The sequence below is a fragment of the Streptomyces sp. NPDC045695 genome (assembly GCF_056432025.1).
On sequence record NZ_JBWKJU010000003.1, the window covers coordinates 391,333 to 445,778 of the forward strand.

58 protein-coding genes and 1 riboswitch (2 of these 59 only partly in view) are annotated in these 54,446 nt (G+C 72.9%); of the genes, 30 read left to right on the top strand and 28 right to left on the bottom strand.

Translation table 11 applies throughout. The annotated features are described in order from the left end of the window. The 3 genes in view from AC07DU_RS08090 to AC07DU_RS08100 are tightly spaced (at most 12 nt apart) and all read left to right on the top strand, a layout consistent with a single transcriptional unit that may run on beyond the window. On the top strand, positions 1–394 hold the 3' portion of the coding sequence (locus tag AC07DU_RS08090; protein WP_360893951.1) for a DUF2771 domain-containing protein. It extends 95 nt beyond the left edge of the window; 394 of the gene's 489 nt are visible here — the last part of the coding sequence; the start codon falls outside the window, past its left edge; its stop codon occupies positions 392–394. A 12-nt stretch (positions 395–406) separates the two neighbouring features. After that, a complete protein-coding gene (locus AC07DU_RS08095) occupies positions 407–1,132 on the top strand; it encodes a futalosine hydrolase (RefSeq protein WP_360893954.1) in 726 nt (241 codons plus the stop codon). Then, positions 1,119–2,003, top strand: a complete 885-nt coding sequence (locus AC07DU_RS08100) for a 1,4-dihydroxy-6-naphthoate synthase (protein WP_479028921.1) — start codon at positions 1,119–1,121, stop codon at positions 2,001–2,003. Before AC07DU_RS08095 ends, AC07DU_RS08100 begins: the two co-directional genes overlap by 14 nt. 71 nt (positions 2,004–2,074) lie before the next feature. Here the strand turns inward: AC07DU_RS08100 and AC07DU_RS08105 are convergent, their stop codons facing one another. Further along, positions 2,075–2,458 carry a cold-shock protein gene (locus AC07DU_RS08105; RefSeq protein ID WP_322975534.1) on the bottom strand — a complete coding sequence of 128 codons (384 nt, stop codon included), beginning with the start codon at positions 2,456–2,458 and terminating at the stop codon, positions 2,075–2,077. A gap of 178 nt (positions 2,459–2,636) precedes the next feature. Here AC07DU_RS08105 and AC07DU_RS08110 point away from each other — a divergent pair, with 178 nt between their 5' ends. Then, positions 2,637–2,888 carry a hypothetical protein gene (locus tag AC07DU_RS08110; RefSeq protein ID WP_361952903.1) on the top strand — a complete coding sequence of 84 codons (252 nt, stop codon included), beginning with the start codon at positions 2,637–2,639 and terminating at the stop codon, positions 2,886–2,888. 80 nt (positions 2,889–2,968) lie between these two features. Here the strand turns inward: AC07DU_RS08110 and AC07DU_RS08115 are convergent, their stop codons facing one another. Further along, positions 2,969–3,628, bottom strand: coding sequence for an HAD family hydrolase (locus tag AC07DU_RS08115; protein ID WP_479028924.1), 660 nt, complete (start codon positions 3,626–3,628; stop codon positions 2,969–2,971). A 133-nt stretch (positions 3,629–3,761) separates the two neighbouring features. Between AC07DU_RS08115 and AC07DU_RS08120 the strand changes: the two genes are divergently transcribed. Together AC07DU_RS08120 and AC07DU_RS08125 are read left to right on the top strand one after the other, a co-directional pair. After that, positions 3,762–4,262 carry a SigE family RNA polymerase sigma factor gene (locus tag AC07DU_RS08120; RefSeq protein WP_479110269.1) on the top strand — a complete coding sequence of 167 codons (501 nt, stop codon included), beginning with the start codon at positions 3,762–3,764 and terminating at the stop codon, positions 4,260–4,262. Positions 4,263–4,271: 9 nt separating this feature from the next. Further along, entirely contained in the window at positions 4,272–5,096 is an 825-nt protein-coding gene (locus AC07DU_RS08125) for a hypothetical protein (RefSeq protein ID WP_479028928.1), read from the top strand. A 133-nt stretch (positions 5,097–5,229) separates the two neighbouring features. Here the strand turns inward: AC07DU_RS08125 and AC07DU_RS08130 are convergent, their stop codons facing one another. Next, entirely contained in the window at positions 5,230–6,213 is a 984-nt protein-coding gene (locus AC07DU_RS08130; RefSeq protein WP_360893970.1) for a hypothetical protein, read from the bottom strand. Between the two features lie 86 nt (positions 6,214–6,299). Between AC07DU_RS08130 and AC07DU_RS08135 the strand changes: the two genes are divergently transcribed. Both AC07DU_RS08135 and AC07DU_RS08140 read left to right on the top strand, forming a co-directional pair. Next, a complete protein-coding gene (locus AC07DU_RS08135; protein ID WP_479110271.1) occupies positions 6,300–8,879 on the top strand; it encodes a helicase-associated domain-containing protein in 2,580 nt (859 codons plus the stop codon). A gap of 202 nt (positions 8,880–9,081) precedes the next feature. Next, positions 9,082–9,705 (top strand): DUF4291 domain-containing protein, encoded by a 624-nt coding sequence (locus AC07DU_RS08140; RefSeq protein WP_479110439.1) that lies wholly within the window; start codon positions 9,082–9,084, stop codon positions 9,703–9,705. Here the strand turns inward: AC07DU_RS08140 and AC07DU_RS08145 are convergent. Further along, the gene (locus tag AC07DU_RS08145; RefSeq protein WP_479110273.1) at positions 9,690–10,163 is read right to left on the bottom strand and encodes an N-acetyltransferase; all 474 of its coding nucleotides are present in this window, start codon (positions 10,161–10,163) and stop codon (positions 9,690–9,692) included. The genes AC07DU_RS08140 and AC07DU_RS08145 overlap by 16 nt on opposite strands. A gap of 142 nt (positions 10,164–10,305) precedes the next feature. Between AC07DU_RS08145 and AC07DU_RS08150 the strand changes: the two genes are divergently transcribed. Then, positions 10,306–11,949, top strand: coding sequence for a DNA repair helicase XPB (locus tag AC07DU_RS08150; protein ID WP_360893984.1), 1,644 nt, complete (start codon positions 10,306–10,308; stop codon positions 11,947–11,949). Here AC07DU_RS08150 and AC07DU_RS08155 read toward each other — a convergent pair. Continuing rightward, a complete protein-coding gene (locus tag AC07DU_RS08155; protein WP_479110276.1) occupies positions 11,907–12,713 on the bottom strand; it encodes a glycosyltransferase 87 family protein in 807 nt (268 codons plus the stop codon). The two genes, AC07DU_RS08150 and AC07DU_RS08155, sit on opposite strands and share 43 nt — an antisense overlap. A gap of 504 nt (positions 12,714–13,217) precedes the next feature. Continuing rightward, positions 13,218–13,403 carry a hypothetical protein gene (locus AC07DU_RS08160; protein WP_360893990.1) on the bottom strand — a complete coding sequence of 62 codons (186 nt, stop codon included), beginning with the start codon at positions 13,401–13,403 and terminating at the stop codon, positions 13,218–13,220. 324 nt (positions 13,404–13,727) lie between these two features. Between AC07DU_RS08160 and AC07DU_RS08165 the strand changes: the two genes are divergently transcribed. Continuing rightward, a complete protein-coding gene (locus tag AC07DU_RS08165) occupies positions 13,728–15,794 on the top strand; it encodes a HelD family protein (protein ID WP_479110278.1) in 2,067 nt (688 codons plus the stop codon). A gap of 241 nt (positions 15,795–16,035) precedes the next feature. Here AC07DU_RS08165 and AC07DU_RS08170 read toward each other — a convergent pair whose 3' ends face one another. Further along, a complete protein-coding gene (locus tag AC07DU_RS08170; protein WP_479110280.1) occupies positions 16,036–16,731 on the bottom strand; it encodes a copper homeostasis protein CutC in 696 nt (231 codons plus the stop codon). A 150-nt stretch (positions 16,732–16,881) separates the two neighbouring features. Between AC07DU_RS08170 and AC07DU_RS08175 the strand changes: the two genes are divergently transcribed. Both AC07DU_RS08175 and AC07DU_RS08180 read left to right on the top strand, forming a co-directional pair. Then, a complete protein-coding gene (locus AC07DU_RS08175; protein WP_360893996.1) occupies positions 16,882–17,538 on the top strand; it encodes an HD domain-containing protein in 657 nt (218 codons plus the stop codon). 73 nt (positions 17,539–17,611) lie between these two features. Next, complete coding sequence (locus AC07DU_RS08180) at positions 17,612–18,826, top strand: Cmx/CmrA family chloramphenicol efflux MFS transporter (RefSeq protein WP_479110441.1); 1,215 nt, start codon at positions 17,612–17,614, stop codon at positions 18,824–18,826. A gap of 56 nt (positions 18,827–18,882) precedes the next feature. Here the strand turns inward: AC07DU_RS08180 and AC07DU_RS08185 are convergent, their stop codons facing one another. Next, complete coding sequence (locus tag AC07DU_RS08185; RefSeq protein ID WP_360893999.1) at positions 18,883–19,152, bottom strand: DUF4031 domain-containing protein; 270 nt, start codon at positions 19,150–19,152, stop codon at positions 18,883–18,885. Then, on the bottom strand, positions 19,149–19,520 hold the full coding sequence (locus AC07DU_RS08190; RefSeq protein ID WP_360894002.1) for a hypothetical protein: 372 nt from the start codon (positions 19,518–19,520) through the stop codon (positions 19,149–19,151). The genes AC07DU_RS08185 and AC07DU_RS08190 overlap by 4 nt, the downstream gene beginning before the upstream one ends. 66 nt (positions 19,521–19,586) lie before the next feature. Between AC07DU_RS08190 and AC07DU_RS08195 the strand changes: the two genes are divergently transcribed. From AC07DU_RS08195 to AC07DU_RS08210, 4 genes are all read left to right on the top strand, one after another. Then, positions 19,587–20,645: a MurR/RpiR family transcriptional regulator gene (locus tag AC07DU_RS08195; protein WP_479110283.1), complete on the top strand. Its 1,059-nt coding sequence runs from the start codon at positions 19,587–19,589 to the stop codon at positions 20,643–20,645. Then, positions 20,642–21,565 (top strand): N-acetylmuramic acid 6-phosphate etherase, encoded by a 924-nt coding sequence (gene murQ, locus AC07DU_RS08200; protein ID WP_479110285.1) that lies wholly within the window; start codon positions 20,642–20,644, stop codon positions 21,563–21,565. The genes AC07DU_RS08195 and murQ overlap by 4 nt, the downstream gene beginning before the upstream one ends. A 45-nt stretch (positions 21,566–21,610) precedes the next feature. Next, entirely contained in the window at positions 21,611–23,107 is a 1,497-nt protein-coding gene (locus AC07DU_RS08205) for a PTS transporter subunit EIIC (RefSeq protein ID WP_479028950.1), read from the top strand. A 97-nt stretch (positions 23,108–23,204) separates the two neighbouring features. Further along, on the top strand, positions 23,205–24,170 hold the full coding sequence (locus AC07DU_RS08210) for a GNAT family N-acetyltransferase (RefSeq protein ID WP_479110287.1): 966 nt from the start codon (positions 23,205–23,207) through the stop codon (positions 24,168–24,170). Here AC07DU_RS08210 and AC07DU_RS08215 read toward each other — a convergent pair. Both AC07DU_RS08215 and AC07DU_RS08220 read right to left on the bottom strand, forming a co-directional pair. Continuing rightward, on the bottom strand, positions 24,157–24,849 hold the full coding sequence (locus AC07DU_RS08215) for a hypothetical protein (protein WP_479028952.1): 693 nt from the start codon (positions 24,847–24,849) through the stop codon (positions 24,157–24,159). The two genes, AC07DU_RS08210 and AC07DU_RS08215, sit on opposite strands and share 14 nt — an antisense overlap. Further along, entirely contained in the window at positions 24,846–25,067 is a 222-nt protein-coding gene (locus tag AC07DU_RS08220) for a hypothetical protein (protein WP_360894017.1), read from the bottom strand. The genes AC07DU_RS08215 and AC07DU_RS08220 overlap by 4 nt, the downstream gene beginning before the upstream one ends. Before the next feature lie 113 nt (positions 25,068–25,180). Between AC07DU_RS08220 and AC07DU_RS08225 the strand changes: the two genes are divergently transcribed. Together AC07DU_RS08225 and AC07DU_RS08230 are read left to right on the top strand one after the other, a co-directional pair. Then, positions 25,181–26,017 (top strand): helix-turn-helix domain-containing protein, encoded by an 837-nt coding sequence (locus AC07DU_RS08225; protein ID WP_479110289.1) that lies wholly within the window; start codon positions 25,181–25,183, stop codon positions 26,015–26,017. Further along, complete coding sequence (locus AC07DU_RS08230; protein ID WP_479110291.1) at positions 26,001–26,255, top strand: DUF397 domain-containing protein; 255 nt, start codon at positions 26,001–26,003, stop codon at positions 26,253–26,255. The genes AC07DU_RS08225 and AC07DU_RS08230 overlap by 17 nt, the downstream gene beginning before the upstream one ends. Positions 26,256–26,259: 4 nt before the next feature. Here AC07DU_RS08230 and AC07DU_RS08235 read toward each other — a convergent pair whose 3' ends face one another. After that, positions 26,260–27,441 (bottom strand): S8 family peptidase, encoded by a 1,182-nt coding sequence (locus AC07DU_RS08235; protein WP_479110292.1) that lies wholly within the window; start codon positions 27,439–27,441, stop codon positions 26,260–26,262. Positions 27,442–27,811: 370 nt separating this feature from the next. On the opposite strand from AC07DU_RS08235, the gene AC07DU_RS08240 reads away from it, so the two are divergent. Next, entirely contained in the window at positions 27,812–28,156 is a 345-nt protein-coding gene (locus tag AC07DU_RS08240; RefSeq protein WP_479110294.1) for a protease inhibitor I9 family protein, read from the top strand. A gap of 122 nt (positions 28,157–28,278) precedes the next feature. Here AC07DU_RS08240 and AC07DU_RS08245 read toward each other — a convergent pair whose 3' ends face one another. Beyond that, positions 28,279–28,890 (bottom strand): phosphoribosylanthranilate isomerase, encoded by a 612-nt coding sequence (locus AC07DU_RS08245; RefSeq protein WP_479110296.1) that lies wholly within the window; start codon positions 28,888–28,890, stop codon positions 28,279–28,281. Between the two features lie 128 nt (positions 28,891–29,018). On the opposite strand from AC07DU_RS08245, the gene AC07DU_RS08250 reads away from it, so the two are divergent. After that, positions 29,019–29,582 carry a Uma2 family endonuclease gene (locus AC07DU_RS08250; protein ID WP_479028964.1) on the top strand — a complete coding sequence of 188 codons (564 nt, stop codon included), beginning with the start codon at positions 29,019–29,021 and terminating at the stop codon, positions 29,580–29,582. Between the two features lie 102 nt (positions 29,583–29,684). Here AC07DU_RS08250 and groL read toward each other — a convergent pair whose 3' ends face one another. From groL to thrC, 4 genes are all read right to left on the bottom strand, one after another. Beyond that, the gene (gene groL / locus AC07DU_RS08255) at positions 29,685–31,307 is read right to left on the bottom strand and encodes a chaperonin GroEL (protein WP_360894033.1); all 1,623 of its coding nucleotides are present in this window, start codon (positions 31,305–31,307) and stop codon (positions 29,685–29,687) included. A gap of 332 nt (positions 31,308–31,639) precedes the next feature. Continuing rightward, complete coding sequence (locus AC07DU_RS08260) at positions 31,640–31,846, bottom strand: cold-shock protein (RefSeq protein ID WP_030009783.1); 207 nt, start codon at positions 31,844–31,846, stop codon at positions 31,640–31,642. Positions 31,847–32,271: 425 nt separating this feature from the next. Further along, positions 32,272–32,550 carry a MoaD/ThiS family protein gene (locus AC07DU_RS08265; RefSeq protein WP_360894038.1) on the bottom strand — a complete coding sequence of 93 codons (279 nt, stop codon included), beginning with the start codon at positions 32,548–32,550 and terminating at the stop codon, positions 32,272–32,274. 40 nt (positions 32,551–32,590) lie between these two features. Continuing rightward, positions 32,591–33,865: a threonine synthase gene (gene thrC, locus AC07DU_RS08270; protein ID WP_479110298.1), complete on the bottom strand. Its 1,275-nt coding sequence runs from the start codon at positions 33,863–33,865 to the stop codon at positions 32,591–32,593. A gap of 17 nt (positions 33,866–33,882) precedes the next feature. Next, a riboswitch (SAM riboswitch) is annotated at positions 33,883–34,038 on the bottom strand. 186 nt (positions 34,039–34,224) lie between these two features. Between thrC and AC07DU_RS08275 the strand changes: the two genes are divergently transcribed. Both AC07DU_RS08275 and AC07DU_RS08280 read left to right on the top strand, forming a co-directional pair. Next, positions 34,225–35,175 (top strand): glucosyl-3-phosphoglycerate synthase, encoded by a 951-nt coding sequence (locus tag AC07DU_RS08275; protein WP_479110300.1) that lies wholly within the window; start codon positions 34,225–34,227, stop codon positions 35,173–35,175. Positions 35,176–35,221: 46 nt separating this feature from the next. Continuing rightward, positions 35,222–36,598 carry an alpha,alpha-trehalose-phosphate synthase (UDP-forming) gene (locus tag AC07DU_RS08280; RefSeq protein WP_453373981.1) on the top strand — a complete coding sequence of 459 codons (1,377 nt, stop codon included), beginning with the start codon at positions 35,222–35,224 and terminating at the stop codon, positions 36,596–36,598. Between the two features lie 385 nt (positions 36,599–36,983). On the opposite strand, the gene otsB is transcribed toward AC07DU_RS08280, so the two are convergent. The 3 genes from otsB to AC07DU_RS08295 form a co-directional block, all read right to left on the bottom strand. Continuing rightward, entirely contained in the window at positions 36,984–37,838 is an 855-nt protein-coding gene (gene otsB, locus AC07DU_RS08285; RefSeq protein WP_479028971.1) for a trehalose-phosphatase, read from the bottom strand. A gap of 42 nt (positions 37,839–37,880) precedes the next feature. Beyond that, on the bottom strand, positions 37,881–38,117 hold the full coding sequence (locus AC07DU_RS08290) for a DUF3263 domain-containing protein (RefSeq protein WP_453289016.1): 237 nt from the start codon (positions 38,115–38,117) through the stop codon (positions 37,881–37,883). A 66-nt stretch (positions 38,118–38,183) separates the two neighbouring features. Next, positions 38,184–39,485 (bottom strand): extracellular solute-binding protein, encoded by a 1,302-nt coding sequence (locus tag AC07DU_RS08295; RefSeq protein ID WP_360894056.1) that lies wholly within the window; start codon positions 39,483–39,485, stop codon positions 38,184–38,186. Between the two features lie 176 nt (positions 39,486–39,661). On the opposite strand from AC07DU_RS08295, the gene AC07DU_RS08300 reads away from it, so the two are divergent. The 3 genes from AC07DU_RS08300 to AC07DU_RS08310 all read left to right on the top strand — a co-directional run bounded on the left by AC07DU_RS08300 (position 39,662) and on the right by AC07DU_RS08310 (position 42,778). Further along, complete coding sequence (locus AC07DU_RS08300; RefSeq protein WP_479029057.1) at positions 39,662–40,594, top strand: ROK family protein; 933 nt, start codon at positions 39,662–39,664, stop codon at positions 40,592–40,594. Next, positions 40,594–41,745, top strand: a complete 1,152-nt coding sequence (gene nagA, locus AC07DU_RS08305) for an N-acetylglucosamine-6-phosphate deacetylase (protein ID WP_479110303.1) — start codon at positions 40,594–40,596, stop codon at positions 41,743–41,745. Before AC07DU_RS08300 ends, nagA begins: the two co-directional genes overlap by 1 nt. Before the next feature lie 112 nt (positions 41,746–41,857). Then, positions 41,858–42,778, top strand: a complete 921-nt coding sequence (locus AC07DU_RS08310; protein WP_479028977.1) for a 1-phosphofructokinase family hexose kinase — start codon at positions 41,858–41,860, stop codon at positions 42,776–42,778. Between the two features lie 22 nt (positions 42,779–42,800). Here AC07DU_RS08310 and AC07DU_RS08315 read toward each other — a convergent pair whose 3' ends face one another. Continuing rightward, positions 42,801–43,823: a CBM35 domain-containing protein gene (locus tag AC07DU_RS08315; protein ID WP_479028979.1), complete on the bottom strand. Its 1,023-nt coding sequence runs from the start codon at positions 43,821–43,823 to the stop codon at positions 42,801–42,803. Positions 43,824–43,891: 68 nt separating this feature from the next. After that, complete coding sequence (gene cdgB, locus AC07DU_RS08320) at positions 43,892–45,688, bottom strand: diguanylate cyclase CdgB (protein ID WP_360894068.1); 1,797 nt, start codon at positions 45,686–45,688, stop codon at positions 43,892–43,894. A gap of 301 nt (positions 45,689–45,989) precedes the next feature. Here cdgB and AC07DU_RS08325 point away from each other — a divergent pair, with 301 nt between their 5' ends. Next, positions 45,990–46,559, top strand: coding sequence for a flavin reductase family protein (locus tag AC07DU_RS08325; protein ID WP_479028981.1), 570 nt, complete (start codon positions 45,990–45,992; stop codon positions 46,557–46,559). Positions 46,560–46,685: 126 nt separating this feature from the next. On the opposite strand, the gene arfB is transcribed toward AC07DU_RS08325, so the two are convergent. Further along, positions 46,686–47,111, bottom strand: a complete 426-nt coding sequence (gene arfB, locus AC07DU_RS08330; protein WP_360894074.1) for an alternative ribosome rescue aminoacyl-tRNA hydrolase ArfB — start codon at positions 47,109–47,111, stop codon at positions 46,686–46,688. A 149-nt stretch (positions 47,112–47,260) separates the two neighbouring features. Between arfB and AC07DU_RS08335 the strand changes: the two genes are divergently transcribed. Next, positions 47,261–47,836 carry a TerD family protein gene (locus AC07DU_RS08335; RefSeq protein WP_360894077.1) on the top strand — a complete coding sequence of 192 codons (576 nt, stop codon included), beginning with the start codon at positions 47,261–47,263 and terminating at the stop codon, positions 47,834–47,836. Between the two features lie 59 nt (positions 47,837–47,895). Here the strand turns inward: AC07DU_RS08335 and AC07DU_RS08340 are convergent, their stop codons facing one another. The 3 genes from AC07DU_RS08340 to AC07DU_RS08350 form a co-directional block, all read right to left on the bottom strand. Continuing rightward, positions 47,896–48,294, bottom strand: a complete 399-nt coding sequence (locus AC07DU_RS08340) for a VOC family protein (protein WP_453374664.1) — start codon at positions 48,292–48,294, stop codon at positions 47,896–47,898. Positions 48,295–48,378: 84 nt separating this feature from the next. Next, on the bottom strand, positions 48,379–49,794 hold the full coding sequence (locus AC07DU_RS08345) for a M1 family metallopeptidase (protein ID WP_479110306.1): 1,416 nt from the start codon (positions 49,792–49,794) through the stop codon (positions 48,379–48,381). Positions 49,795–49,850: 56 nt separating this feature from the next. Beyond that, positions 49,851–50,411, bottom strand: coding sequence for a GlcG/HbpS family heme-binding protein (locus AC07DU_RS08350; RefSeq protein ID WP_479110308.1), 561 nt, complete (start codon positions 50,409–50,411; stop codon positions 49,851–49,853). A 296-nt stretch (positions 50,412–50,707) separates the two neighbouring features. Here AC07DU_RS08350 and AC07DU_RS08355 point away from each other — a divergent pair, with 296 nt between their 5' ends. The 3 genes from AC07DU_RS08355 (at position 50,708) to AC07DU_RS08365 (ending at position 53,178) form a co-directional block, all read left to right on the top strand. After that, positions 50,708–51,979, top strand: coding sequence for a sensor histidine kinase (locus AC07DU_RS08355; protein ID WP_479028988.1), 1,272 nt, complete (start codon positions 50,708–50,710; stop codon positions 51,977–51,979). Further along, positions 51,976–52,599, top strand: a complete 624-nt coding sequence (locus AC07DU_RS08360) for a response regulator (RefSeq protein ID WP_453374362.1) — start codon at positions 51,976–51,978, stop codon at positions 52,597–52,599. The genes AC07DU_RS08355 and AC07DU_RS08360 overlap by 4 nt, the downstream gene beginning before the upstream one ends. Positions 52,600–52,674: 75 nt before the next feature. Then, complete coding sequence (locus AC07DU_RS08365; protein ID WP_360894403.1) at positions 52,675–53,178, top strand: hypothetical protein; 504 nt, start codon at positions 52,675–52,677, stop codon at positions 53,176–53,178. Between the two features lie 295 nt (positions 53,179–53,473). Here the strand turns inward: AC07DU_RS08365 and AC07DU_RS08370 are convergent, their stop codons facing one another. Then, on the bottom strand, positions 53,474–54,148 hold the full coding sequence (locus AC07DU_RS08370) for a pentapeptide repeat-containing protein (protein ID WP_360894095.1): 675 nt from the start codon (positions 54,146–54,148) through the stop codon (positions 53,474–53,476). A 154-nt stretch (positions 54,149–54,302) separates the two neighbouring features. Further along, positions 54,303–54,446: the 3' end of an N-acetyltransferase family protein gene (locus tag AC07DU_RS08375; protein WP_479110311.1), read on the bottom strand. The gene runs 333 nt beyond the window's last position; 144 of the gene's 477 nt are visible here — the last part of the coding sequence; its start codon lies beyond the right edge, outside the window; the stop codon is at positions 54,303–54,305.

The window sequence follows — 54,446 nt, forward strand, 5'->3', positions numbered from 1 at the left end:
GCCGACTCCGCTGGCGACCGTGACGGTCGGCACCGCGTCGGTGTCGGCCGAAGCGTCCTGCCACGACGGCAAGGAACCGCTCTCCATGGACCAGGTCCAGGAGTGCCTCACCAACCTCAAGGACGCCAAGACCATCGACTACGCGCGCGGTGACACGCTGCGTCTCGGTGTCGATCCGGAGGTCGTCGAAGACGGCAAGCGGTGGTCGGCGGTCCTGGACGGCCAGCCGATCACCGAGCCCTCGGCGAACACCTACCGCAGCTTCCCGGGCGCCGACGTCTTCGCGACCGGCGGCCAGGGCGAGGCCCCGGCCTCGAAGAAGCTGGCGTTCCTCCAGACCGGCGAGGACGGCAAGCCGCTCGCCGTCTGGACCTTCAACCTCAAGCTCAAGTAACGGGCGAGCCCGGTGCGCGCGCTCGTCGTGACCGCGGTGGCGGCGGAGGCGGACTCCGTCACCACGGGTCTGACACCTCACCCGGACACCCCCGGTCCTGAGCCGCGCACGCTTCCCGGCGGCTACCTCGTCCACCGTCGGGACCTCCCGGGCATCGCCTTCGACGTGCTCGCCGGGGGCGTCGGGCCGGCGGCCGCCGCCGCGGGCACCGCCACCGCCCTGGCCCTCGGCGACTACTCGCTCGTCGTCTCCGCCGGCATCGGCGGCGGGTTCGCGCCCGCCGCCCCGCTCGGTTCCCTCGTGGTCGCCGACGCGATCGTCGCCGCCGACCTGGGCGCCGACACGCCCGAGGGCTTCATCGACGTGCAGAAACTCGGCTTCGGCCACAGCGTGCACCTGCCGCCCGCCGAACTCGCCGCCCGCGCCGCCGAGGCGACCGGGGCACTGCTCGCGCCCGTGCTGACCGTCTCCACCGTCACCGGCACCGCCGCCCGCGCCGCCGAGCTCAGCGCCCGCCACCCGTTGGCCGGGGCCGAGGCCATGGAGGGATTCGGGGTCGCGGAGGCGGCCGCCGCGCACGGGCTGCCCGTACTGGAGATCCGCGCCGTGTCCAACGCCGTGGGGCCGCGCGACCGCGCCGCCTGGCGGATCGGGGACGCGCTCGCCGCGCTCACCGAGGGCTTGCGCGTGCTGGGTCCCGTACTCGCGAACTGGGGAGAACGCCATGAGCACCGGTAACCACGAAGCGCATGATGCGCAGGAGCCTCGGGCACCGCTGAGGATCGCCTACTCGCCCTGCCCGAACGACACCTTCGTCTTCGACGCCTGGGCGCACGGCCGGGTCCCGGGGGCGCCCGAGCTCGACGTCACCTTCGCCGACATCGACCTCACCAACGGCATGGCCGAGCGCGGCGAACTGGACGTGCTGAAGGTCTCGTACGCCGTGCTGCCCTGGGTGCTGGAGGAGTACGCGCTGCTGCCCTGCGGCGGGGCGCTGGGGCGCGGCTGCGGTCCGCTGGTGCTCACCCGGGAGCCGGGCGTGTCCCTCGCCGGCAAGACGGTGGCCGTGCCGAGCGAACGCTCCACCGCCTACCTGCTGTTCCGGCTGTGGGCGGCGGACGTCCTGCCGGAGGGCGTCGGCACGGTGGTCGTGCTGCCGTTCCACGAGATCATGCCGGCGGTCCGGGACGGCCGGGTGGACGCGGGACTGGTCATCCACGAGGCCCGGTTCACCTATCAGGACTACGGGCTGCACTGCCTGGCCGACATGGGCGAGCACTGGGAGTCCACGACCGGCCTGCCGATCCCGCTCGGCGCGATCATCGCCAAGCGCTCGCTGGGCGAGCAGCGGCTGCGGGGGCTGGCCGAGGCGGCCCGTACGTCGGTGCGGATGGCCTGGGACGACCCGCAGGCCTCCCGCCCGTACGTCAGCGCCCACGCGCAGGAGCTGGACCCGGCCGTCGCCGACCAGCACATCGGGCTCTACGTGAACGAGTTCACCGCCGACCTCGGCGACAGCGGCTACGCGGCGGTGCGCGGGCTGCTGACGCGGGCCGCGGCCGAGGGTCTGGTACCGGCCATCGCGCCCGGCGCGCTCAGCTTCCCGTAGGCCGCCGGGACGCGCGAACACCGGCGCCCCGCCGCTCTTCCGAGTGGCGGGGCGCGGGTGTGCGCGGGCGGTCAGACGTCGAGCTGGTCGGCCACCGCACGCAGCAGACCGGCGATCTTCGTGCCGTGCACCTTGTCGGGGTAGCGGCCGCGCTCCAGCATCGGAGTGATGTTCTCCAGCAGGGTCGTCAGGTCCTGCACGATGGAGGCGAGCTCGTCGGGCTTGCGCCGCTGAGCCGCCGCGACGGACGGTGCCGGGTCCAGTACCGTCACCGAAAGTGCCTGGTCACCGCGCTGGCCGGCGACGACACCGAATTCGACTCGCTGGCCGGGCTTGAGGGAGTCGACCCCGGCAGGGAGCACCGACGAGTGGACGAAGACGTCACCGCCGTCGTCGCGGGAGAGAAAGCCGAAGCCCTTCTCACTGTTGAACCACTTGACCTTGCCGGTAGGCACGTCCGTCCTCTGTCCTTGTGCTCGTCGGGGGCCGGAGTACCGTGGAACGGCTCCGGACAACAGCGCAGCGGGCCATGTGTGACCCGCCACCTCAAGGCTAATGGTCAGGGGCCGGGTGACAAGACGTTCCCCGGTCCTTCACCGTCGGCTGCCTTCGGCCAGGAACTACCCTGGTCGGGTGACTGTTACTCCTGATTGCGACGAAGCGCGGCCCGGCGACGGGCTGGTCAAGGCCGGCGGCATCGTGTTCATCGCCGGGGCCGTGGCCACACTGGCGACCATGGCTCCGCTGTTCCTCGACACCGACCCCTTCCCGTCGTACGCGTGGGCCGTGTGCATGCTCATGGGCGTCGGCTTCGCCATCTCCGCGGCGGGCGTCCTCCGCTCGGCCGCGGCGCAGCGCAAGGCGGCCCGCGCCTCGCAGGCGTAGTCCGTCTCTTCCGGATCTTGCCGGGCCCGCGTCGTCCGGCACCGGCTTAACCGACAAGATCCGGAAGAGACGGCCTAGCCCTACGGGGTGCCCTGGGTCTCGTGGGCGCCCTGTGCATGCCGGGGCCCGGGCAGGGCGGCGACGTACTGCGCGAGCCACTGCGGCAGCGCGGTGAGGTCCGGCAGGACCACGTCCGCGCCCGCCGCGCTGAGTTCCGGCTCCGGGCACGGCCCGGTCGGCACCACCACCGACAGCGCACCGGCCGTACGGGCGCCGCGTACGTCGCCCACGTGGTCTCCGACGTAGACCTGCGCGCCGTACTCGCGCAGCGCACCGGCCTTGGCCTCCGCCCACAGCGAGCCGATGACCGCGTCCGCCTCGATGGCCAGGTGCTCCAGGTGCAGGCGGGCGTTGGGCTCGTGCTTGGCCGTGACGACGATCGCGCGGCCGCCGAGCGCCTGGACGGCCCGGATCGCCTCGCGGGCACCCGGCATGGCCGGGCTCGGCGCGATGGCGTGGGTGGGGTAGATCTCCCGGTACCGGTCGGCTACGGCCGGGATCTGGTCCTGCGGGAACCAGTGCGCGAGCTCCTGGTCCAGCGGCGGACCCAGCCGGCTGACCGCTGCGTCGGCGTCGATGAACGCACCCGTTTCCGCCGACAGCGCCAGGAAGGCGGCCTTGATGCCCGGACGCGAGTCGATGAGGGTCATGTCGAGGTCGAAACCGACGGTGAGATTCATATCCGCCATTGTGCCGAGGCCCGGGGCAGAGCCGGCCGTCGCACCCGGAGATCCTTCACATCCGTCCTCAACCTTTTCGGTGCGTCGGCACTCAGGACAGGGATGAGAGACACGATCGTGAAGGGGAGGGCGGATGCCACCAGGCACCGAGCACGACTTCGAGGCCTTTGCCCGGGCCAGTCAGCGCAAGCTGTACCGGACGGCGTACCTGCTGTGCGGGAACGCCGAGGGCGCCCGGGATCTGACCCAGACGACGCTCGCGAAGCTGTTCCAGCACTGGCGGCGGGTGTCCGCCGCCGATCATCCCGACGCGTACGCCAGAACCGTGCTGACCCGCACCTTCCTCGCCGAGCGACGACGGCGGCTGCGGGACCTCCTGGCCCACACGCACGCCGATCCGCCGCGGCTGCCCGAACACGCCGACCTGCGCGTCACCCTGCTCGCCGCCCTGGCCGCACTGCCGCCGCGGGCCCGGGCCATGGTCGTCCTGCGCTACTGGGAGGACCTGAGCGTGGATACGGTCGCCGGACTGCTGCGGTGCAGCGAAGGAACCGTGAAGAGCCAGTGCTCGCGCGCCCTGGCGAAGCTGCGCACGCAGCTCGGCGAGGCCCACCTGTACGCCACCGAGAACTGAGGAGACGCCATGGGTACCAACGAAGACCACGCGGACGCCGAGGCCGCGGTGCTGGTCCGTGACGCGATGGACCGTGCGACCGCGGAACTGCCCCCGGTGCCCGACCTGGTGGGCCCGGCCCGCGCCCAGGGCCGACGCCGCAAGACGCGCATCCGGGCGGCGATCGGCGGCGGGGTCCTGGCCGTCGCCGCCATCGCCGTGGCCGGGGCCATCGCGCCGCCGGTCGGCGGCAACAGCCCGGCGACGCCCACGGTGATCGAGCTGGGCGCGTCGCCGTCGGCCTCCGGACCGAAGCCGCCGGTCCACATCGAACCGACCCCGGGCGAATCGTCGATGGCCGACCTGCCGCCCGCCGAACGGGCTCGGCAGGAGAACTTCCAGAACCAGGCCGTCGGCGTGCTCCAGGATCTGCTGCCGCCGACGGTCGGCACCGTGCAGCGGACCGACCTCAACGTGCGGCAATACCGGGCCACCAAGGACGGCAAGACGTTCGTCGTCATCTTCTCGGTACGGCCGTCGGACGAGGCCCCCCAGCCCTGCCGCGAGATCAAGGGCCAGACCTGCAAGAAGGCCACCCTGCCCGGCGGCATCGATGCCAACGCGGCGACCATGCCGATGGACTCCGCGACGCTCACCGGGAGCCGGCTCTTCTTCCGCTACGGCAACAGCAACGTCCAGCTGTCCTTCAACCCGGACGTCGCCTCGAACACCTCGGCGCCCGTCACCAACGACCAGCTGCTGGAGCTCGCCAAGTCTCCCGCCTTCCTGGACCTGGTGAAGACAGCCGACAGCAACCCGCTGGAGAAGCCCCAGACGATCGTCCCGGGCGGCTGACGCGTCCGCACTTCCAGCCTCGCCGGCCTTCGAGGCGCGGCATCCAGCCCCGCCGGCGTTCGAGGCGCGGGGTCCGGGGCGGAGCCCCGGCAACGGCACCGCACCCCGCGCCCCACCGGCCGAGTGCCCCGGGCTACCGGCGGGCCCGCCACACCAGGTACAGCACCGACGCCAGCGCAGCGCCCCGCAGGACCCACGGCCCCATCCCGTGCAGCGCCCCGCTCAGCTGCTCGTCGGCCAGGCTCGCCCCCCACTTGCCGTTCATGCGGCCCCACAGCCACACCGCCGACCCCGCGAGGACGACGCCCGGCGGCCCGAAGACGGCCCACTTGCGCTCCGCCGGAGCCAGCACGCGCGACGCGTACGGCAGGAGCCAGCCCACGACGAGCACCAGCCAGTACCCGCTGACCACGCCCACGACGAGCACGGCCGCGGCCAGCAGCAGGAAGGCGTTCGGGCGCGGCCGGCGCGCCGGGGCCGCCGCCTCGGGGGCCGCGGCCGCCGCCTCCTTCTTCGCGCGCCGCCGCTCGCGCAGGAACCGTACGAGGGTCTTCCCGCGCGCCTCCTCAGCCCCGGCCGGGCCTGACCCGGGCTGCGACGGCGCGTCCTCGTCCTCCTCCGGCCCCGCCGTGAACCGCGGCTCCGGCATCTCGATGCCGCCCGCGAAGCCCTCCACCTGCGGCCCCGCCCCGTACGCCGCGGCGGAGACCCGCCACCAGTCCGGCTCGGCCCCACCGGACGGCCCGAGTTCGTCCAGCCCGGCCAGGTGCGGCGGCACGTTCTCCGGCCCCGCCGGCCCCCGCTGCGCCGGCACGGCCGGAACCACCGCACCCGCACGCCCACCCGCCGAGGCACCGGCACCGGCAGCCGCGGCGCTCGCCTTCCCCGCACGCCCCCCGTGCGTGTCCAGCACCTCCTCCGGCGTGCCGATGCGCTCCAGGATGCGCCGTACGGCAGCCGGGGTGTCCGGGTCGTACTTGGCGCGCCGACGGTCGATCTCGTCCCGTAGCCCCGCCACCAGCCGCATCCGGTCCCCGGAGGAAAGGTGCCGCTGCTGCGCCAAGTCCCCGACACGGCTCAGATATTCGTAGACCAGATGGTCGCTCTCGATCCCCACGCCCACGCTCCTCCCGTACGCCCCGAACCGAAGGTAGCGCGTGCGCCCGTGGAGCTGCTGCGGGCGCAGCGGATACCGTTGACCGGATGGGGACCGGCCGACTGACCGGCAGACTGACCGGCCGACGCGACCAGGAGGCGACCGTGCCCGAGCCAAGCACTGCGCGAGGATCCGCCGGATCCGCCGGATCCGCCGCACCCGGCACACCCGCCACACCCGGCACGTCCGGCACATCCGGCACGTCCACCGGCGCCGGCACCGGCACCGGCACCAGCGCCCCGCGCTCCCTCGCCGAGGCGCTGCGCGCCCGCGACGACGCGGCCCTGTCGGCGCTGCTGCACGCCCGCCCGGACCTGCTCAGCCCGGTGCCCGGCGACATCACCCAGTTGGCCACCCGCGCCGGGACCCGGGCCTCGGTGGTACGGGCGCTGGAGCGCCTGGACCGGTTCACGCTGCAGACGGCGGAGGCCCTCGCCGTGGCCCCGGACCCGTGCCCGTACCCCGTACTGGAGTCGCTGCTGACCGGCGGCGAGGACGAGCGGGCCCGCGCCGCCCTCCCCCGGGCCGTGGCCACCCTGCGCGACCAGGCCCTGGTGTGGGGCGACGAGGACCGGCTGCGTCTGGTCCGCACCGCCCGCGAGCTGCTCGCGCCCTCCGCCCAGCGGCCGTCCCCGACCGGCCTGGGGCCCACCGTCGCCGAGGCCACGGCCGGGATGTCACCGACCCGCGTCCAGGAGATCGTGGCGGCCGCCGGGCTGCCCGCCACCCATGACCCGGTGTCCGCGGTGACCGCGCTGACCGGGCTGTTCACCGACCCGGAGCGGATGTCGGCGCTGCTCGACGAGGCCCCGGCGGAGGCCCATCAGGTGCTGGGCCGGCTCGTGTGGGGGCCGCCGTACGGCGAGGTGACCCCGAACCCGACGCCGCCGGTGCGCTGGCTGCGCGACCGCGGGCTGCTGCTGCCCGCCACGGCGCGGACCGTCGTCCTGCCCCGCGAGGTGGCGCTGCACCTGCGCGGCGGCCTCGCGCACCGGGACACCGCGCCGGTGCCTCCGCCGGTGCCCGCGCACCGCGAACACCGTCCACAGGCTGTGGACGCGAACGCCGCCGGGCAGGCGCTGGCCGCGCTGTCCACCGTCGAGGAGCTGGTGAAGTCCTGGGAGCACGCCGGCCCGCCGGTGCTGCGTGCGGGCGGCCTGTCCGTACGGGACCTCAAGCGCGCCGCGGTCACGCTCGACGTGTCCGAGCCGCAGGCGGCGTTCTGGGTCGAGCTCGCCTACGCGGCCGGGCTGCTGGCCAGCGACGGGGAGGCGGACGAGCGGTACGCGCCCACCCCCGCCTTCGACGACTGGTGCGAACTGGCCCCGCCCGAGCGGTGGTCGGCGCTGGTGACCGCCTGGCTGCCCGCCACCCGCACGGCCGGTCTGGTCGGCGAGCAGGACTCCAAGGGGCGCACGCTCTCGGCGCTCGGCCCCGAACTCGACCGCTCCGCCGCCCCCGAAGTGCGCCGGCGCGTCCTCGAACTGCTCGCCGCCCTGCCCGAGGGCGCGGCCGCCGACCCGGACGCGGTCCTCGCCCGGCTCGCGTGGGAGCGTCCCGTCCGCGGTACGAGCGATCTGCGCGCCCGCCTCGCGCGCTGGACGCTGACCGAGGCCGAGGTGCTCGGCGTGACCGGCCGCGGCGCCCTGTCGGGGCCGGGCCGCGCGCTGCTCGCCCACCAGGACCCGGCGCCGCTGCTGGCCCCCCTCCTGCCCGAGCCGGTGGACCACGTCCTGCTCCAGGCCGACCTGACGGCGGTGGCCCCCGGCCCGCTGCGCCGCCCGCTCGGCGACACCCTGGCGGTGCTCGCGGACGTGGAGTCGAAGGGCGGGGCGACGGTGTACCGGTTCACGCCCGGTTCGGTCCGCCGGGCCCTGGACGCCGGCCACGCCGCCGCCGACCTGCACGCGTTCCTGAAGGAGCACAGCCGCACCCCCGTCCCGCAGCCCCTGACCTACCTGATCGACGACGTGGCCCGGCGCCACGGCCACCTGCGGGTCGGCGCCGCGTCCGCGTACGTGCGCTGCGACGACGACGCGATGCTGGGCGAGATCCTGGCCGACAAGCGCTCGGCGGGGCTGGGCCTGCGCCGCCTCGCCCCGACCGTCCTGGCCGCCCAGGCCGAACCCACCGCCCTCCTCGACGGGCTGCGGGCGATGGGCTACGCGCCCGCCGCGGAGTCCCGTACCGGCGACGTCCTGGTCTCCCGGGCCGACGCCCACCGCGCCCCGCCGCGCACGGCACCCGTACCGGTCCCGGACGGCCCCCCGGTCCCGGACGACACCCTCCTGGGGGCGGCCGTACGAGCCATCCGCGCGGGCGACGCGGCGGCGACGGCGGTCCGCAAGGAGCCGGCGTCGGCGTCGGCGACGGCGGCCGTCCCGGGCGAACTCCCGCGCACGAGCGCGGCGGAGACCCTGGCCACGGTCCAGGCGGCGGCCCTGACGGGCTCGGCGGTCTGGATCGGCTACGTCAACGCGGACGGCGCGGCCAGCCAGCGGGTCATCGCCCCGGTCCGCGTGGAGGGCGGCTTCGTAACGGGCTACGACCACACGGCGGACGAAGTCCGCACGTACGCCCTCCACCGCATCACGGGCGTGGCCGAACTCGCGGAGGACCACATATAGCCCGCCGGCGTTCGAGGCGCGGGGTCTGGGGCGGAGCCCCAGCAACGGCGCCGCTTATCCAGCCCCGCCGGCGTTTGAGGCGCGGGGTCTGGGGCGGAGCCCCAGCAACGGCGCCGCACCCGCACGGCACCCGCACCGCACCGGCACGGCATGGCATCCGCGCCCGAAAACCGGTCGCCAGCCGACCCCCCGGCGCCCCACCCTGGCCCCATGCAAGCCATGCAAGCCACGCAAGCCACGCACTCCATACCCGCCCGCCAGATCCGCGCCGCACACCCCCACCACGCTCACCGTCTACCAGGCCTACGCCCCCCGCCTAGGGGACCCCGCCGCGCGGGACGGACGCTTTCCGCCCGCCTGGAAGCGCGAGCGCATGACGTGGATCAAGCCCTCGTTCCTGTGGATGATGTACCGCTGCGGCTGGGCGACCAAGACCGACCAGGAGACCGTCCTGGCCATCGAGATCACCCGCGCGGGCTTCGACCAGGCCCTGCGCGAGGCCTGCCTCTCGCACTACGAGCCCGGCACCCACCCCGACCAGGCCGCCTGGAAGGCGTCCCTGCGCGAGGCGCCCGCCCGCGTCCAGTGGGACCCGGAGCGCGACCTGCACCTGAACCCGCTGCCCCACCGCTCGCTCCAGCTGGGCCTGTCCGGCCCCGCCTCCCGCGCGTACGCCGACGAGTGGACGGTGTCCATCCGAGACGTCACCCCGCTGGCCCGGGAGATCCACGGCCTGGTCCGCGCCGGCGAGCACGCGGCCGCGCACGCCTTGCTGCCGGTGGAAACCCCGTACCCCTCGGGGCCGTTGCCTCACCTCGGGGCGTAGTCGATCCGCTCGCCGTCGAAGGGCCACACCTCGCGCAGCCAGCGGCCCACGGCCTCGTACAGCGGCCCGTCCAGCGCGGCCCGGTCCGCCCGCACCCAGGAGCTCACCTGGACCCGGCCCGGCGTCTCGCGCGCCGGGTGGATGTACAGGCACCCGATGACGTCGCCGTCGCCGTCCCCCTCCAGCACGCTGTACGCGAAGGCGACCCGCTCCTCGAACTCGCGGGCGTGCCGGGCCAGGTCGGCCAGGTTGGCCTCGGCGGACATCCCGTCCACCGGCGGCCAGCCCCGCCCCACGAACCCGGGCGTCGCCCTGATGTGCGCGATGCTCCCGCTCCACGCGGCGAGGTCGCGCACGTTGTGCCGCTCCCCGAGCGCCTCCAGCCGGAAGCCGTCCGCGACGAAGGCGCGCGGCACCTCGAAGTCCTCGGGCACGAAACACTGCCGGTCCTCACTCATCCCCGGACCCTACGCACCCGGTCCGCGCACGGTCCCGGAGGCCCCGCGTCACAGAACCACCCCGCCCGCTCGGCGATGCGGCAGACTGGAGGTTTGGCCGCCCGCGCCCGGGTGGCCGTCTCACCGCCGGAAAGGGACGTGCGTGAACGGGCCTCTTATCGTCCAGAGCGACAAAACCCTCCTTCTCGAGGTCGACCACGAGCTCGCCGGAGCCGCGCGGCGCGCCATCGCCCCCTTCGCCGAGCTGGAGCGGGCTCCCGAGCACATCCACACCTACCGGATCACCCCGCTCGGCCTGTGGAACGCCCGGGCCGCGGGGCACGACGCCGAGCAGGTCGTCGACGCGCTCGTCGAGTTCTCCCGCTACCCGGTCCCGCACGCGCTGCTCGTCGACGTCGCCGAGACCATGGCGCGCTACGGCCGCCTCACCCTCTCCAAGCACCCGGTGCACGGGCTGGTACTGACCAGCACCGACCGCCCCGTGCTGGAGGAGATCCTGCGGTCCAAGCGGATCACGCCGCTGGTCGGGGCCCGGCTCGACCCCGACACCGTGGTCGTGCACCCCTCCGAGCGCGGGCAGATCAAGCAGACGCTGCTCAAGCTGGGCTGGCCGGCCGAGGACCTCGCCGGGTACGTGGACGGCGAGGCGCACCAGATCGACCTGGCCGAGAACGGCTGGGCGCTGCGGCCCTACCAGCAGCAGGCCGTCGAGGGGTTCTGGCACGGCGGGTCGGGTGTGGTCGTCCTGCCCTGCGGCGCCGGAAAGACGCTGGTCGGCGCCGGTGCCATGGCGATGGCCAAGGCGACGACGCTGATCCTGGTGACGAACACCGTCTCGGCGCGCCAGTGGAAGCACGAGCTGGTCAAGCGGACCTCGCTGACGGAGGAGGAGATCGGCGAGTACTCCGGCACCCGCAAGGAGATCCGCCCGGTCACGATCGCCACGTACCAGGTCCTCACCACCAAGCGGAAGGGCGTCTACCCGCACCTGGAGCTCTTCGACTCCCGCGACTGGGGCCTGATCGTCTACGACGAGGTGCACCTGCTGCCCGCGCCGGTCTTCAAGTTCACCGCCGACCTCCAGGCGCGGCGCCGCCTCGGGCTGACCGCGACCCTGGTGCGTGAGGACGGCCGCGAGTCGGACGTGTTCTCCCTCATCGGCCCGAAGCGGTTCGACGCTCCGTGGAAGGAGATCGAGGCGCAGGGCTACATCGCGCCGGCGGACTGCGTGGAGGTCCGCGTGAACCTCACCGAGTCGGAGCGGCTGGCGTACGCGACCGCCGAGACGGAGGAGAAGTACCGCTTCTGCGCGACGACGGCGACGAAGCGGAAGGTCACGGAGGCCCTGGTACGCAAGCACCGGGGCGAGCAGACCCTCGTCATCGGGCAGTACATCGACCAGCTCGACGAGCTCGGCGAGCACCTGGACGCCCCGGTCATCAAGGGCGAGACCTCCAACGCGCAGCGCGAGAAGCTCTTCAACGCCTTCCGCGAGGGCGAGATCAGCGTGCTCGTCGTGTCGAAGGTCGCGAACTTCTCCATCGACCTGCCGGAGGCCACGGTCGCCATCCAGGTGTCGGGCACCTTCGGCTCCCGGCAGGAGGAGGCCCAGCGGCTGGGCCGCGTGCTGCGTCCGAAGGCGGACGGCCACGAGGCGCGGTTCTACTCGGTCGTCGCGCGCGACACGATCGACCAGGACTTCGCGGCGCACCGCCAGCGCTTCCTCGCCGAACAGGGCTACGCCTACCGGATCATGGACGCGGACGAGCTGCTGGCCGCGGACTGACGCGGGACCGCGCCGCGGGCGGTGCCGCGGGCGGTGCCCCGGGCGGTGCCCCGGGCGATCAGGACCGCCAGCAGCGGGACGCACCAGACCCAGAGGGTCGGCCAGTCCAGCAGCAGGGCGTGGCCCGCTGCCGGGAGGTGGCGGGTCCAGAACTCGGCGGAGGCCTCCGGGAGCACGAGCAGGCCGAGCAGGGCGGTACCGGCGAAGGCGGCCAGCGCCGTCAGTCCGGCCCGGACGCGGCGGGTCAGCAGCAGGTACGCGGCGATCGCCGCCGGGCTCAGCGTGATCCCGGCGGCGACGCCCAGCGCGAAGCCCTTGCCGAGGGCGGACCGGGGACGGTCGAGGTCCCACAGGACCAGGCAGGCCAGGGTGATGTTGATCTGGGCGGGCAGCGGGGCCTGGAGCAGGGGCTCCAGCCACAGCCCGGCGATGGTCGCGGCCAGGACGGGACCGGGCCTGGGCGGGAGTCCCGCGAGACGGCAGGACAGTGTGATCAGCAGGGCGAGCAGGCCGGCGTTGCCGATGACGAGCACGGCCTTCAGCACGCCGGTCGGCAGCCAGGCGGCCGGCGTGAACAGGATCGCCGCGAAGGGCGGATAGGTGGCGGGCGGACGCCACTCGGCGGCGGAGAAGCCGTGAACCAGCGCGTCGGCCATAGGAATCCGCAGGGCGATGCACAGCACGCCCCACACGAGCAGCGAGCCCGTCACCAGCACACAGCTGAGAAACGACGGCGAACGCCTGGGCGCGGGACTCCGAGTCACGCGCGTGACCCTAGTGGATCATCACCCCCACCGCGCAGGTCCTATGGCGGTAGAAGTTCGGCCAACGGCCGTCGGTGGTCGTCGGTGGTCGTCGGTGGTCGACGGCGGTCGGCGGCGGTCGGCGGCAGGTCAGCGGGCAAGCGCCGCACGGTCAGCGGGCGCTCGACGGGCAAGCACCGGGCAGTCGCCCACAGATCCGCAGGGCGGCGGGTAGGCGGTCCGCCCGCAGGGCGGCGGGTAGGCGGCGGGAGGTCAGCAGGCAGTCGGCGGACAGTCGCCCGCAGGTCGCGGGCAGCGCCGGGACAGTGGGCGGACAAGCATCGGGCAATCGCCGGGCGGTCGCCCGCAGAGCCGCAGGCAGGCGCCGGGCGGTCGCGCCCGGAGGGCGGCGGGTAGGCGGCGGCCGTGGCGGGCAGCGGCGGGCAGGTCGTGGGCTGGCGCCCGCAGGTGCGCGGGCAGGCGCCGGGGGGCAGCCCGCAGGGCGGCGGGTACGCGGCGGCCGGGTTAGCGGCGTATGACGCCGGCGTCTTCCGCGTATTCGCCCAGGACGACGACGCTTACGGCGGCCGCCGCGAAGACCTTGGCGGCGCGCAGGACGCCGCCGAAGCCGTGGCCCGGGCGGGAGTCGGAGAGGGCTGTGGCGCCGCGAGGGCGGCCGCCCTGGATCGGGGTGAAGGTTGCGGTGCTCATGAATCCATGGTGCGTGCGCGGCCCGCCCGTCGCATCGCTCTGCGGGCGGAACATCAAGGCCTCCCGCCTCCTCCTCCCGGCCCATGCCACCCCCTAGTGGCTCTGCCGCAGGTATCACACCCCCGGGTATGACACCCGTACGGAGGTCCCGGTCGGGAGGGACTCGCGACCCCCCTGCCGCGCCCGGAATTCATTCGCGCAGCCCCGTCGGCGTGGCTAGAATCTCCGCTCTTGCCGCCTCCCGCCGCCTCATCGGGGAGAGCCGCCCACCGGCCGGAAACCGGCGGGCCATCTGTTCCGCACCCAGCAGCTGGAGGCAGTCCCGTGCCCGCGCACGCCCCCGAGACCACGCACGACGACCCGCTCGCCCGCGAGCGGGCCCACCTGACCGCCTCCCGCTCCGCGCTGCGCGCCATGCGCGCGGACGTCGAGTCCCTCGACATCCGCGACGTCACCGCGAACTGGGTCAACGCGGCCGTCCTGAAGGCCCAGATCGACGACCGCATCAAGGCGCTCGCCGACCTCGCCCACACCCCGCTCTTCTTCGGCCGCCTGAACTATCTGCACGCCCCCGGCCGCGCGGAGCCCGAGGCAGCCAATGGGCCCCTGTACATCGGCCGTCGTCACGTCCACGACGCCGACGGCGACCCGATGGTCATCGACTGGCGCGCGCCCGTCTCGCAGCCGTTCTACCGGGCCTCCAGGACCGACCCGCAGGACGTCGCGCTGCGCCGCCGCTTCGGCTACACCGGCGGCGAGCTGACGGCGTACGAGGACGAGCACCTCTGCGACCCCTCCGAGGCCGCCGCCGTCAGCAAGCTGCTCCAGCAGGAGATCGAGCGCCCGCGCGTCGGCCCCATGCGGGACATCGTCGCGACGATCCAGCCCGAGCAGGACGAGATCGTCCGCTCCGGCCTGTCCGGCTCCGTCTGCGTGCAGGGCGGCCCCGGCACCGGGAAGACGGCCGTGGGCCTGCACCGGGTCGCGTACCTGCTGTACGCGCACCGCGACCGCCTCGCCCGCACCGGCACGCTCGTCATCGGGCCGAACCGTTCCTTCCTGCACTACATCGAGCAGGTCCTGCCCGCCCTGGGCGAGCTGGAGGTCAAGCAGGCCACCGTCGACGACCTGGTCGCCCGCGAGGGCCTGGAGGTACGCGACACGGACCCGGCCGAAACCGCCGTGGTCAAGGGCGACGCCCGGATGGCGCAGGTGCTGCGCCGCGCGGTCCGCTCCCATGTGACGGCGCCCACCGAGCCGCTCATGGTGGTGCGCGGCTCGCGCCGCTGGCGGGTGCCCGCGTACGAGCTGGCCGAGATCGTCGAGGAGCTCCAGGTCCGCGACATCCGCTACGGCGCCGCCCGCGAGGCCCTGCCGCAGCGGATCGCGCACGCGGTGCTCGTACGGATGGAGCAGGCGGGCGAGGCCCCCGACGACCGGGTGCAGGACGCGGTGGCCCGGGGCGCGGCGGTGAAGGCGGCGGTGAAGGAGATCTGGCCGCCGGTCGACCCGGCGAAGCTGGTGCTGCGGCTCCTGTCCGACCCCGATTTCCTGGCCGCCCATGCGGACGGCCTCCTCTCGGACGACGAGCAGAAGCTCCTGCTGTGGCCGAAGCCCTTCCGGAGCGTGAAGTCCGCGAAGTGGTCGGCGGCGGACCTGGTCCTGATCGACGAGGCGGCCGACCTGGTGGAGCGGACGCATTCGCTGGGCCATGTGGTCCTCGACGAGGCGCAGGACCTGTCGCCGATGCAGTACCGGGCGGTGGGACGGCGCTGCACGACGGGCTCGGCGACGGTACTGGGAGACCTCGCGCAGGGCACCACCCCGTGGGCCACGCGCAGCTGGGACGAGGCCCTCGCGCACCTGGGCAAGCCGCAGGCGGTGGTGGAGGAGCTGACGGCCGGTTTCCGCGTGCCGCGCGAGGTGATCGCGTACGCCTCCCGGCTGCTGCCGTCGATCTCCCCGGGGCTGGCCCCGGTCTCCTCGGTCCGCGAGGCGCCGGGGTCGCTGCGGATCTCGCCGACCACCTCCGCCGACCTGACGGTGGAGGTGGTCGAGGCCTGCCGTGCCTCCCTGGCCCACGAGGGCTCGATCGGCCTGATCGCGGCGGACGCGCGCATCCCGGTGCTGGCCGATGCCCTGCGGGCGGCGGGGCTGGCGTACCTGTCGCCCGGCGAGGAGACGACGGCGGAGTCCCGGCTGACCCTGGTGCCGGCCTCCTTGGCCAAGGGCCTGGAGTACGACCACGTGGTCCTGGACGAGCCCGCGGCGATCGTCGACGGCGAGCCGGACGAGCGGACGGGCCTGCGCCGCCTGTACGTCTGCCTCACCCGCGCTGTCTCGGGCCTGACCCTGCTCCACGCGGCCCCGCTCCCGCAGGCGCTGGCCTGACGGCCGGGGTCGGAGCCTGGCCTGCCCGCCCGGGGCCGGGGGCGCTGACCTGACCGCCCGAGCTCGGAGCTTTGCCTGCCCGCCGAGGGTCGGGGCGCTGCCCCCGAACCCCCGCTCCTCAAACGCCGGAGGGGCTGGATATGCGCTGGCCCAAGACCGCCCGCCACGCGGCGGCCGCCGCGGCCGAGACGGGCCGCCCGCGAACCCCCGCCCGGAGGGGCTGGATATGCGCTGACCAGGCCTAGCCCAGCGCGGCCCGCCACTCCGCGACCGCATCCGCCGAGACCGGGCGGTTCCACCCGGAGGGGCGGGCCGCGCCGCCGATGTGGAAGGCGTCGATGCCCGCCCCGCGCAGCCGCGGCAGGTGCGCGAGCGTGAGGCCGCCGCCGACCAGGATGCGCGCCCGGTACCCCGGCTCGCCCTGCCGCGCCGCCTCGGCCAGCAGCACCGGCAGGCCCTCGTCGACCCCGGCCGCCGACCCGGCCGTCAGGTACGTGTCCAGCCCGGGCAGATCCGCCAGGGCCTTGCGCAGCTGGTCGCGGTCCGCCGCGCGGTCGATCGCCCGGTGGAAGGTCCAGGCGCAGCCGTCCAGCTCCGCCAGGACCGTCTCGACCGCGGCCAGGTCCGGGCTGCCGTCCGGGGTCAGGAAGCCGAGGACGAACTCCCGCGCCCCCTCCGCCCGCAGCTCCCGCGCCGCCCGGACCAGTGCGGCGACCGCGTCGGCGTCGCCCGCCGCGAAGCCGTCGGACAGGCGGAGCATCACGCGCAGCGGGATGTCGACCGCGGCCCGGATCGCCGCGAAGGTCTCGCGCGACGGGGTCAGCCCGTCGGCGGCGATGTCGGTGACCAGCTCCAGTCGGTCCGCCCCACCGGCCTGGGCCGCGACCGCGTCCTCCACGTCGAGGGCGATCACCTCCAGGAGCGCACGGTTGCTCATTCGTTGCCGTCCTTCGTCGTCCGGTAGGGACATTGGGTCTGTCGGAATGGGTCTTCGAAATAGGTCTTGAAATAGGTCTAGTCCAATATCCAGGGTACGGGGCTCCTCCCGCCCTTCACCAGCACAATCACGCCACCCCACAATGTGCCCATGGACACAGGCACCCCGCACACCGACACCGCGCGGCTCCACGCCCGTTGGCGGGCGACCGTCACCGCCGCCGGCGCCCCCGCCGACCGCGATCCCGCCCCCTACGCCGAGCGCCTCCTCACCGCCTGGGCGGAGCCCCAGCGCCGCTACCACACCACCGCGCACCTGGCCGACGTACTGGCGCGGATCGACGTCCTGGCGCCGCACGCCGAGGACCCGGCCGCCGTCGAGCTGGCGGCCTGGTTCCACGACGCCGTCTACCGCCCCGACCGCTCCGAGAACGAGGAGCGCAGCGCCGCCCTGGCCGAGCGCGCCCTGCCCGAGCTGGGCATCGGCCCCGCCCGCACCGCCGAAGTGGCCCGCCTGGTCCGGCTCACCGTCACCCACGACCCCGCCCCCGGCGACACGAACGGCGAGGCCCTGTGCGACGCCGACCTGGCCGTCCTGGCCGGGCCGCCGGACGCCTACGCCGCCTACGCCGCCGCCGTCCGCGCCGAGTACGGCTTCGTCCCCGACGACGCCTTCCGCGCCGGCCGCGCCGCCGTCCTGCGCCAGCTGCTCGACCTGCCCCGGCTCTTCCGCACCCCCTACGGCGCCACGCACTGGGAGGCCCCGGCCCGGGCCAACCTCAGCGCGGAGCTCTCCGGCCTGTCCTGACATGCGGGGAATGTGATCGCGCACGCCGTGGTTGGAGACAGTCATGCCCGCTGATGCCGTACGCCGTCCCCGCATGCCCGTCGCCGTCTACATCCTCGGCCTCTCCGTCTTCGCGCTCGGCACCAGCGAATTCATGCTCTCCGGGCTGCTGCCGCCCATCGCCGACGACATGGACGTGACCATCCCGCAGGCCGGCCTGCTGATATCGGCCTTCGCGATCGGCATGGTCGTCGGAGCGCCGCTGCTCGCCGTGGCCACCCTGCGCCTGCCGCGCCGCACCACCCTCATCGCGCTGATCAGCCTCTTCGGCCTCGGACAGGTCGCGGGCGCGCTGGCCCCCTCCTACGAGCTCCTCTTCGCCTCCCGCGTGGTCTCCGCCCTGGCCTGCGCCGGCTTCTGGGCCGTCGGCGCGGCCGTCGCCATCGCCATGGTCGACAAGGACCAGCGGGCCCGCGCGATGGCCGTCATGATCGGCGGCCTGTCCATCGCCAACGTCCTGGGCGTCCCCGCCGGCGCCTTCCTCGGCGAGCACCTGGGCTGGCGCTCCGCGTTCTGGTCGGTCGGGGCGGCCTCCGCGGTCGCCCTCGTCGGCATCCTCGCGCTGATCCCGAAGATCCCGCTGCCCACCGAGAAGCCCTCCCTGGGCCGCGAGCTGCGCATCTACCGCGACCGCCAGGTGTGGCTCGCCATCGGCATCACGGCGCTGGCCGCGGGCGGCGTCTTCTGCGCCTTCAGCTACCTCTCACCGCTGCTCACGGACGTGGCCGGGCTCGACTCCCGCTGGGTCCCCTGGATCCTCGCCCTCTTCGGCGTCGGCGCGCTCGTCGGCACCACCGTCGGGGGCCGGGTCGCGGACGCGCACCTGTTCGGCGTGATGATCTGGGGCATCACCGCCTCGACGGTCTTCCTGACGGCACTCGCCCTGCTCGCGTCCGCCCAGGTTGCGGCGGTCGCCCTGTCCTTCCTGCTCGGCGTCTCGGCCTTCTTCACCGCCCCCGCCCTCAACGCCCGCATGTTCAACGTCGCGGGCGCCGCCCCGACCCTGGCCGGAGCCACCACCACGGCCGCGTTCAACCTGGGCAACACCGGCGGCCCCTGGCTCGGCGGCACGGTCATCGACGCGGGCCTCGGCTTCTCCGCCACCGCCTGGGCGGGCGCCGCCATGACCTTCACCGCGATCACCCTCACGGCCCTGGCCCTGCGCCTGGACCGCCGTACGCACCCCCGCGTGACCCGCGTGGTCGCCTCGGGCCCGGCCACGGCGGCGCAGGAAACGGCGCGCGCCTGAGCCGTCCTGAGGGGTCCTGAGCCGTCCTGAGCGGTCCTGAGCGGTCCTCAAGCCGTCTACACCTGCGGGCGGCCCTTCGGGCGGCGCAGCCCCGCCTCCGTGATGCGGCGGACGAGTTCCTTGCTGCCGATCTCCACCGCGCCCGCGGCGACCGCGTCGGCGTACCGGTACGAGGGCACGTCGTAGTGGTCCCGCTCGAAGGCCCGCGGCGGGCAGCCGATGCTCGCGGCGAAGGCGTGCAGCTCCTCGTACGAGACGTCGCTGACCAGGTGCGACCACATGCGGCCGTGGCCCGGCCAGGTCGGCGGGTCTATGTAGACGGTCACCGGTGCAGGACCGGGCCGAGGCCGCCGACCGCCGCCACCTTCACGCCCGCCTCCGAGCACACCCAGTGCGGGTCGGGTCCGAGTTCCGGCTCGACGTCCAGCGCGTGCGGCTCGCCGTGGGCGCAGACCGGGCAGAGCGGCCAGCGCCCGTACTTGTGCAGCAGCGCGTCCTGCACGTCCTGGGCGACGAGTCCGGGAAGGTAGTCGACCCCGTCCGGCCACTGCTCCACCCACCACCGGCGGTGCGTGACCGAGTCCTCGACGAGGGAGACGACATCGGCCTCGGCGACCTCACCGGCGGCGAGATCGGCGAGAACCAGTGCACGGGCGACATGCAGCGCCTGTTCCAGGGGGGTCGCGTGGTCCATGGGGCCATTGTGGACCCGACCCAATGGCGGATTGCCCGCGCGCACGCCTGAAAATAGATTTCACAGGTGAGCAGGAAAGCGAAGGAAACGTCCAAACCGGCCGATCCCGCCCCTCGCGGCCCCGGCGGGCAGCTCCCGCCGTCCCCCTCCGCGCTCCCGGCCCGCATCCGCGCCCTCGCCCCCTCCCTGACCCGTTCCGCGCAGGCCGTCGCCCACGCCGTCGCCTCCGATCCGGCGGGCTGTGCCCGGCTCACCGTCACCGCCCTCGCGCAGCGCACCGGCACCAGCGAGGCGACCGTCGTCCGCACCGCCCGCCTCCTCGGCTACGCCGGCTACCGCGACCTGCGCCTCGCCCTCGCGGCCCTGGCCGCCCTCGCCACCCGGCCGGAATCCGTGCCGCAATCCGTGCCGCAATCCGGCGCCGCGCCCGCGCCCGCACCCCCACCCGGTGTCCCCGTCGACGCGGCCGCCGTCACCGTCGGCATAGCCGTCGACGACCCCCTCGCCGACGTCGTCGCCAAGCTGGCCCACGAGGGGGCGCGGACCCTCACCGACACCGCCGCCGGGCTCGACCTCACCCAGCTGGCCGCCGCCGTCACCGCCCTCGCCACCGCCCGCCGCATCGACGTCTACGGCGTCGGTGCCTGCGCCCTCGTCGGCCAGGACCTCGCCCAGAAGCTGCTGCGCATCGGTGTGGTCGCCCACGCCCACAGCGATCCGCAGCTGGCCGTCACGGGCGCCGTCCAGCTGGGTCCCGGCGACGTGGCCGTCGCCCTCACCCACTCCGGCGCCACGGACGACGACGACGTGATCGAGCCGCTGCGCACCGCCTCCGCACGCGGCGCCACCACCATCGCCCTCACGGCCCGCCCGGACAGCCCGGTCACCCGCCACGCCGACCTCGTCCTGACCACCCCCGCCACCCGCGAGACCCGGCTGCGCCCGGCCGCCCTGGCCGGCCGGACCGGCCAGCTCCTCGTCACCGACTGCCTGTTCGTCGGCGTGGCGCAACGGACGTACGAGCGGGCCGCCCCCGCCCTCGCCGCCACCCACGAGGCCCTCGCCCACCGCCACCGCCACCACCCCAGCCGCACCCCCCACCCCGACCCCCAGGAGCCTGCATGACCGCGTACGCCGAACTGCGCGCCCAGCTCGCCACCCTCACCACCGAGGCCTTCCGCCCCGAACTCGCCGAGATCGACCGGCTCTCCACCCTCGACATCGCCCGCACCATGAACGCCGAGGACGCCACCGTCCCGGCCGCCGTCGCCCGCCAGCTGCCGCGGATCGCCGCCGCGATCGACGCCATCGCGCCACGGATGGCCCGCGGCGGGCGGCTGGTCTACGCGGGCGCCGGTACCGCCGGCCGGATGGGCGTCCTGGACGCCAGCGAGTGCCCGCCCACCTTCAACACCGACCCCGCCCAGGTCATCGGCCTGATCGCGGGCGGCCCCGGCGCGATGGTGCGGTCCGTCGAGGGCGCCGAGGACTCCGCGGAGCTGGCGGCCGAGGACCTGAGCTCGCTCGGCATCGGCCCGGACGACACCGTCATCGGCATCTCCGCCTCCGGCCGCACCCCGTACGCGATCGGCGCCGTCGCGTCCGCCCGTACGCACGGCGCGCTCACCGTGGGCCTGTCCTGCAACGCCGGTTCCGCGCTCGCGGCCGCCGCCGAGCACGGCATCGAGGTCGTCGTCGGGCCCGAACTGCTCACCGGTTCCACCCGCCTGAAGGCGGGCACCGCCCAGAAGCTCGTCCTCAACCTCATCTCGACGATCACGATGATCCGTCTGGGCAAGACGTACGGGAACCTCATGGTCGACATGCGCTCCTCGAACGAGAAGCTGCGCGCCCGCGCCCGCCGCATCGTGGCGCTGGCCACCGGCGCACCCGACGAGGAGATCGAGGCCGCGCTGAGCGCCACGGACGGCGAGGTCAAGAACGCCGTCCTCGTCATCCTCGGCGGTGTCGACGGCCGCCGAGCCGCCGAACTCCTCAGCGCCTCGGGGGGCCACCTGCGCGCCGCCCTCGCCAAGACCGGCTGACAGACCCGCTGCCTCCTCTCCCCCTACGGCAAAGGCGACCCCACCATGTCCACGGACCCGAACCGCGCCACCGCCGCCGCGATCCTCCCCCTGGTCGGCGGCCCGGACAACATCACCTCGATCGCGCACTGCATGACCCGTCTACGCATCGGCCTGCGGGACCGCTCGCTCGTCGACGACGAGGCCCTGCGCGCCCTCCCGGCGGTCCTGGGCGTGGTCGAGGACGACACCTACCAGATCGTGCTGGGCCCGGGCGCGGTCGCCCGCGTGACCCCGCAGTTTGAGGCTCTGGTCCAGGAACGCCGCTCACCGGCCGCCCCTGCCACCCCGCATCCGCACCCGCACCCGGTCACGGCCGACCGACTGGCGGACCGGGGCGCCGCGTTGAAGGAGGCGCAGAAGGCACGCAACTCCACCCCCTTCAAACTGTTCCTGCGGCGCCTCGCGAACATCTTCGTCCCGCTCATCCCCGCACTGATCGGCTGCGGCATCATCGCGGGCCTGGGCGGCATGCTCACCAACCTCGGCTGGCTGCCCGCCGTCGTCCCGGCCCTGGCCGCCATCGCCTCCGGCTTCCTGTCGCTGATCGCCGTGTTCGTCGGCCACAACACGGCCAAGGAGTTCGGCGGCACGCCCGTGCTGGGCGGCGCGGTCGCCGCGATCATCGTCTTCCCCGGCGTCGCCAAGATCGACGCCTTCGGTCACTCCCTCTCGCCCGGGCAGGGCGGCGTCCTCGGCGCGCTCGCCGCCGCCCTGCTCGCCGTGCACGTGGAGAAGTGGTGCCGCCGGTGGGTCCCGGAGGTCCTGGACGTCCTGGTCACCCCCACCCTGACGGTCCTGATCCCGGGCCTGGTCACCCTCTTCGGCCTGATGTTCCTCGCCGGTGAGGCCTCCGCCGCCATCGGTGCCTTCGCCAACCGGCTGCTCGACACCGGCGGCGCCTTCGCGGGCCTGGTCCTCGGCGGGCTGTTCCTGCCCCTCGTCATGCTGGGCCTGCACCAGGCGCTGATCCCCCTGCACACCACCCTCATCGATCAGTCCGGCCACACCGTCCTGCTCCCCATCCTCGCCATGGCGGGCGCGGGCCAGGTCGGCGCGGCCATCGCCGTCTACTACCGGCTGCCGCGCAACCGCTCGCTCCGCGCCACCATCAAGTCCGCGCTCCCGGCGGGCTTCCTGGGCGTCGGCGAACCGCTGATCTACGGCGTCTCCCTGCCACTCGGCCGCCCCTTCGTCACCGCCTGCGTGGGCGGCGCGGCGGGCGGCGCCTTCGTCGGCCTCTTCCACCAGCTCGGCCTGTCCTTCGGCTCCACGGCCATCGGGCCCTCCGGCTGGGCCCTGTTCCCCCTCCTGGACGGCACGTCGGGCATGGGCGCCACCGTCGCCGTCTATGCGGGCGGCCTGACCGTGGGCTACCTCGTGGGCTTCGCCGCCACCTACTTCTTCGGCTTCACCAGCCAGATGCTGGCCGACCTGAACACCGACCCGGACCCCACCCCGGACGCGGTGGCCGAACCCGACAAGGCCCCGGCCCTGACGTAGAGCCCCGGCCCTGGCCTGAAGCCCCCCTTGGCCGAAATCCCCCGCCCCTGCCCTCACCGATTGGCCGGTGGGGAGCGGCGCGCACGATGCTGTGCCCATGCTGCTCCCCACCGAAGCCCTCGCCCGCGCCACCCTCTTCGAGGTCATACGCCTCGACCCCGTACCCCCCGGCCACGACGAACCCCACCCGGGCAAGCCGGTCGCCGTCTGGTCACCGGCCGAGGCGCAGCCGGCCCTCGCCCTGATCGCCGCCCTGCCGCGCAGCGCACCGCACCGCTGCGACCAGCATCCCGGCTGGGCGATCCGCGCCTACCGCGACGCACTCGAACCCCCGCTGTTCGAGGCGCGGTTCTGCTTCGACTGCCACGAGGCCCGCCTCCACGGCCCGGCCGTCCCGCCCGAGCTGACCCGGCAGTTCTTCCGCCCCGACGGCCCCGAGGGCCGCGCCCTCCTGGCCCGGTTCCGCGCCTGCGAGCCCATACCCGCGGTCGTGCCCGCCGGCCGGATGTCCTCCCTGCCCCAGCCCGAGCTCGCCCTCCCCGGCCGGATGCTGCTGCGGCCCTGGGAGACGTACGACGCCCCCTCACTGGTCGCGGCCTGCAAGGACCCCGACATCCAGCACTGGAACCGCCCCGGCCACCGCACCCTGGCGGAGGCCGAGGACCGCATCGCGCGGTTCCGCGGCCTCTGGCAGGCGGAGGAGGCCGCTATCTGGGCGATCGCCCCCGCCACCGGCGGCCCGGCCGTCGGCCTGATCGGCGTAGCCGACCTCGATCTCCGCGGCGGCAGCGGCGAAATCCTCTACTGGCTGCTCCCCGCCGGACGCGGCAAACGGCTCATGGTCACGGCCACGGACCTCATCGGCCGCTGGGCCTTCGACGAACTCGGCCTCCAGCGCGTGCGCATCACCCACTCGGTGGCCAACCCCGCCTCCTGCGCCATCGCCACCAAGGCCGGATTCCCCCTGGAGGGCACCATGCGCGGCGCCCTCCTCCACGCGGACGGCTGGCACGACGAGCACCTCCACGCCCGTCTGCGCACGGACGTGGTCAGCCGCCCGTGACGACCTCACGCCGAGGGACGGCGGCCGCGGTCCGCAGGAACCGCACCAGGTCGTCCTCGCTGTAGCCGAGCTTGGGCCCGCGCTCGGCCGCCATCAGCAGCAGCTGGCCGACGATCTCCGCGCCCCAGCCGTCCGTACCGTCCGCCGCCCACTCCCCCAGCTTCTCGATGCCCAGGTCGTTCATGAGCAGGCCGTGCTCCTGCCGGATCTCCCGGCAGGTCTCGGCGACCGCGTCCAGGAGCCGCGCTCCGGGCCGCTCGCAGCGCAGCGCGAAGTACCCACCGACCTCCTCGGGCGAACACCCTCGCGGAGGACGCGCCTTGAGGCTTTCATAGCGCACGTCGTCGAACTCCGGGCACTCCTGCACCGGGCAGTGGATCAGCGTGAACCGCTGCCACCCCGGCGGCGGAGGCGGCAGCGGCCGCCACGCCGTCAGGCCGAACGCCTCGTGCACGAGGGCCGTCGCCTCGTCCGCGGTCTCGGCCGACCGCGTCTCGCGCCGCTCCCCGTCATCCCCGACGGCGGTGAACAGCCCCCCGCCCCCCGCCGCGCGCCGCACGCGCACAGCAGGCCCCATGCCCTTGCGCCGCCACGCACCGCCGACCAGGGCCGTCTCCAGCCCCCGCAGCTTCCAGCCCAGTTCGAAGGCGAACTCCGCCGCCTGCAGCGCCTCGCTCACGCGCCGGCCGCCCGCTCGTGCAGAACGGCGGCGAGGCGGAGCGCGGTGTCCAGGTTGCAGCGGCCGAGCTCGACCAACGGCAGCCCGTACGAGCCCGCGGCCGAGACCCGCTCCACGTCCAGCGAGGGGAAGCAGACGCCGACCCCGGCGAGGGACTCCCTCAGCTGCTGGACGGCCTCCTCAGCCGCCTGCATGCGCTCCTGTGGCGTGAGCACCATGACATGTCACCTTTCTACTCTGAGTATCCGACTTCGACACTCAGAGTGGCGACCCGCTCGCTAGCCTTTCAATGCGAAACCCGCAACAACCCCACGTGTTCCAGGGAGTTGCCATGGCAGGAAAAGACCTCGACCCCTCCACCTCACCCCGCGCCCTCCTCGGCGCCGAACTCCGCGTGGCGCGCGAGCGCGCCGGCATGAGTCAGGCCGAGTTGGGAGAACCCCTCTTCGTGAGCGGCTCGTTCATCGGCCAGCTCGAAGCCGGCACCCGCCGGATGCACCTCGAATACGCCCGCAAGATCGACGAAATCCTCGGCACGGGAGGCTTCTTCACCCGCAACTGCGAGGCGGCGGCGAAGTCCAAGTACCCGGACCACTTCGCGGCTGCAGCCGAGGCGGAGGCGCTGGCGACCGAGATCCGGGAGTACGCGCCCCAGCTGATCCCCGGACTGCTCCAGACGGAGGCGTACGCGCGGGAAGTATTTCGCGCCTACCATCCGACAGCGACAGAAGAGACCATCGACGATCTGGTCGCGAACCGGCTGGCCAGGGCCTCGTTGCTCAACGATCCAACTACACCACTGTTTTGGTGTGTCCTCGACGAGGCGGTTCTTCGCCGCCCTGGGGACAACCCGACGGTATTGGCCGAAGGCCTACGTCACATCGCGAGGTTGATGCGGACGCACCGCGTCATCGTGCAGGTACTGCCGTTCAGCGCCGGCCCCCATTCGGCCATGGAAGGCTCCCTCAAGTTGATGTCCTTCGACGACGCTCCCCCGCTCACGTATGTGCAAGGAATGGGTACGGGCCAGCTCTTCGATGATCCGGCCACGGTCACCCAACACACCCTGGCCTACGATCTCCTCACGGCCAACGCGCTGTCACCGCGCAAGTCCCTGGCCCTGATCGAGTCGGTGGCGGAGGAATACGAACATGACCAGCACGCCTGAGTACGACCTGTCGGCAGCCGTGTGGCACAAGTCCAGCTATAGCGGCGGCAGTGGCGGCGACTGCCTGGAGATGGCCACTTGGCGGAAGTCCACGTACAGCGACGCCAGCGGCGGCAGCTGCCTCGAAGTCGCCGACGGCCACCCCGACCTCGTCCCCGTCCGGGACTCCAAGCAGCCCGAAGGCCCGCACGTCGTGTTCCACGCACGGGCCTGGGCGACCTTCGTCGCGACGCTCTGACGGGTCAGATCCCGCCGGTGAACAGCAGCTGGTTCGGGCTGCCCTTGCTGACGCTGGTCAGGACGTCCTTGGTGGACTCGCCGTCGAGGAATTCGGCGATCTCCGCCGGGGCCGCCGTCGGGTGTGCCTGCTTGTAGAGGGCGGCGACACCGGCGACGTGCGGCGCGGCCATCGACGTACCGTCGAGGGCCACGCTGCCGCCGCCGAGCTTCGCGGAGACGACGGCCTGGCCGGGCGCGTAGAGGGACACGCACGGGCCGAAGTTGGAGAAGAAGGTCTCCTCGTCCCACTGGTTGGATGCGGCGACTGTGACCACGCGCGCGGCGGACGCGGGCGAGACGCCGCACGCGTCCTGCGCGGAGTTGCCCGCCGCGATCACCGGCAGGACACCCGCGTCGGACAGGGCGGTCGCGGCGTCGTTCACCGCGTCCGACTTGTCCCCTCCGAGGGAGCCGTTCAGCACGGCGGGCTGCTTGGCGTTCTTCGCCACCCAGTCCAGGCCCGCGATGATCCCGGACAAGGTGCCCGTGCCGTCGCAGCCCAGGACGCGGACGCTGACCAGGTTCGCCTTGCGCGCCACGCCGTACGTCGCGCCCGCGACCGTGCCCGCGACGTGGGTGCCGTGGCCCTGGCAGTCCTGGCCGTCGCGGCCGTCACCGACCGCGTCGTAGCCGAAGGTGGCACGGCCGCCGAATTCGGCGTGCTGGTAGTCGATGCCGGTGTCGAGGATGTACGCGGTCACCCCGGCGCCATTGCCCTGGGTGGTGAAGCTCTGGTCGAGTGGCAGGCCCTTCTGGTCGATGCGGTCCTGGCCCCAGGAATTCGACGGAGCGCGCGTCGCCCCGACGGTCGGCATCGGCGGGGCCTGGACCGAGGCGTCCTCCTCCACCTTCTCCACACCCAGGCTGTTGCGGACGAGCGTCAGCTCCAGCGAGGTGAGCGGGACCGCGAATCCGTTCATCGCCGCCGTGTAGACGAACGACGGCTTCAGGCCCAGCTTCTTCGCGGCCTTCGCCGCGTCCTGGTCCTCCGCGAGGGTCACGATGTACTTGCCGGGCACCGCATGGGCCGCCGTGATCAGCGGGGCCGGGGCCGCGGGCGGCTCCGGGGCGGCGGAGGCCGTGCCGACCGCGGCCGGGGTCACGGCGAGGAGGGCGGCGGTGGCCAGGCGTGCGAGCAGGCGCATGGAAGGACTCCCTGACGGGGGTGGAAGGTCGGCATGGCTGAGCCGCCCCCACGGCGAGGAACGCTCTGTGGGGACGGCCACCCTTTCCTTCGGGCGCCCCTTCGGCGCTGCTTGAACCATCCCGCCCATCTGGCCGATCACCCGCGGGCTCGTCAACACGCCCAGTCGCACGAGCTGCAGAGACGCTCATCCCCGTGCCGTCAAGGCCGCGCCCGCGCGGGCCGGGGCCGCGCGGGCGCGGCGGACCCCGCCAAGATCACCCGTACGGCCCGCCCCCACTTCAGCGGGCGCACAGCCGGTGCGCTTCCAGTGCCCCGCCACACCCCCGGACGTCGTTGACCGGCCCGGCCGCACGTGGTCGCCTCACCCCATGCGCAATCGACCGAGCTGGGCCCTGCCGACGGCCGTCGCCGCCGCCGCACTGGCCGCCGTAGCCGCCCTGCCCGCCCACGCCTCCACCACCCCGCCCGCTCCCGCCCCTCAGGCGGCCCCGGCCGCCGACTGGCCGACGTACATCGTGGCCGTGCGCCCCGGTCTCGACCCGGCCGTCGTCGCGCAGGCGTACGGGCTCACCCCGATCCACGTCTACCGCAGCGCGATGAACGGCTTCGCGGCCCGCCTCTCCCCCGAGCAGGCCGAGGCCCTGCGGGGGGCCGCACTCGTGGAGTCGGTCGAGGAGGACGGCACCGCGTCCTCCTTCGGCGCAGCCGTCTAGCCGACCATCCGGCGGGGCGCTCTCAACTCCCCCGGTGTTGCGGCGCGCCCCGTCGTGTGGTGATCGGGTGAAGTGGTCGGCTCACCCGCCGAGGGGACTTCGCCCGCGGTCGGACGGACGACCTAGACGCCACCCTGGCCCCGCGCTGCTTCGATGAAGGCGCGGATCAGGTCCGGCGACTTCACCCCGCGCTCCCGCTCCACCCCGCTGGACACGTCCACGCCCCACGCGCCGGTGACCTCGACGGCCCGGCGCACGTTCCCCGGGTTCAGACCGCCCGCCAGCAGCCAGCGCCCCTCGGGCGCGGTGAAGTCCGCCGAGCCCCAGTTCCACGGCGTGCCGGAGCCGGGGTCGGGGGCGTCGAGCAGCAGCAGGTCCTCGCCGTACTCGCCGCAGCGCTCCACGCGCTCGGCGGTGGCCCGCAGCAGGGTCCGGCCGCCGGCGCGCAGCGCCGCGAAGTCCTCCGGGCCCTCCTCGCCGTGCAGCTGCACGCCCCGTACGCCGCTGTCCTCGGTGAACCGGCGCACCTCGTCCACCGGCTGCCCCCGGAACACCCCGACGGTCAGCACCCCGTCCGGCACCCGCCGGGCGAGGTCCCGCGCGGTCGCGGCGTCGACCGTACGGGGGCTGCCGGGCGCGAAGACGAACCCCACCGCATCGGCTCCGGCCGCCACGGCCACGTCGACGTCGTGCGCGGTCCGCAGCCCACAGATCTTGACGAACAGATCGCTCATGTCCCCAGTCAATCAAAACCGCTCGATGGGTGGTGATCCGTCTCGGCACCCGGGCGGGGCCATCCACACGCCGCTAGCCTGGAACGGAGCCCACGCCCAGTGCACGGCACACCACGCGGAGGACGACGGTGACCACACCCATAGAGCAGGCGGCACCACCGACGTTCGAGACACTCCTGCGCACGGTCGCGGAGCTGAACACGCCAGACGGCTTCAAGGCCGAGCTCATCCGGGGGAAGATCGTCGTGTCGCCGTTTTCGCAACTGCGCTATTCCCGCCGCATGCGAATGCTGCGCGAGCAGCTCCAGGCTCACGTCCCGAAGGGGCACTTCGCGGACACCTCGCCCTTCCTCTTCCGATTCGCAGCGTCGGAGCGCGGCTACGGGCCGGACCTGTACGTCGCGGACGAGGCGGCGTTCGAAGAGGACGGGCTGTACGCGGACGGAGCGGCGCTGTCGCTGGTCGGCGAGTTCACGTCCGTCTCCACCAAGGACGTCGACTGGAACGAGAAGCTGGAGGTGTACGGCCGGCTCGTGCCGGTCTACCTGGTCGTGGACATGCAGGACTCGGAGATCACCTGCTTCTGGGACCCCTCCCCGCACGGGTACCGGTCCCGCAAGACGGTGTCCTTCGGTGAGCCGCTGCCCGTCCCGGAGCCCTTCGGCTTCGAACTGGACACCACTGGCTTCTAGCGGGCCGGAAAAGGCCCGAGGGCGGCACCCCCTCCGCGAGGAGAGGGTGCCGCCCTCGGTACGAGAACAGCCGATCAACCAGAGGCCGGAGCCAGGGGTCGATCAGAAGTCCATGTCACCGCCCGGCATGCCGCCCGGGGCGCCGGCGCCGGCCTTCTCGGGCTTGTCGGCGATGACGGCCTCGGTGGTGAGGAAGAGGGCCGCGATGGACGCCGCGTTCTGCAGGGCGGAACGCGTGACCTTCGCCGGGTCGATGATGCCCTCGGCGATCATGTCGACGTACTCGCCGGTCGCGGCGTTCAGGCCCCAGCCCACGGTGAGGTTGCGGACCTTCTCCACGACGACGCCACCCTCGAGACCACCGTTGACGGCGATCTGCTTGAGCGGGGCCTCCAGGGCGAGCTTCACGGCGTTGGCGCCGGTCGCCTCGTCACCCGACAGGTCGAGCTTCTCGAAGACCGAGGAAGCCTGGAGCAGGGCCACGCCACCACCGGCGACGATGCCCTCCTCGACGGCCGCCTTCGCGTTGCGAACGGCGTCCTCGATGCGGTGCTTGCGCTCCTTGAGCTCGACCTCGGTCGCGGCACCGGCCTTGATGACGGCCACGCCGCCGGCCAGCTTCGCGAGGCGCTCCTGGAGCTTCTCACGGTCGTAGTCCGAGTCCGAGTTCTCGATCTCGGCGCGGATCTGGTTCACGCGACCGGCGACCTGGTCGCTGTCACCGGCACCGTCGACGATGGTGGTCTCGTCCTTGGTGATGACGACCTTGCGGGCGCGGCCGAGCAGGTCGAGACCGGCGTTCTCCAGCTTGAGGCCGACCTCCTCGGAGATGACGGTGCCGCCCGTAAGGATGGCGATGTCACCGAGCATGGCCTTGCGGCGGTCGCCGAAGCCCGGGGCCTTGACGGCGACGGACTTGAAGGTGCCACGGATCTTGTTGACGACCAGGGTCGACAGGGCCTCGCCCTCGACGTCCTCGGCGATGATCAGCAGCGGCTTGCCGGACTGCATGACCTTCTCCAGGAGCGGCAGCAGGTCCTTGACCGAGCCGATCTTGGAGTTGACGATCAGGATGTACGGGTCGTCCAGGGACGCCTCCATACGCTCCATGTCGGTGGCGAAGTACGCCGAGATGTAGCCCTTGTCGAAGCGCATACCCTCGGTGAGCTCCAGCTCCAGACCGAAGGTCTGGGACTCCTCGACGGTGATGACGCCTTCCTTGCCGACCTTGTCCATGGCTTCGGCGATGAGCTCGCCGATCTGGGTGTCGGCGGCGGAGATGGAGGCCGTCGAAGCGATCTGCTCCTTGGTCTCGACATCCTTGGCCTGGGCGAGCAGGGCGGCGGAGACGGCCTCGACGGCCTTCTCGATACCACGCTTGAGGGCCATCGGGTTGGCGCCGGCGGCCACGTTGCGCAGGCCCTCGCGGACGAGTGCCTGGGCGAGCACGGTGGCGGTGGTCGTACCGTCGCCGGCGACGTCGTCCGTCTTCTTGGCGACTTCCTTGACCAGCTCGGCGCCGATCTTCTCGTACGGGTCCTCGAGCTCGATCTCCTTGGCGATGGAGACACCATCGTTGGTGATCGTGGGGGCGCCCCACTTCTTCTCAAGGACGACGTTGCGACCCTTGGGGCCAAGGGTGACCTTGACGGCGTCGGCGAGCTGGTTCATCCCACGCTCGAGACCGCGGCGGGCCTCCTCGTCGAACGCAATGATCTTGGCCATCTGAAGTGGTCCTCCCGGACAGCGGTGGATTGCTCCCGGACCGCGCCCGCGCCCGCGACGGACGGCCTGCGTGCCCGGCGGTTCCTTCCCGCCGGACCCTGCGGGCCTCACCGACCCGGTCCTCGTTTTAAGCACTCTCACCGGGAGAGTGCTAACGCCAATGATTAGCACTCGACCCCTCCGAGTGCAAGCGGCTTGGGCCAACACCCCGGTGTCGACCGCGCCGCACCCCCGTCCGCCCCGGGCACGCGCACGAGGGGCCCACATCCCGTGTCCAGGATGTGGGCCCCTCGTAGGTCTTTGGTCGTTCGTCTTGGTCGATCGCTTCAGGACTAGCCGAGCGCGAGCTTGACCATGTCCGCCTGCGGACCCTTCTGGCCCTGCGAGATCTCGAACTCGACCCGCTGACCCTCTTCAAGGGTGCGGTACCCGTCCATCTGGATGGCGCTGTAGTGGACGAACACATCCGCACCACCGTCGACCGCGATGAAGCCGTAGCCCTTCTCCGCGTTGAACCACTTGACGGTGCCCTGAGCCATGCCTAACTCCCCTATTACTGGCCCTTGCGCGGGAACGCACTTCGCGCTCCCGGGTCAGAACTTGCGCCGGAACGCGTCGACCGAGGCTGAATGTATCTGCGCGAGTGCTGTGTGCAACAGGTCAATCCGACGAGAATTCTGGGCACCGAGAAACATTGAAATAGAGTGAAAATCCGGCATCTTCCAGGGCAACTCGGGCCCGACATGTCTCGCCAAAGCCCCATACCGCGCTTGCACATTGGCCCGATGTCGACCCTCACGCGGCCCGTTCATATGCGGCGGGCAAGAACCGCGGAGGGGACTTCCCCAACTCTACCGCGCCCAATCAAGCAGAATTGCCCCCTCCGCTTTTAGCGGAGGGGGCAATTACGTTTTTTCGCGTTCCCGTCGGGTCCCCGTCGGGTCCCCGTCGAATTCCGCTGAGTTCAGCAGCCGCCGGCCACGGCGGGGATGATCGAGACACCGGCGCCGTCCGGCGTCACCGCCTCCAGCCCGCCCTCGAAACGCACGTCGTCGTCGTTGACGTAGACGTTCACGAAACGGCGCAGCTTGCCCTGGTCGTCCAGGACGCGCGCGGCGATGCCCGGGTGGTTCTTCTCCAGGGACTCGATGACCTCGGCGAGGTTCGCGCCCTCGGCCGGGACCTCGGCCTTGCCGCCGGTGTAGGTGCGCAGGATGGTGGGGATGCGGACGTTGACGCTCATGGCGCTACTGCCTTTCCGGTAGAGCAGGGGGTTGGTCAGGTCACGCCAGGCCGGCGGCGCGGAAGGCGTCCAGGCTCGGGCGGATGGTGGCGGTCTGCCCGCTGTCCGCGGCCACCGCCTCCAGGGTCTTGAGGCCGTCACCGGTGTTGAGGATGACGGTGGTCAGCTCCGGGTCGAGCTGCCCGTTCTCGATGAGCTTCTTCGTCACGCCGACGGTCACGCCGCCCGCGGTCTCGGCGAAGATGCCCTCGGTCTGGGCGAGGATCTTGATGGCCTCGACGACCTGCTCGTCGTTGACGTCCTCGACGAAACCGCCGGTGCGCCGCGCGATGTCCAGGACGTACGGGCCGTCCGCCGGGTTGCCGATGGCCAGCGACTTGGCGATCGTGTTCGGCTTCTGCGGGCGGACCACGTCGTGACCGGCCTTGAAGGCGGTCGACACCGGGGAGCAGCCCTCGGCCTGGGCACCGAAGATCTTGTACGGCTTGTCCTCGACGAGGCCGAGCTTGATCAGCTCCTGCAGGCCCTTGTCGATCTTCGTCAGCTGCGAGCCGGACGCGATCGGGATCACGATCTGGTCGGGCAGCCGCCAGCCGAGCTGCTCGCAGATCTCGTACGCCAGGGTCTTGGAGCCCTCGCCGTAGTACGGGCGCAGGTTGACGTTGACGAAGCCCCAGCCCTCGCCCAGCGGGTCGCCGATGAGCTCGGAGCAGAAGCGGTTGACGTCGTCGTAGTTGCCCTCGATGCCGACCAGGTCGCCGCCGTAGACACCGGCCATGACGACCTTGCCCTGCTCCAGGTCGTGCGGGATGAACACGCAGGAGCGGAAGCCCGCCCGGGCGGCCGCGGCGCCGACGGCGCCGGCCAGGTTGCCCGTGGAGGAGCAGGACAGGGTGGTGAAGCCGAAGGCGCGGGCGGCCTCGACGGCGATGGCGACCACGCGGTCCTTGAAGGAGTGCGTCGGGTTGCCGGAGTCGTCCTTGACGTACAGCTTGCCGGTGACGCCGAGCTCCTTGGCCAGGTTGGCCGCGTCCACGAGCTTGGTGAAGCCCGGGTTCAGGCTCGGCTTGAAGGCCACGTCCGCGGGGACGGGCAGCAGCGGCGCGTACCGCCAGATGTTGTTCGGGCCGGCCTCGATCGCGGCGCGCAGGGCTTCGGGGTCACCGGTGGGAAGGTCGTAGGCGACTTCCAGCGGTCCGAAACACTCGACGCAGGCGAAGACGGGTCCGAGTTCGAAGCGGGTACCGCACTCACGGCACGAGAGGCCGGTGGCAGGTCCGAGATCGACAGAGGTGGCAACAGTCTGTGCAGCCATGATGGCGAGGCCCTTTCTCCTCATCTTCCCCATGGCGCACTTCGCCATGAGACGGAATTGGCACCTTCCCTAGCCGGGGACCTCGCGGGGATGCGTACAACGCATCGCGAGAACCGACTGGAGGGTTGCCGGGGCTTCAACGGGCCGTGTCCCTCTGCCCCTCTGGATGAGCGGTATGGCACCGGCATACGCGCTCTGTGGCGCGCCGGTGCGTTTGTTCGCGGGGACCCCCGGCATGCGGTGGTCCTTCGCGTTGTTCAAGACTGTAACCGAAGGCCCGGGTGGTTGAGACAGCCGTCCGAACCGCGAGATGGATCACAAACTGGTCCATACAGGGGACGAAACAGGGAGTGCCGAGAGTGCTGGAAGAGGTGGAGCGCTGGCTGGCCGACCGCTCCTGGTCAGCCGCCGACCGACCGCTCGACCAGCTGCTCGACCGGAAACGGGCGACAGGCAGCACGGTCAGCGTGGTGCTGCCCGCGCTCGACGAGGAAGCCACCGTCGGCGCGATCGTCGAGACGATCCGGCGCGAGCTGATCGAGGGACTGCCCGTCCCCCTGGTGGACGAACTGCTGGTCGTCGACTCGGGCTCGCAGGACCGGACCGCGCAGGTCGCGGCGGACGCGGGAGCGCGGGTGGTGCACCGCGACGAGATCCTGCCGAGGATCCCGGCGCTGCACGGCAAGGGCGAGGTGCTGTGGCGCTCGCTGCTGGCCACCAGCGGTGACATCGTCTGCTTCGTCGACGCCGACCTGCGCGACTTCTCGGCCTCCTTCGTCTCGGGGATCGTCGGGCCGCTGCTCACCGAGCCGGACGTGCAGTTCGTCAAGGCGATGTACGACCGCCCGCTGGGCGACGCTCCCGGCCAGGGCGGCAGGGTCACCGAGCTGGTGGCCCGTCCCCTGCTCAACCTCCACTGGCCGCAGCTGGCCGGTTTCGTCCAGCCGCTGGGCGGCGAGTACGCCGTACGCCGCTCCCTGCTGGAGCGGCTGCCGTTCCCCGTCGGGTACGGCGTCGAGCTGGGCCTCCTGGTGGACGCGCTGCACACGGTCGGGCTGGACGCGCTGGCCCAGGTGGACGTGGGCGTACGCCTGCACCGCCATCAGGACGGACAGGCGCTGGGCCGGATGGCCGCGGCGATCTACCGCACGGCCCTGCTGCGGCTCTCGCGCGGGCACCTCGTACGGCCGGAGCTGACGCAGTTCGAGCGGGGGCCGGAGGGCTTCGTGCCGCGGACGTACGCGGTGGACACCGAGGAGCGGCCGCCGATGCTGGGGGTCAAGGAGTACGCGGTGCGGCGCGTGGCGTGACGCAGCGGACGGTTTGAGCGGGCCCGGCCCGGGCTAGGTTCGCGACATGGCTGCATCCCATCAAGTACTCGTCGCCGCGAACCGCGGCCCCCTCTCGTACACCCTCGACACCGACGGCGGCCTCAGCGCCCGGCGCGGCGGGGGCGGCCTCGTCTCCGGGCTCTCGGCGGCCCTCGCGGAGCAGCCGCAGACGCTGTGGATCTGCGCGGCGCTGTCGGAGGCGGACCGGGAGGCGGTCCGCCGGGGGGTGGCCGAGCCGGGCGTCCGGATGCTGGACATCGATCCCACGGTGTACGACGACGCGTACAACGGGATCGCCAATTCGGTGCTGTGGTTCACCCACCACCACCTGTACGACATCCCGCGCGAGCCGGTCTTCGACGCGGCGTTCTGGCGCCGGTGGGAGTCGTACAGGTCCTACAACCGCGCCTTCGCCGAGGCCCTGGCCGAGGAGGCGGCGCCCGAGGCGTGCGTCCTGGTGCAGGACTACCACCTCGCGCTGGTCCCGGGGCAGCTGCGGGAGCTGCGGCCGGACCTGCGGATCGGGCACTTCACGCACACTCCGTGGGCGTCCCCGGAGTTCCTCCACATGCTCCCGTCCGACGTCCGCGTCGAGCTGGCGCGGGGGATGCTCGGCGCGGACGTGGCGGGCTTCCACACGCGGGCGTGGGCGAACGCGTTCGTGGAGGGCACCGGGGCGGGTACGGGGGCCGCGACGGCGCGCGTGGCGGTGTACCCGCTGGGCGTGGACGGCGACGAGCTGCGCGCGCTCGCGCACCGGCCGGAGGTCGACGCGAAGCTGGCGGAGCTGCGCGCGGAGGTCGGCGGCCTGAAGACGATCGTCCGGGTGGACCGGACGGAGCTGTCGAAGAACATCCTGCGGGGCCTGCTGGCCTACCGGGAACTGCTCGCCTCGCACCCCGAATGGCGGGGCCGCGTCGTGCACCTCGCCTCGGCGTACCCCTCACGGCAGGACCTGGCGGTGTACCGGGAGTACACCCAGTCGGTACGGGAGCTGGCGGCGGCCGTGAACGAGGAGTTCGGGACGGCGGACTGGCAGCCGGTGCTGGTGTCGGTGAAGGACGACTTCGCCCGCTCGCTGGCGGCGTACCGGCTGGCGGACGTGGCGCTGGTGAACCCGGTCCGGGACGGGATGAACCTCGTGGCGAAGGAGATCCCGGTGGTGTCGGAGGCGGGCTGCGCGCTGGTCCTGTCGACGGGCGCGGGGGCGTACGAGGAGCTCCGCGAGGACGCGCTGACGGTGAACCCGTACGACGTGACGGCGACGGCGGAGGCGCTGCACGCGGCGCTGGCCATGCCGGAGGCGGAGCGTGCGGAACGCACGAAGCGCCTGGCCGCAGCCGCGACGGCCCTCCCCCCGTCGGCCTGGTTCACCACCCAGCTGACGGACCTCCGAGCCTGACGCCCAGCCCCGCAGGGGCACCTGCAGCTGCGCCGGGCCACCCCAGCCCCGCAGGGACACATCCAGTTGCGCTGGGCCAAACCCCGCCCCGCAGGGCCAAACCCAGCCCCGCCGGCGTTTGAGGCGCGGGGGTTCGGAGGCAGCGCCCCCGACGGCGGCGCCGCACATCCAGCCCCGCCGGCGTTTGAGGCGCGGGGGCTCGGGGGCAGCGCCCCCGACCACGGCGCCGAGGTGGGCAACGGACGTGCAGGTCCGCTTCCTGGGGCGCCGCCCCAGACCTCGCGCCTCAAACGCCGGCGAGGCTGAATTAGTGCGGCTCAAACGCCCGCGAGGCGGAGATGGCCGGCACGGCGAGATGGCGGCCTCAAACCCCCGCGAGGCTGAATTAGCGCGGCGCGGTGATCGCCGCGGCCAGGGCCGACAGGAAGGCCGCTACCGAGCCCGGGCCCGGGAGGACCAGGTCGGCGCGGGAGGCCAGTTCGGGGACCTCGGCGGAGCCGCTGGCGACCAGGAGGCCCGGCAGGCCCTCGGCCCGGCGCTTCTCGACGGCCGAGTACGCGGCCAGGTCGCCCAGGTCGTCGCCCGCGTACAGCACCGCCTCCGCCGACCGCTCCGCGAGGAACTCCGTCAGGGCGACGCCCTTGTCCACGCCCGGCGGCCTCAGCTCCAGCACCGCCCGGCCCGGCTCCACCATCAGCCCGTGGCGGGCCGCCAGCTCGGCCAGGGGCTCGCGCAGGGCCGCGAAGGCCGCCGCCGGGTTCTCCGCCCGCCGGGTGTGCACCGCCAGCGCGCGGCCCTTCTCCTCGATCCAGGTCCCGCGCCACGCCCCGATGGCCTCCAGGAACCCCGGCAGCTCGGCCCGTACCGCCGCCACGCCCGGGTGCTCGGCGGGGGCGTGCACGATGCCCGTGACCGCGTCCCAGCGTTCGGCCCCGTAGTGGCCGAGGACGACGAGGTGTTCCAGCCCGGGCACCCCGGCGAAGCCCCCGTAGCGGACGGCGACGCCCGCCGGCCGGCCGGTGATCACGGCGACCGAGTCGACCTCGGGGGCGAGCGCGGACAGGGCCGGGACGGCTCCTGGGTGGGCTCGGGCCTGGTCCGGGTCCGGGACGATGTCGGCGAGGGTGCCGTCGAAGTCCAAGGCGACCACGGAGCGGCGGGGTACGCGGAGGAGGGCTTCGAGTCCCTCGCGTCCGGCTGCGGTGACGGGCATCGGCAAGTCGTGCGGCTGGCTCCCCATACGCACGACCCTAACGGCCCGGACGAGTGACGGCTACGCCGGCTACCGCCGGGCCCGCTGGGCCTCGCGGATCCGCCGCAGCCGGTTCACGGTGCCCGGGGAGTGGGCCAGCGCCCGGGGATCGTCCATCAGCGCGTTGAGCAGCTGGTAGTACCGGACGGGGGTCATCCCCAGCCCTTCGCGGATCGCCCGCTCCTTCGCGCCGGGCCCCGGCCAGGTGCGTCCCTCGTACGCGAGCACCGCGGCCTCCGTGGCCGTCAGCTGCCCCTCGTCCGTCATACCGCCAGATTAACGCCGCCCGCTGACACCGGCCCGGTCCCCCGCCGTCGGCAGAGGCCCCCGCCGTCAGCGCTGGTCGGCCGCCCGCGCCGCGGTGGCGATCTCCTCCAGCACCTTCGCCGGCTGCCCACCCGGCTGGACGGTCTTGCCGATGTTCTGCTTGATGTCCTCGCTGACGCCCGCCCAGGACTTCTTACCGACCGGGTACAGCCGCGAGGTCGGCAGCGCCGCCAGGAAGGTCTTCAGCTGCGGCGAGGAGCCGCCCGTGGCGTTCTGCTTCGCGTGGTAGCCACTGGTGGTGGCCGGCAGCAGGTCGTACAGGTCGGTGAAGGCCATCACGTTGTCCGGCTGGTACACGAAGTCCAGGAAGGTGCCGGACTCCTTGCGGTGCCCGTTCTTGAAGGCCATGATCCAGTCCGCGACGCCCATCGCCGGCTGCTCGCTCCCGTCGGAGGTCGGCAGCGGCACCATGCCGTACTTCACTCCCTTGGCGGCGGCCTGCTTCAGCAGCGTGGGGTGACCGTTGAGCATCCCGACCTCGCCCTTGGCGAAGGCGTCGAAGGCGGCCTGGCGGTCCAGCCTGCCCGGCTCGACCGGTCCGGTCAGCCCCTGTCCGACCATCTTGTCCCGCAGGAACTCCAGCGTCTTGACGTTGTCCGCGGAGTCGATGGAGTACGACTCCTCGTTGTCGGTGTAGCCGCCACCGCCGGCCAGCGTCCACATCATCGTCTCGGCCTGGGCCTCCTCGCGGCCCAGCGGCAGCGCGAAGGGAGTGGGCACGCCCGCTCCCTTGAGCTTCTTCGCCGCCGCTTCCAGGTCCGCCCAGCTCTTGGGCTGCCAGCCGGCCTTGGCGTCCTTGGCCAGGACGCCCGCGTCGGTCAGCAGCTTCTCGTTGTAGAAGAGCAGCCGGGTGCTGGCCACGAAGGGCAGCCCGTACTGGACCTGCTTGACCTTGCCCGCGTCCGCGAGGGGTCCCAGGAAGTCGGCCTCGGTCTTGACCGAGAGCAGTTCCGCGGCCGAGTACAGCTTGCCCGCGGCCGCGTAGTCGGCGTAGGCGCCGATCTGGGCGATGTCGGGGGCCTTGCCGGCCTTGACCATCTCGGCGACCTTGGCGTCGACCTCCGACCAGGAGTAGACGCTGACCTCGACGTCGATGCCGGGGTTGGCCTTCTCGAAGCGCTCCGCGAGGCCCTTCCAGTAGACGGCCGAGGAGTTCTGCGGATTGTCCCCGTAATCGGCCGCCACGACCCGCAGGGTCACCTCGTTGTCCCCGGTGAGTCCGCCGACGGCTCCGCAGCCGGTCAGCGTCACGGCAGTCAGGCACAGTGCGGCGCCGGACGCGGCCAGCCTCTGGTAACGGCCCTTCACGGTTCTCGATCCACCCCTTCTTGTACGTACGATCCACGTAAGGTCTACACCACTTTGGCGGCTCGTCCACATCCGGCTCCCACCCCGGGTCCCGAATTTGTATGGCCGCTCAACAATCCCCCTCAATGGACTAGACCTTTCCCCGCCGAGCACGCGAGACTGTCCTTGTGAAACCCGTGAAACACGTCATCGCCCTCGATGTGGGCGGCACCGGGATGAAGGCCGCCCTCGTCGCCGCCGACGGCACCCTGCTGTACGAAGCGCGCCGTGCCACCGGCCGCGAGCGGGGCCCCGACGCCGTCGTCGAGACGATCCAGGCCTTCGCCGCCGAGCTGCTCGACACCGGACGCGAGCGCTACGGCAGGGCCGCCTCGGCCGCCGGAGTCGCCGTCCCCGGCATCGTCGACGCCGGGAACGGGATCGCCGTCTACGCGGCGAACCTGGGCTGGCGCGACGTACCGATGCGCGCGCTGCTCGGCAGCCGCCTCGGCGGCATCCCGGTCGCCCTCGGCCACGACGTCCGTACGGGCGGACTCGCCGAGGGACGCATCGGCGCGGGCCGCGGCGCCGACCGCTTCCTCTTCGTCCCCCTCGGCACCGGCATCGCCGGAGCCATCGGCATCGCCGGCCGCATCGAGGCCGGCGCCCACGGCTACGCGGGCGAGATCGGGCACATCGTGGTCCGCCCCGGCGGCCCCGCCTGCGGCTGCGGCCAGCACGGCTGCCTGGAGACCCTCGCCTCCGCCTCCGCCGTCAGCCGCGCCTGGGCGGCCGCCTGCGGCGACCCGGACGCGGACGCCGCGGACTGCGCCAAGGCCGTGGAGGCGGGCGACGCACGCGCCCGGGAGGTCTGGCTGGCCGCCGTCGGCGCCCTCGCCGACGGGCTGGTCACCGCGATCACCCTGCTGGACCCGAGCACGCTGATCATCGGTGGCGGGCTGGCCGAGGCCGGGGAAACCTTGTTCACACCACTACGGACGGCCGTGGAGGAGCGCGTGACGTTCCAGCGGCTCCCCCACATCGTGCCGGCGGCCCTCGGGGACACCGCCGGATGCCTGGGCGCAGGGCTGCTCGCCTGGGACCTACTCGCCACGGAGGTACCTGCCTGATGTCCGGAAGCGCGCACAGCACCGTTCTCTCCGGCGCCAGGGTGGTGCTGCCCACCGGAACCGTGACCAGGGGCAGGGTCATCGTCGAGGGCGAGCGCATCGCCGGCAGCGCCCCCGAGGGCGCGCGGACCGTCGACCTGTCCGGGCACTGGATCGTCCCCGGCTTCGTGGACATGCACAACCACGGCGGCGGCGGCGCCTCCTTCACCTCCGGCACCGCCGAGGAGGTCCTCAAGGGCGTACGGACCCACCGCGAGCACGGCACCACCACCCTGGTCGCCTCCACCGTCACCGGCGACCTCGACGCACTGGCCCGGCGGGCCGGGCTCCTCGCCGAGCTCACCCAGCAGGGCGAGATCGCGGGCATCCACTTCGAGGGGCCGTTCATCAACCCCTGCCGCAAGGGCGCCCACAAGGAGGACCTGCTCCGCGACCCCGACCCGGCCGAGGTCCGCAAGCTGGTCGACGCCGCGCACGGCGCCGCCCGCATGGTCACCCTCGCCACCGAACTGCCGGGCGGGCTGGCCTCCGTACGGCTGCTGGCCGAGCAGGGGGTCATCGCCGCGATCGGCCACACGGACGCCACGTACGAGCAGACGCGCGCCGCCATCGACGCGGGCGCGACCGTGGCCACCCACCTCTTCAACGCGATGCCCGGCCTCGCCCACCGCGAACCCGGCCCCATCGCCGCGCTGCTGGAGGACGAACGGATCACCGTCGAGCTGATCAACGACGGCACCCACCTGCACCCCGCCGCCCTGGAGCTGGCCTTCCACCACGCGGGCGCGCACCGCGTGGCGCTGATCACCGACGCGATGGACGCGGCCGGCTTCGGCGACGGGACCTACCACCTGGGCCCGCTGGAGGTCGAGGTCAAGGACGGTGTGGCCCGGCTCGTGGAGGGCGGCTCCATCGCCGGTTCCACGCTCACCCTGGACACCGCCTTCAAGCGCTCGGTCACGGTCGACGAGCTCCCGGTGGAATCCGTGGTGCAGGCGATCTCCGCCAACCCGGCCAAGCTGATCGGCCTGTACGACGAGATCGGCTCGCTGGAGCCCGGCAAGTACGCGGACCTCGTCGTCCTCGACGCCGCCTTCGACGTCAAGGGCGTCATGCGCCGTGGCGAATGGATCGTCAATCCGGCCGTTTGAGCGGCGATATGACGGCCAAGCGGCTATTTGCGCGCAGGACGGTCGGCCCGAGGACTGGGCCGACCGCCATCTCTTTGGCATGATCCCGGCAGCAACAGACCCGGGGGTACCCATGATCCTGACCGTGACGCTCAACACCGCACTCGACGTCACGTACCGCGTGCCGCGGCTGCTTCCGCACGCCTCGCACCGGGTGGCCGCCGTCACCGAACGCCCCGGCGGCAAGGGGATCAACGTCGCCCGCGTCCTGGCCGCGCTCGGCCACGAGGTGACCGCGACGGGCTTCGCGGGCGGCCCGACCGGCTCCGTCGTACGCGACCTGCTCGCGCGGTCGGGCGGCGTCACCGACGCCCTGCTCCCCTGCGAGGGCAGCACCCGGCGCACGCTGGCCGTGGTCGACGAGAACTCCGGCGACACCACCCAGTTCAACGAGCCGGGCCCGCTGATCACGCCCGCGGAGTGGTCCCTGTTCCTCGCCCGCTACGAGGAACTCCTGCCCGGGGCCCGCGCCGTCGCCCTGTGCGGCAGCCTCCCGCCGGGCGTACCTGTGAGCGCGTACGCGACGCTCGTGCGCCAGGCCCGCGCGATCGGGGTGCCCGTCCTGCTGGACACCAGCGGCGAGGCCCTGCGCCGCGGGGTCGCGGCCCGCCCCGAGATCATCAAGCCGAACGCGGCCGAGCTGGCCGAGCTCACCGGGTCCCGCGACCCGCTGCCCGCCACCCGTGACGCCCGCCGCCGGGGCGCGCACGCGGTGGTCACCTCGCTGGGCCCGGACGGACTGCTGGCCGCCACCCCGGAGGGCACCTGGCGGGCCGCCCCGCCGCAGCCGCTGTCCGGCAACCCCACCGGAGCCGGGGACTCCGCCGTCGCCGGGCTGCTGTCCGCCCTGGTGGAGGGCCTGGAGTGGCCGGAGCGCCTCACCCGCGCCGTCGCCCTGGCGGCGGCGACGGTACTCGCCCCGGTGGCGGGAGAGTTCGACCCCCGCACCTACGAGGAGGTACGGGGGTCGGTGAAGGTCACGACGGCCGACTAAGGCAGGTCCCGGGAGCCGGGGGTCAGGACTTCTCGAGCCACAGCTGGTCGAGGACGGCGTCGCACTGGTTGCCCGCCTCGCACGAGATCTTGATCGTGTTCGACCCCGGCTTGAGCTGCACGATCGAGTAGGTGTTGGTCCAGCCCTTGGCCCAGTCGCCCTCGGCGGCCTTCGAGTAGTTCTTCATGCTGATCGGACGGCTCTGCACCTCGCCGTTGACCGTGAGCGTGGTGAAGGCGTCCTTGCCCGGCACCCCGTAGGTCATCTTCAGCTTGTAGCCGCCCGCCTTGGGCACGTCGAGCGTCCACGTCGCCGCGGCGCCGACCGCGTTCAGGCCGGTCACGTACTGACCGCCGGCGCTCTTCGCGCCCGGCAGCGTGTTCTCCAGCCGCGCGCCGCCGGTCAGGGACATGCCGGCGCCCGCGAAGTCCGCCTTCGGCAGCTGTGCCTCCGTGGGCTGCGGGGAGCTCGGCGCCGGGCTGGCCGGGTTCTGCGGGGCCTGCGACTGCTGGCCGCCGCCGGCGGTGTCCTCGTTCTTGTCCTTGCCCTTGTCGCCGAAGGCGAGGGCCGCGCCGATGCCGATCACGACCGCGCCGACCACCGCGACGGCCGCGATCAGCAGACCCCGCCGGCTGGAGCCGCCACCGCCGTGGCCACCGTGGCCGCCGGAGTGCGCGATCTGCTGGGTCTGGTGCTGCGGGGGCTGCGCCTGCTGCGGAACGCCGTAGCCGCCCGCCTGGAGGGCTTCCGGAGCCTGGTACTGGGCCTGGTAGGCCGCGGGCTGCTGCGCGGGCACCTGGCCGCGCTGGCCGCCGCCGTTCCGGCGTTCGCCGACCGTCCGCACCTGGTGGTGCGAGGTGCGGGGAACTCCGGGCTGTGCGCCGGAAGGACCACCTGCCGCGGGCCCCGGGTAGCCGTATGCGCCGCCCTGGCCGGGCGGTGTGGCTCCGGCCGCCTGGCCGTCCTCGTAGAGGTAGCCGAACGGATCGTCGTCCTCGGGCTTGTTCGCCCCACCGTGCGGGCCGTTGTTCGCGGGCGTCGTCATCGCAGGTCACTCCTTTCGACCCCCGGGAGCCTACCCCGAACACGTGCACACACGGGCGACAGATCGCCTCAGCCGGCCCGGCGGTGCGTCTTGGACCGGGACCGCTTCTCGATGTACATCCGCTGGTCGGCGGAGCGCAGCACCTCGTCCGCCGACATGCCGCAGCTGGCCCAGCCGATGCCGAAACTGGCCCCGACCCGCACCGCACGGCCGTCCACCCGGATCGGCGGGATGATGGCGTTGCGCAGCCGGACGGCGAGGTCGGCGGCGTCGGCGGCGCCCAGTCCGTCGGCCAGGACGACGAATTCGTCACCACCCAGCCGAGCGACGGTGTCACCGTCCCTGACGCCCGTCGTCAGCCTCCGGGCGACCTCGATCAGGACCGCGTCACCGGTGTGGTGCCCGAACCGGTCGTTGATCGACTTGAAGCCGTCGAGGTCGCAGAAGAGCACCGCGAGCCCCTTCGTCCCGTCGTCGACGTCGGTCGCGGGCGCCACCATGTGCACGTGGTGGTCGTACGGGCCGTCGGTCCGGGCGGAGGGCACCCCGGCGTACTCGTAGGGGTCGGCCCCGCCGCCATGGGGGCCGTGGGAGCCGTTCGCCCCATTGATCCCATTCGCCCCATGCCCGTCGGACCCGTCGGACGGAAACCCGTGCTCACCGCCTGCACCCGCCTCGGCCCGCACCTCGTACCCGTCATGCCCCACGCGCACGTCGTACCCCTCGCGCCCGTCGCGTCCCTCGAAGGCCGCGTCCAGGGCCTCCACCGCGGTGGCCCGTACGGACTGCGGTCTGCGGCACAGCCGGGCGCCGAGCCGGGACCGCAGCTCGGCGCTGTTGGGCAGGCCCGTCAGCGAGTCGTGGCTGGCGCGGTGGGCGAGCTGGAGCTCGTGCCGCTTGCGCTCCTCGATGTCCTCGACGTGCGTGAGCAGGAACCGCGGCCCGTCGGCGGCGTCGGCGACCACGGAGTTGCGCAGCGAGACCCATACATACGTACCGTCGCGCCGGCCGAGGCGCAGCTCGGCGCGGCCGCCCTCGGCGGAGGTGCGCAGCAGCGTCCCGATGTCCTCGGGATGCACCAGGTCGGAGAAGGAGTAGCGCCGCAGCACGGAGGCGGGCCGCCCCAGCAGCCGGCACAGCGCGTCATTGGTCCGCAGGAGCCGGCCGTGCTGGTCCCCGCCCATCTCGGCGATGGCCATGCCGCTGGGTGCGTACTCGAAGGCCTGGCGGAAGGACTCCTCGCTGGCGCGCAGCGCCTGCTGCTCGCGCTCCAGCCGGACGAGGGCGCGCTGCATGTTCGCGCGGAGCCGGGCATTGCTGATCGCAATCGCCGCCTGGAAGGCGTACATCTGGAGCGCCTCGCGGCCCCACGCGCCCGGTCGGCGGCCATTGCGCGGTCTGTCCACCGAGATGACACCCAGGAGTTCCCCGCCGGACGCGTACATGGGGGCGTAGAGCCGGTCCTCGGGGTGCCACTCGTCCTCGAACCGCGGATCGGGGCCGTCGGTGTGCCACTGCGGGACGTCGTCCTCCAGGAGGATCCAGCCCTCGGTGTGCGGGATGAAGCGCAGGCCGTCCCAGTTCTCACCCATCGTCAGGCGGCGTTCCCAGGAGCTGCGGGAGCCGACGCGGCCGGTGATGAGGGCTTCGGCGGCGGGGTCGCCCGCGAAGGCGGCGACGACCAGATCACCGTCCGGGCGTACGAGGTTGACACAGGCGAGTTCGTAGCCGAGGCCCACGACGATGCCGTCCACGACGGTCTGCAGAGTGTCCGCCAGGCTCCGGGCCGTATTGAGCTCGGCCACCACCCGGTGCAGCTGCCGCAGGGTCGCAAGACGGACGTACGGCTCCGACTCGGTCTCCATTGCTCGCTCTCCCCGAGACCTCGACAGCAACTCCAGGTTTGTCATCGGCGTTTCGTTGCGGTGTCCCGTCCACTGAATCACAGTGAGCTGTGCGGCAGGTACACAGGGTCAACAAATCTTGCCCTCTGTGACTCAAGTCACATGATATGAACAGCGGTGCGTGCGGGGACTCCTGACGGCTGGGAGCGCTCCCTCACCTTCCCGTGAGCAAACGATACGCCCGGGCCTAGGCCAAGGGGCGGGGGCGCGACTCGGACGAAGGCCCGATGTGCGCGGCGGAGGGCGAGATTAGCGTTTTCCCGTGCTGAAGACGACCCCCGTACCGACCCCCGCCCCGACGAACCCCCATGCTGAGGGAGTGAGCAATGACGAGTTCCGGACAGCGATGTCCCGGCTGGCGGCGGGCGTGTGCCTGATCACCGCGCACGAGACCCCTCTGACGGCGGACGGTCCGCGCGGCGAGGACGTCGGCATGACGGCGACCGCCTTCATGTCGGTGTCCCTGGACCCTCCCCTGGTCCTGGTGAGCCTGCGCGAGGGCTCCCGGATGGACGACCTGCTGGAGGAGCAGCCGCTGTGGGCGGTGTCGGTCCTCTCCGAACACCAGCTCCAGGTGGCGGGCCGCTTCGCGATGAAGGGCCGCATCAGCGACCGCCTGCTCTTCGCGGACGTCCCGTACGTACGCGGCGAGGCCTCGGGCGCGCCGCTGCTGACCGGCGCCCTGGCCACCTTGGAGTGCCGCACGGAGAACCGCGTCCCGGCGGGCGACCACACCCTGGTCATCGGCCGCGTCCTGACCTCCACCGTCCCCCACCCGGACGCCCAGCCCCTGACCTACTTCCGCGGCCGCTACCGGCACTTGGGCCAGTAGGTCCGTCAATCCAGCCCAGCCGGCACCATTCCAGCCCCGCCGGCGTTTGAGGCGCGGGGGTCCGGGGGCAGCGCCCCCGGCAACGGCGTCGCACGGTACGGCCCGGGAGCCAGCCGGCCCGCAGGGCTACCAGTCCCGCCCGGTCCGCCCCCGCTTGGTCTCGGCCCGCGCCTTCTTCTCCCGCAGGCGCCGCTCATTGATCCCCCGCGGAATCTTCGTCGCGCGCCGCGACTTCGGCGGCGGCGCGGTCGCCTCCGCCAGCAGCGCAGCCATCCGCACCAGCGCCATCTCCCGGTTGCGGAACTGCGAGCGGTGCTCGGAGGCCCGTACCGTCACCACCCCGCCCACCAGGCGGGACGCCAACCGCTCCAGCGCCCGCTCCTTCCACACCTCCGGCAGCGCGTTCGTCGCCGCCAGGTCGAACATCAGCTCCACGCGCGAGTCCGAGGTGTTCACGTGCTGACCGCCGGGTCCGGAGGAACGCGAGAACCGCCAGGCGAGCTCTCCCTCGGGGAGCACGACCGAACCGCGGATGACATAGGGACCAGGCATGCCCCTATGATCCGTCCCCGCCCCGCCCCCGTCACCCGCATTTCCCGACGGGAACCCGATGACCCCCTCGTCGCGTTATAGGGGGCAGCGGTACTTTGACCGCCTGTACGTGCTGTGCGTGCATGTCGGATGAGGAAAGGGACATTCCCATGGCTGTCAGCCTGTCCAAGGGCGGCAACGTCTCGCTCACGAAGGAGGCCCCCGGCCTCGCTGCCGTCACGGTCGGCCTCGGCTGGGACGTCCGCACGACCACCGGTGTGGACTTCGACCTCGACGCCTCGGCCATCGCGGTCAACCCGACGGGCAAGGTCGTCTCCGACGGCCACTTCGTCTTCTTCAACAACCGGTCCACGCCGGACCAGACCATCGTGCACACCGGTGACAACCGCACCGGCGAGGGCGCGGGCGACGACGAGGCCATCAACGTCAACCTCGCCGGCCTGCCCGCCGACGTGGACAAGATCGTCTTCCCGGTCTCCATCTACGACGCCGAGACCCGCAGCCAGAACTTCGGCCAGGTCCGCAACGCGTACATCCGCGTCGTGAACCAGGCCGGCGGCGCCGAGATCGCCCGCTACGACCTCTCCGAGGACGCGGCGACCGAGACCGCCATGGTCTTCGGCGAGCTCTACCGCAACGGCGCCGAGTGGAAGTTCCGCGCGGTCGGCCAGGGCTACGCCTCCGGCCTGACCGGCATCGCCCAGGACTTCGGCGTCAACGTCTGAGACGGCTGAACCGGTGAAGCCCGCTCCCCGGCCGGGGAGGGGGCTTCACTATGGTCCCGTCAGCCCTGACCGGCGGGACGGTAGAACTCCACGGCGATGTTGTCCGGATCCTTGAAGTTGAGGTGGAGACCCGACGGGTCCTCGACGATGCCGGAGTGCGCGATGCCCTGCTCGTCGAGCCGGGACTCCCAGGCTTCCAGCGCCGCGCGGTCCGCCACGTGGAAGGCGCAGTGGTCCAGTCCCACCCGTGCCGGGTCGAAGGCGTCCGCCCGGTCGGTGGTCCCGTGCGTACGGAAGCCGAGGACGAAAGCCGGGGAGGCGACGGCCACGAACGGGCCGTACTCGTCCTCCACGTCGACCACCGTCTGCGTATCGAACAGCCGGTTGTAGAAGTCCGCGCTGCGTTTCACTTCGCTCACGGTCAGGGCGAGATGCCCGATCCCCAGGACCTCAGGCATGGACGCCACCTCCTCTTGGTGGTGAGTCCCCTGCGAGCCGTCACACTTCCGATGCTACGCCTGCTAGGCCGCACGGCACCCGGATCAACTGGGACGGCCCTTCCCGTACAGCCACACGTCCCAGACCCTCTTCAGGTCGTGCCCGGTCCGTTCCTGCGCGTAGGCGGTGAAGTCGGCCGTGTCCGCGTTCCCGTGCCGGTGCCCGGCCGCCCAGCCCCGCACCAGGTCGAAGAACTTCTCGTCGCCCACCTCCTGGCGGATCCGGTGCAGGACCATCGCGCCGCGGTAGTAGACCGGGGCCGCCGAGATGTGCTCGGGACCCGGCGGGGAGCCCGGCGGGAAGGCGGCCCAGTCGGAGTCGGCGGCCTCATCGACGGCCGTGTCCCCGTCCAGGAAGGCCTGGAAGTGCCGCTGCGCGGTGGGACCGCCGTGGTCCTCGGCCCACAGCCACTCGGCGTAGGTCGCGAAGCCCTCGTTCAGCCACATGTCCTTCCAGGACTTCGGCGACACCGAGTTGCCGAACCACTGGTGGGCGAGCTCGTGCAGCACGAGTTCCTCCTCCCCGGGCGCACCGGGGAAGACGGGCTTGGTCTGGGTCTCCAGCGCGTAGGTGAGGGACTCGGCGGGCAGCACGATCGCCCCCGCCGTGCCGAAGGGGTACGGCCCGAAACGGCGGCTGCCCCACTCCAGCATCTCCGGCAGCCGCGCGAGCTTCCCCGCGCTCGCCGCCGCCTCCGCGGGCGCGACCGCCTCGTACAAAGGGATCCCGGAGGGCGTCTGCCCGGTCGTCACCTGGTACTTGCCCACGACGGCGGTGGCCAGGTAGCTCGCCATCGGCTCCGGGTTGTGCCACGCGAACGCGGTCCGGCCGTCGCCGGTGTCGGTGCGGGAGCGCAACTCGCCGTTGGACACGGCCTCGTAGCCGTGCGGGACGGTGAGCGTGATGTCGTAGGCGGCCTTGTCGCTGGGGTGGTGGTTCCCGGGGAACCAGGCCATCGAACCGACCGGCTCGCCCACGCCGACCGCGCCGCCGCCCGGGGTGGCGATCCAGCCCTCCTTGGAACCGTCCACGTCCGTCAGGGTCTTCGGCTTCCCGGCGTAGTCGACCTCCGTACGGAAGACCTCGCCCTGCTTGAGGTCCACGGCCGGACGCACGGTCAGCTCGTTGCCGGTCCGGTTGTACCGGGCGTCCGCGCCCTGGACGGTCACGCCCTCGACGGCGAGGCCGCTGAGGTCGAGGTTGAAGGAGCTGAGCCCCTGCCGGGCGCGGGCGGTGATGACGGCCGTACCGTTCAACTGCCCGTCGGCGGGGTCGTAGTCGAGGTCCAGCTCATAGTGGTCGACGTCGTAACCGCCGTTGCCGGCCTTGGGGAAGAACGGGTCGCGCAGCCCCGACGCGCCCGGCCGTCCCTGCACCGGGCCGCCCGTGCACGCCGTGGTGAGGGCGAGCAGGGCGGCGACGGCGGGGACGGCGAGGCGGTAGAGCGCACGGTGTTCCACGCAGGCGATCCTAGGCGGGCCGCCCGAGCGGGCGCCCTGCCGCCTCCTGCGGCGTCCTACTTCGCCAGGGCGTCGACGCCGGCCTTGGCGAACTTCTCGTCCAGGTCACCGCTCGGGGCGCCGGCCACGCCGATGCCGGCGACGGGGGCGCCGTTCGACTGCACCGGGGTGCCGCCGCCGAGGAAGAGGGTGCCGGGGATGTCCTTCAGGTTCGGGGTCTGGGCGAGGCGGCCCGCGAGCACCGAGGTCGGGGCATTCCAGGACACGGCGGTGAAGGCCTTGCGCTGCGCCGACTCGTAGGACTGCGGGCCGGCGCCGTCGCCGCGCAGGGTGACGATGGTGTTGCCGTTGCGGTCCACCACCGCGACCGTCACCTTCTGGTTCTCGGCCTGGGCGGCCTGGAGCGCGGCCTGGGCGGCGCGGGTGGCGGCGTCGACGGTGATGCGCGTCGACGTGGTGAAGTTCTTGTCGCTCGCCTCGTCCTTCTTCTTGGCCACGGCGGCGGCCGGAGCACCGTTGGCGGCGGGCGTGGCGCTGGCGCTCACGGCGCCGAAGGTCCCGGCGCCCAGGGCGGCGGCGAGGACGGTACCGGTGAGAACGCGGGTGCGGGTGTTCATCTCTGCTCCTGAGAAGGCGTGGAATCGGGTGAGGCGGTGACTTCTCCCACCCTCTCCCCGAACCCCCCGCCACCCCGTCCCCGTACCGGCTTCCCCCGCCCACCCCACCGGCTGACCCCCGGGTCAACCGATCGGCCGATGCGCCCCGCCCCCAGGCCGACAACGATCACCCTGACCGCCCCATATCCAGCCCGGGCCGCGACCATTCAGCCCCGCCGGCGTTTGCGGCGCGGGGGTCCGGGGGCAGCGCCCCCCGGCAACGGCGCGGCACCGACCCCCCGGCCGACAATGGACCCGTGCCCCGAACCGAGGAGCAACCCGTGCCCCCCGCCCCGCCGCGCGACGACACCCGCACCCTGGCGACGGTCGCGCACACCGCCTTCTTCCTCCTCCTCGGCGCCTCCCTCATCCGTTTCCTCCTGCGCCACCCCGGCGACCCGCGCACCGCCTGGATCATCGCCCTCAGCGTCACCCTGGCCCTGCTCTACGTCCTCGGCCCCGCCCTCGGCACGGGCCCCGGCCCAGGCAGAGACACCGGCAGAGGCACACCCACGAGCACAGGCCCAGGCAGAGGCACAGCCACTGGCAGAGGCCCGGCCCCCACCACCCGCCGCCTCCTCTGGCTCGGCCTGGTCGTCACCACCTGGGTGGTCCTGGTCGTCCTCGCGCCGAGCTTCGCCTGGTGCGCCGTACCGCTCTTCTTCACGGCCCTGCGCACCCTCCCCCCACGCGCCGCGATCGTCCTGGTCGCCCTCCTCACCGGCCTCGTGGTCATCGCCCAGCTGAAGCTCGCCAAGTCCTTCGACCCCAACCTCCTCCTCGCCCCGCCCGCCGTCGCCGCCCTCGCCACCGCCGTCTTCGTCCACATGGAGCGCCAGGCCCAGGCCCAGCGGGCCCTGATCGACGACCTCATCCGCACCCGCAGGGAACTGGCCGCCACCGAGCGCCGCGAAGGCACCCTCGCCGAACGCCAGCGGCTCTCCATGGAGATCCACGACACCCTCGCCCAGAACCTCTCCAGCCAGCAGATGCTCCTCCAGGCCGCCGACCGCACCTGGGACGCCGACCCGGCCACCGCCCGCGCGCACGTCCGCACCGCCACCGGCATCGCCGCGCACGGCCTCGCCGAAGCCCGCCGGCTCGTCCACGACCTGGCCCCGTCCGAGCTCGCCGACGGCGCCGGCCTCGCCGACGCCCTGCGCGCCCTGGACGCCGGCCCGGACATCGACGTCCGCTTCCACCTCGAAGGCACCCCGGCCCCGCTCCCCGACCGCGTCCAGTCCGCCCTGCTGCGCATCGCGCAGGGGGCGCTGGCCAACGTCCGCGAGCACTCCCGCGCCCGTACGGCCGCCCTCACGCTGAGCTTCCTCGGCGACCAGGTCGTCCTGGACGTCGCCGACGACGGCCACGGCTTCACCGAGCCCCGCACCGACGCCGCCGAACGCGGCCACGGGCTGCCCGCCATGCGCGCCCGCGTCCGCCAGCTCGGCGGCACCCTGACGATCGAGTCCACCCCGGGCGAGGGCACCGTCCTCTCCGCCGCCATCCCCCTGGAGCCGACCCCATGACGACGATCCTGCTCTGCGACGACCACGTGGTGGTCCGCGCCGGACTCCTCGCCCTCCTCGGCAGCGAACCGGACATCGAGGTACTCGGCGAAGCGGGCAGCGGCGAGGAGGCCGTCGCCCTGGCCGCCAAACTCCACCCCGACGTGGTCCTGATGGACCTCCAGCTCGGCGAGGGCATCGACGGCGTGGAGGCCACCCGCCGCATCACCTCAGCCCCGCGTCCCCCGCACGTCCTGGTCCTCACCACCTATGACACGGACGCCGACATCACCCGGGCGATCGGCGCGGGCGCCACGGGCTACCTCCTCAAGGCGGAACGCCCCGAAGAGCTCTTCGCCGCCATCCACTCGGCGGCCCAGGGCCGCACCACCCTCTCCGCGCCGGTCGCCAGCCGCGTCATGGCCCACATGCGCGGTGCCCGCCCCACCCTGACCGACCGCGAGCTCGACATCCTGGGCCAGCTCGCGCGCGGTCTCGGCAACCGCGAGATCGCCCGGGCCCTGTTCATCAGCGAGGCCACGGTCAAGACCCACCTGGGCCGCATCTACGACAAGCTCGGCGTCGACACCCGCGCGGGCGCGGTCGCGGTGGCCAAGGAACAGCGCCTCCTCCCCTCATGACGCACGCCCCCCGCTTCGGGCGCGGGGACTACTGCGTGTGCGAGCGGCCCCGGTACCCGTGACACCATCGGATACGTGCTCGACATCGGCTACTCCCTCTCCCGGCGCTTCCCGGACCCCCCGCAGACCGACTACCGCTCGGCGGACGTCCACTCCCTGCGCCACGACCTGTTCTGCGGGGACGTCTACCTCGCCGACACCGACAAGGACCGGGAGGTGTCCACAGCCTGGGGATGGGTGCCCGTACTGGACTTCGCGTGGGCGCTGTGCGACATCGTCGAGCAGCTCGACCAGGACCCGCGCGGCAACCGCTCCGCGAACCGCCAGCACGCCGAGCTCGACTTCACCGAGTCCACGGACCGCATGCTCTTCGAGCGCCGCTTCGGCTGGGTCGACATCGAGGCCGACTGGATGCCGCCCGAGGAAGCCCCCCTCACCTTCAGCCACCGCCTGCTGCGCCGAGAGGCCCGCGACTTCCTCCACGACGTCATCGCGGACCTCGTCGACATGCACGACGGCCTGGCCGACAACCCGGTCATCTGGACCCTCCAGTCACGCTTCCCCCGCGTCCCGGCCTAACCCCTGCGGGGCCGCCCAGCCCGACCGCCCCATCCAGCCGGGCCCCACCCAGGCCCGCCGCCCCCACTCCAGCCCCGCCGGCGTTTGAGGCGCGGGGGTCCGGGGCGGAGCCCCGGCAGCGGCGGCCCGCCCGGCCGACCGCCCCGCCCAGGCCCGGGGCACAGTTCCAGGCCCGGGGCACAATTCCAGCCCCGCCGGCGTTTGAGGCGCGGGGGTCCGGGGGCAGCGCCCCCGGCAACGGCGTGGCACCCGCCCCCAGCCCCCGGCCCCGGCCCGGGCCGGCCCACCCCGCCCGCTACGCGATCACCCGCACGCCCAGCTGCACCGCAAGCGCCGGCGCCAGCTCGAACAGCTGCCCCGGGCTGATCACGGCCCCGGCCAGCGCCTCCACCCCCCGCGCGATCTCCAGCACGCTCGCCGCCCGCAGATCCACGTCCACCATCCGCACCCCGCTGAAGTCCACACCCCGCAACGCGCAGTCCCGGAACTCCACCCGCTCCAGCACCGCACCCCCGAAGTCCGGCTCCACCAGCACGCACCCCTCGAAGACCACGTCCCGCAGCCGCGCCCCCCGCAGGTTCAGGTAGTCGATCTTCCCCCCGCGCACCACCACCCGCTCCAGCACGCCCCCGTGCATCCGCACGCCGCCCAGCCGGGCGTCCACCAGCTCCACGTCCCGCAGCGACGCCTCCGACAGGTCGGTCCCCACCCCGCGCACGCCCTCCAGTACGGAGTCCAGGAAGCGCGCCTTCGCCAGCCCCGCCTCGTCGAGCACGCACCGCCGCACCGCGCAGTCCATGAAGCGGGCCCCGGCCGCGTCGTGCCCCGTGAGGTCCAGATCCGCGAACTCCAGCGCGTCGTAGTCCCCGTCCGGCTCCAGTTCGCCCCCCTCCCACGCCGACAGCCCGGGCAACCGCACCTCCGCCCGCCGCGCCGCCTTCACCGTCTGCTGCTGCCCTTTTCGCGCCATCCCCCCATCGTGACCCACACCACTGACAAGCCCCCCAGACAGTGCGGCAGCCGGGCAGCCGGGCAGCCGGCCCCGAGTCACGCGCGCAAGCGCTCGGCCTCCGCGCGGGCGGCCTTGAGCGCGGCGCCGACCGGCGGCAAGGGGTCCGGTGCGCTCACGGCGCCCCGCCCAGCTTGCGGAGCGCGCCGTCCGTCAGACGGTTCACGGTCCACCCGTCCATGGACACCGCTCCGACCGATCGATAGAAGTCGATGGCCGGCGCGTTCCAGTCCAGGACCGACCACTCCAACCGCTCGTA

Excerpts from the sequence above, each read along its gene's own strand:
- AC07DU_RS08100 (WP_479028921.1), top strand. The coding sequence starts at position 1,119 with ATGAGCACCGGTAACCACGAAGCGCATGATGCGCAGGAGCCTCGGGCA.
- AC07DU_RS08170 (WP_479110280.1), bottom strand. The coding sequence starts at position 16,731 with ATGAGCAACCGTGCGCTCCTGGAGGTGATCGCCCTCGACGTGGAGGAC.
- groL (WP_360894033.1), bottom strand. The coding sequence starts at position 31,307 with ATGGCCAAGATCATTGCGTTCGACGAGGAGGCCCGCCGCGGTCTCGAG.
- nagA (WP_479110303.1), top strand. The coding sequence starts at position 40,594 with ATGTCCGGAAGCGCGCACAGCACCGTTCTCTCCGGCGCCAGGGTGGTG.
- AC07DU_RS08260 (WP_030009783.1), bottom strand. The coding sequence starts at position 31,846 with ATGGCTCAGGGCACCGTCAAGTGGTTCAACGCGGAGAAGGGCTACGGC.
- AC07DU_RS08180 (WP_479110441.1), top strand. The coding sequence starts at position 17,612 with ATGCCCGTCGCCGTCTACATCCTCGGCCTCTCCGTCTTCGCGCTCGGC.
- AC07DU_RS08280 (WP_453373981.1), top strand. The coding sequence starts at position 35,222 with ATGGCTGCATCCCATCAAGTACTCGTCGCCGCGAACCGCGGCCCCCTC.
- AC07DU_RS08310 (WP_479028977.1), top strand. The coding sequence starts at position 41,858 with ATGATCCTGACCGTGACGCTCAACACCGCACTCGACGTCACGTACCGC.
- AC07DU_RS08205 (WP_479028950.1), top strand. The coding sequence starts at position 21,611 with ATGTCCACGGACCCGAACCGCGCCACCGCCGCCGCGATCCTCCCCCTG.
- otsB (WP_479028971.1), bottom strand. The coding sequence starts at position 37,838 with ATGGGGAGCCAGCCGCACGACTTGCCGATGCCCGTCACCGCAGCCGGA.
- AC07DU_RS08245 (WP_479110296.1), bottom strand. The coding sequence starts at position 28,890 with ATGAGCGATCTGTTCGTCAAGATCTGTGGGCTGCGGACCGCGCACGAC.
- arfB (WP_360894074.1), bottom strand. The coding sequence starts at position 47,111 with ATGCCTGGTCCCTATGTCATCCGCGGTTCGGTCGTGCTCCCCGAGGGA.
- AC07DU_RS08370 (WP_360894095.1), bottom strand. The coding sequence starts at position 54,148 with ATGGCGCGAAAAGGGCAGCAGCAGACGGTGAAGGCGGCGCGGCGGGCG.
- AC07DU_RS08190 (WP_360894002.1), bottom strand. The coding sequence starts at position 19,520 with ATGGACCACGCGACCCCCCTGGAACAGGCGCTGCATGTCGCCCGTGCA.
- AC07DU_RS08210 (WP_479110287.1), top strand. The coding sequence starts at position 23,205 with ATGCTGCTCCCCACCGAAGCCCTCGCCCGCGCCACCCTCTTCGAGGTC.
- AC07DU_RS08175 (WP_360893996.1), top strand. The coding sequence starts at position 16,882 with ATGGACACAGGCACCCCGCACACCGACACCGCGCGGCTCCACGCCCGT.
- AC07DU_RS08135 (WP_479110271.1), top strand. The coding sequence starts at position 6,300 with ATGGGGACCGGCCGACTGACCGGCAGACTGACCGGCCGACGCGACCAG.
- AC07DU_RS08115 (WP_479028924.1), bottom strand. The coding sequence starts at position 3,628 with ATGAATCTCACCGTCGGTTTCGACCTCGACATGACCCTCATCGACTCG.
- AC07DU_RS08350 (WP_479110308.1), bottom strand. The coding sequence starts at position 50,411 with ATGAACACCCGCACCCGCGTTCTCACCGGTACCGTCCTCGCCGCCGCC.
- AC07DU_RS08240 (WP_479110294.1), top strand. The coding sequence starts at position 27,812 with ATGCGCAATCGACCGAGCTGGGCCCTGCCGACGGCCGTCGCCGCCGCC.
- murQ (WP_479110285.1), top strand. The coding sequence starts at position 20,642 with ATGACCGCGTACGCCGAACTGCGCGCCCAGCTCGCCACCCTCACCACC.
- AC07DU_RS08360 (WP_453374362.1), top strand. The coding sequence starts at position 51,976 with ATGACGACGATCCTGCTCTGCGACGACCACGTGGTGGTCCGCGCCGGA.
- AC07DU_RS08120 (WP_479110269.1), top strand. The coding sequence starts at position 3,762 with ATGCCACCAGGCACCGAGCACGACTTCGAGGCCTTTGCCCGGGCCAGT.
- thrC (WP_479110298.1), bottom strand. The coding sequence starts at position 33,865 with ATGGCTGCACAGACTGTTGCCACCTCTGTCGATCTCGGACCTGCCACC.
- AC07DU_RS08160 (WP_360893990.1), bottom strand. The coding sequence starts at position 13,403 with ATGAGCACCGCAACCTTCACCCCGATCCAGGGCGGCCGCCCTCGCGGC.
- AC07DU_RS08235 (WP_479110292.1), bottom strand. The coding sequence starts at position 27,441 with ATGCGCCTGCTCGCACGCCTGGCCACCGCCGCCCTCCTCGCCGTGACC.
- AC07DU_RS08230 (WP_479110291.1), top strand. The coding sequence starts at position 26,001 with ATGACCAGCACGCCTGAGTACGACCTGTCGGCAGCCGTGTGGCACAAG.
- AC07DU_RS08340 (WP_453374664.1), bottom strand. The coding sequence starts at position 48,294 with ATGCCTGAGGTCCTGGGGATCGGGCATCTCGCCCTGACCGTGAGCGAA.
- AC07DU_RS08335 (WP_360894077.1), top strand. The coding sequence starts at position 47,261 with ATGGCTGTCAGCCTGTCCAAGGGCGGCAACGTCTCGCTCACGAAGGAG.
- AC07DU_RS08125 (WP_479028928.1), top strand. The coding sequence starts at position 4,272 with ATGGGTACCAACGAAGACCACGCGGACGCCGAGGCCGCGGTGCTGGTC.
- AC07DU_RS08315 (WP_479028979.1), bottom strand. The coding sequence starts at position 43,823 with ATGACGACGCCCGCGAACAACGGCCCGCACGGTGGGGCGAACAAGCCC.
- AC07DU_RS08225 (WP_479110289.1), top strand. The coding sequence starts at position 25,181 with ATGGCAGGAAAAGACCTCGACCCCTCCACCTCACCCCGCGCCCTCCTC.
- AC07DU_RS08290 (WP_453289016.1), bottom strand. The coding sequence starts at position 38,117 with ATGACGGACGAGGGGCAGCTGACGGCCACGGAGGCCGCGGTGCTCGCG.
- cdgB (WP_360894068.1), bottom strand. The coding sequence starts at position 45,688 with ATGGAGACCGAGTCGGAGCCGTACGTCCGTCTTGCGACCCTGCGGCAG.
- AC07DU_RS08265 (WP_360894038.1), bottom strand. The coding sequence starts at position 32,550 with ATGAGCGTCAACGTCCGCATCCCCACCATCCTGCGCACCTACACCGGC.
- AC07DU_RS08145 (WP_479110273.1), bottom strand. The coding sequence starts at position 10,163 with ATGAGTGAGGACCGGCAGTGTTTCGTGCCCGAGGACTTCGAGGTGCCG.
- AC07DU_RS08220 (WP_360894017.1), bottom strand. The coding sequence starts at position 25,067 with ATGGTGCTCACGCCACAGGAGCGCATGCAGGCGGCTGAGGAGGCCGTC.